Source organism: Cryobacterium tagatosivorans (assembly GCF_004402215.1).
Classification (GTDB): Bacteria; Actinomycetota; Actinomycetes; order Actinomycetales; family Microbacteriaceae; genus Cryobacterium; species Cryobacterium tagatosivorans.
In genome coordinates this window covers 1-55,323 of record NZ_SOEZ01000081.1, presented here as the reverse complement: position 1 = coordinate 55,323, position 55,323 = coordinate 1, and the positions used below count along the sequence as shown (strand labels likewise).

Sequence of the window (55,323 nt, the reverse complement as noted above, 5' to 3'; positions counted from 1 at the left end):
TGGCGCTCTTGCCGCCGAGTTCGAGGGTGACCCGCTTCACCTGCGCGGCGCATCCGGCCATGATCTGCTTGCCGACCTCGGTGGACCCGGTGAACACCACCTTGCGCACGGCCGGATGCGTGACAAAACGCTCGCCCACCACGGAGCCCTTGCCGGGCAGCACCTGGAAGAGTCCCTCCGGCAGACCGGCCTCGAGGGCGAGTTCGCCCAGGCGGATGCTCGACAGCGGCGTCCACTCGGCCGGCTTCAGCAGCACGGCGTTGCCGGCGGCCAGTGCCGGGGCGAACCCCCAGGCCGCGATGGTCATCGGGAAGTTCCACGGGGTGATCACACCGACGACGCCGAGCGGCTCGTGGAAGGTCACGTCGAGGCCGCCGGCGACGGGGATCTGCTGCCCGAACATGCGCTCTGGGGCGGCCGAGTAGTAGGTGAGCACATCGCGCACGTGGCCGGCCTCCCAACGCGCCTGCGTGATCGGGTGGCCTGAGTTCTGCACTTCGATCCGGGCGAGGTTCTCGCGGTCCCCGTCGACGGCCTCGGCGAAGCGGCGCAGCAGCGCGGACTTGTCGGCGGGGGAGACGCCCGCCCAGGCCTTCTGGGCGAGCTGCGCGCGCGCGACCGCCTCGTCGGTCGCGTCCCGGTCGAGGTGTTCGACCAGGGCAACCTCGGTCTCATCGGCCGGGTTGATGACGGTGTAGCTGCTCATGCGTGTGCCTTCCGGTCGTGCTCGTACTCCCGTGCCGCGTCCACCAGGCCGGCGAAGAGGCGGATGTCCTCCGCGGTCTGCTCCGGATGCCACTGCACGGCCACGCCGAACGGCACCTCGCTGAACTCCACAGCCTGAACGATCCCGTCGGCCGTGCGCGCGGTCACGACGAGGCCGTCGGCCACCCGGTCGATCGACTGGTGGTGGTAGACCGGGACCTGCAGCGGACCGGTCTGCGCGCCCAGCACCCCGTGCAGCCGGGATTCCGGTTCGACCTCCACGTCGACGACGTTGAAGATGCCGCCGCCGGCCTGGTACCTCGTGTCGCCGACGACATCGGGCAGGTGCTGGTGCAGTGTGCCGCCGAGGGCGATGTTCAGCATTTGCGCGCCGCGGCAGATGCCGAGGAACGGGAGGCCGCGCTGCAGCGCCTGGCGGAGCAGTTCGTCCTCCCAGGCGTCGCGGTCGGGCCGGGGCTCGTCGGTGGCCGGATGCGCATCCTGGCCGTAACGGGCCGGGTCTACGTCCTTGCCCCCGGTGATGATCAGCCCATCGAGCGAGTCGAGCACCCGTGCGGCGATGACCGGGCTGACCGGCTGCGGCGGCAGGAGCACGGCGATGCCGCCGGCCCTGGTCACCGCCTCGAAATAGGACTGCGGCAGGAAGGCCGCGCGCACGTCCCAGACGCCGGTCTGGGACTGCTCGAGGTAGGTGGTCAGGCCGATCACCGGCGGGCGAGGGTCAGAGGCGTTCAAAGCCGCGCACCCTCTCCCAGTCGGTCACGGCCGAGTCGTACGCCGCGATTTCGATCTGCGCATAGTTGAGGTAGTGGTCGACGACCTCGTTCCCGAACGCCTCCCGGGCGAAGGCGGACCGGGCGAACAGCGCGGCCGCCTCGCGCAGCGTAGCCGGAACCCGGGGCACGTCGCTCGTGTACGCGTTGCCCTCGAACAGGTCCTCGAGTTCGAGTTCATTCTCGATCCCGTAGAGGCCCGCCGCGATCAGCGCGCTGACGGCGAGGTACTGGTTCACGTCTCCGCCGGGCACCCGGTTCTCCACCCGCATCCCATGCCCCTGGCCCACGACGCGGAGCGCGCAGGTGCGGTTGTCGAGTCCCCAGGCGAGCGCGGTCGGGGCGAAGCTGCCCGGCACATAACGCTTGTAGGAGTTGATGTTGGGGGCGGAAAACAGGGTGAGTTCACGCATCACAGCGAGCTGGCCGGCCAGGAAGTGCCGGAACATCTTCGACATGCCGTGCGGGGCATCCTTGTCGGCGAAGACCGCCGAGCCGTCGGTGCCGCGCAGGCTGATGTGGATGTGGCAGCTGTTGCCCTCCTTCTCGTCGAATTTCGCCATGAAGGTGATGCTCTTGCCGTGCGCGTCCGCGATCTCCTTCGCGCCGTTCTTGTAGATCGAGTGGTTGTCGCAGGTGTCCAGGGCCGGCGCGTAGCGGAAGCCGATCTCCTGCTGGCCCAGGTTGCATTCCCCCTTGACCCCCTCGCAGTACATTCCGGCGCCGTCCATGCCCACCCGGATGTCGCGCAGCAGCGGCTCCATCCGGGTGCCGGCCAGCAGCGCGTAGTCGATGTTGTAGTCGCTCGAGTTGCGCATCCCCCGGTAGCCCTTCGCCCAGGCATCCCGGTAGCCGTCGTCGAAGACGATGAACTCGAGCTCGGTGGCGACGAGGGCCTCGAGGCCGTGCTCGGCCAGGCGGGCGAGCTGGTTCTTCAGGATCTGCCGCGGGGAGGCAACCACCGGGTTCTCGTCCAGCCAGTGCAGGTCGGCCGTGACCAGGGCGGTCCCCGGCAGCCAGGGAGCCCGGCGGAGCGTGGCCAGGTCGGGGATCATGGCCATGTCGCCGTAGCCGCGCGACCAGCTCGACATCGCATAGCCCTCGACGGTGTTCATGTCCACGTCGACCGCGAGCAGGTAGTTGCAGCATTCGGCGCCGTGCGTGGCGGCGTCTTCGAGGAACAGCCTCGCCGACAGGCGTTTGCCGACCAGGCGCCCCTGCATGTCCGTGAACGCAACGATGACCGTGTCGATTTCTCCGGCGCTGACGGCTCGGGTCAGCTCTTCGATCGTCAGGTTTCCAGAACGGTGGGTCATGGGCGTCTCCTCAGTGAGGCTTCGAATCGTGCGCTTTCCGACCATTAGACCACAGATCAACTCGGGAAGCTCGGGTCAATTGAGCGACGGTAATCACAAAGATTCGCTGCAAAGGTATGTACACGCAACCATTGCGGTCATATAGTCATGCCAAGTTAACTCACAGCGTTGCGGCAGCGCCCTCGGTGCGCGCAACCAGAGCGCAAAGGAAGACAGGATGTCCAAAGACACCTTGAACGTCTCGGGCGTGAAATACACCACCGCTGACGATGGGTATTTCGAGAAGCGCAAGCTGACCCGGTCGGCCGGCATCTGGGGGCTGTGGGGGCTCGCCGTCGCGGCGGTCATCTCCGGCGACTTCTCCGGCTGGAACTTCGGCATCGACTTCGCCGGCTTCGGCGGGATGCTCATCGCCTTCGCCCTGCTCGTCGTCATGTACTACGGCATGATCTTCAGCATCGGCGAGATGGCCTCGGCGATGCCGCACACGGGCGGCGCGTATTCCTTCGCCCGGGCGGCGATGGGACCGTGGGGCGGATTCGTCACCGGGCTGGCCGAGACGATCGAGTATGTCGCGACGACCGCGGTCATCGTCTACTTCTCGGCCGCCTACGCCGGGAGCATCACCGCCGAGCTGCTCGACTTCACGCTCCCCTCCTGGGTGTGGTGGATCATCCTCTACGTCGTCTTCATCGCGCTGAATTCGGCCGGAGCGGCCATCTCGTTCACCTTCGCGATCGTCGTGTCGATCATCTCCATCGCCATCCTGCTGGTGTTCTCGGTGATGGCAGCCTTCTCCGGGCTGTTCAGCTGGGACAACCTGTTCAACATCGTTCCGGACGCCGGCCAGACGGAGTTCCTGCCGCACGGCTGGATCCCGATCCTCTTCGCCCTTCCCTACGCCATGTGGTTCTTCCTCGGCATCGAGGAACTGCCCCTGGCCGCGGAGGAATCGCACAACCCCGTGCGCGACATTCCCCGCGCCGGCCTCGTCGCTCGCACAACGCTGATCATCACCGGACTGCTGGTGCTCTTCCTCAACACGGGAATCGTCGGCGCCGACAAGATCGCTACGGCCGGCGAGCCGCTCCTCGACGGCTTCCGCGCCATGGTCGGCGACGAGCTGGCGGCCGTCCTGTCCCTGTTCGCGCTGGTCGGCCTGCTGGCCTCCCTCCAGGGGATCATGTTCGCCTATGGGCGCAACATGTACTCGCTGTCCAGGGCGGGCTACTACCCGAAGTTCCTCTCGCTCACCGGCAAGCGGCAGACGCCCGCCGTCGCGCTCCTGGTCGGCGCGGTCATCGGCTTCATCGCCCTGGTCCTCGTCGACGCGCTCGGCGGCACCGGCGGGGTCGCCGGCGCGATCGTGCTGAACATCGCGATCTGGGGAGCGGTGATCGCCTACGTGCTGCAGATGGTCTCCTTCCTCATCCTCCGCCGCAAGTTCCCGAACGCGAACCGGCCCTACCGGAGCCCGTGGGGCGTCCCTGGGGCGGCCGTGGCCGGCATCCTCTCGCTGGCGATCTTCTTCGGTTTCTTCATCAACGAGCCGGCCCGCCCGGCCATCGTGGCCATCGCGGCCGTCTACGTGGTGATGCTGCTGATCTTCGCGCTCTACGGACGCACGCGCCTGGTGCTCTCTCCGGAGGAGGAATACGCGGTGTCCGGCGGCCTGCACGGCGACCCGCAGAAGGAGGGCTACGGCGGCCCGGTCGAGGACGAGCTCCTCTCCCTCGACGGGCGCGACGAGCCCACCAAGTAACCCCGCTCCCCACTTCGCCGAACCGTGAGTTTGGCACCTTCCCGGGCCCCACGAAGGTGCACAACTCACGGTTCGGCGTGGGGTGTCGCGCTAGTCTCGGGGCGTGGCCATCCGGGAACGACGTCGCGACAACCATCGCGACCAGCTCGAGGCCCTCGACCGCGCCATCGGGGACCTCGACTGGACCGTGCCCCCGCCCGGCACGACATCCTTCGGCTTCCCCGCACCGAGCGGCATCCTGGCCGCGACCGCGCTGGGCGACCCCGCGCATCCCCGCGTCGTGCTGCTGCCGGGGGCCACCGGGTCCAAGGAGGACTTCGTGCTGCTCGCGCCGCTGCTGCGTGACGCCGGGTACTTCGTGGAAAGCTACGACCTGGCCGGCCAGTACCAGTCCGCAGAGGCGGGGCCGGGCGAGGACGGCAGGTATGACTACGCCCTGTTCGTGGCCGATCTCATCGCCTTCCTCGAAGCCGGTTCGACCCCGGTGCACGTGCTCGGCTACTCCTTCGCCGGCGTCGTCGCCGAACTCGCCCTGGCCGAGCGGCCGGAGCTGTTCGCGACGCTCACGCTCCTCGGCGCCCCGCCCGAACCCGGCCAGGCCTTCCGCGGCGTGCGCTGGATCGGCAAGTTGAGCTACCTGCTCCCGGCGCACCGGATCGCCTCGCTGACCATCTGGGGCATCGTCACGAACAAGAACAAGGTCCGGTCGGGCCGGCTCGCCCTCGTTCGGATGCGATTCCAGTACACGAGCCGGCGGAGCTTCGACGACATCGTCCGGCTGATGAAACACACCCCCGACGTGCGCGCGGTGCTCGCCACGGCCGGGATCCCGATCCTCATCGCCGTCGGCGACAACGACCTCTGGCGCCATTCCCTGCACCGCGGCCTCGCGGACCGCATCGGCGCGGAGCTGCGCGTCTACCGCACCGGCCACAGCCCCTGCGAAACGACCCCGCACCAGCTGGCCCGCGACATGCTGGCGCTCTACGCCCGCGGCGCCACCCGGTAGTGCGTGGCGTCCCGGAGCCGTCGCCGCCTCGCCACCCGGCGCTTCACCGGCGAATCTTCCGGCCAGTGCAGCCGGAGCGTGCGGACGGCCCAGGTCAGCCGGCGTTTGAGGCCGCTCCACGAGTCGAACGGCCTGGCCGAGATGCCGACCCGCAGGGTGCGGTCGTAGGCGACGGTCACGGCCGGATCGAGGTGGATGCTGAAGTCCAGGTCGTCGTGCACGTCGTTGCGATCGCGGTGCACGACGTCGCGGGCGTCGAGCCAGACCTGGCGGCGCATGGCGAAGTTCGAGCCGAAAACCGGCGGGCTGGTGAGCCAGAGCCCGATGGCCCAGAAATAGCCGCCGATGTAGACGGTGCGCCCGAGGGCGCTGACGAGCGCGCTGCAGCCGTAGAAGTCGCCCGGACCGGTGAGGATGTCGACGTCCGGCGACGTGTCCAGCCGGCCCTCGATCCGCAGCAGCCAGTCCGCCGGGGGAATCGAATCGGCGTCCAGGCGGGCGATCACGTCTCCCGTGGCCGCGTCGTACCCGGCCGAGGCGGCCGGCCAGATGCCCCTGGCCGGTTCGTAGACGACGCGGGCGCCGGCCGCGCGGGCGACCACCGCCGTGGCATCCGTGCTCGCATTGTCGACCACGACGATCTCGTCGGCCGGGCGAAGCTGTCCGGCGAGGGCGACGAGGCAGGTGTTCAGGAACACCGCGTCGTTGTACGAGGGGATCACGACCGAGATGGTGGTCATCGTGGTCTCCTCCCCGGGGGCCGCCCAGGGCCTGCACGCCCGATCTTACGCCGCGAGGCAGCCTAGATGACGCGGCAGTGTGTGGTGAGGAAGCCGATCTTATCGATCGACACGGTCACGGTCGAGCCGTCCTGCAGGAACACCTGCGGCTTGCGGCTGTACCCGGCGCCGCCGGGGCTCCCGGTGGAGATCAGGGTGCCGGGCAGCAGGGTCGAGGTGGTCGAGAGGTAGGCGATGATCTCGGCCACCGTGCGCACCATGTCGCCGCTGGAGGCGTCCTGGAGCACGCGGCCGCCCACGTTCGTGGTCAGCCACAGGTCCTGCGGGTCGGCGATCTCGTCGGCGGTGACGACGACGGGGCCGGTGGGGGTGAAGCCGTCGAAGGACTTGCACCTGGACCACTGCGCCTCGGAGAACTGCAGGTCCCGCGCCGTGATGTCGTTGACGACGGTGTAGCCGAACACATAGTCGAGGGCGTCGTGCACGGACACGTTGCGCGCCGGCCGGCCGATAATCACCCCGAGTTCGGCTTCGTAGTCGACCTGGCTGGTCAGGTCGCCGGGCCAGGTGATGGTCGACTCGTGCCCGGTGAGGGAGTTCGGCCAGAGCGAGAACACCGTCGCCGCCGTCTCGGAGCGCAGCTTGAGCTCGTCGGAGTGCGCGGCGTAGTTGGCGCCGATCGCGATGATCTGCGGCGGGCGCAGCACCGCGGAGGAGTGCCGGAGCCCGTCGAGCGGGGTGAGGCTCGCCCCGTGGGATGCCGCGTTGAGGCTGAGCGCGCGCACCCGGTCGAATTCCTGCTCGCCCCTCTCGATCAGGTCCTGCAGGTCGCGCGGGGCATCGTCCATGACCTCGTCGAGGAACAGAGCGGCGTCCCCGAACACCGCTGCCAGCCGAGGGGTGGACTGGCCTTCGACCCTGAGGTGCGCAAATTTCACCTGTCTAGGCTATCGGCACCGAGGAGGCGTTCGGTTGTGGGGCGTCGCTAAGGGCTCCGCCGGATCGTTGGAGGAGATCGACGGACGCGCCCGCCGCGCGCCAGAGGTGCATCCCGGCGTAGCTGCGCCAGGGTGCCCAGCCGGCCCCACGGGCGGCGAGCGCCCTGGCCTCGCCCGGCAGCCCGAGCCGCGCGGCGCCCTGGCGGAGCGCCAGGTCGCTGGTGAGCAGGATGTCGGGGCTGCCGAGCACCCGCATCGCCACGTAGCCGGCCGTCCACGGTCCGATCCCGGCCAGCGCGGTCAGCCGTGACTCCAGGTCTTCGCGGGTCTCGCCGACGTCGAGCGCGAGTTCGCCCGTGCCGAGCGCCTCGGCGACGCGGATGATCGTGTTGATGCGCGCGGCCGGTCCCCGGAGCACGGAGCGGCCGTCCGCGGCGATGCGCTCGGCCGTGGGGAACAGGCGCCGCGGCCCGTGATCCTCGCCAGGCAGCTCCCCGCCGGGGAGCCCGCCGCCGGGGAGCTCGTCGCCGAGGGCCGCCGCCAGGCGGGTGAGCGCCGTTCGGGCCGCGGCCACCGAGACCTGCTGGCCGATCAGCGCGCGAAACAGCGTTTCCTCCGGGTCCATGCTCCCGGGCACCCGGATGCCGGGGATCGCGCCGACCGCGGACGCGAGCGCGGGATCGGCGGCCAGGGCCATGGCGATCGCGGCGGCGTCCGCGTCCAGGTCGAGCAGGCGGCGCACGCGGCTGACCAGCGGCGCCAGGTCGGCGAGGTTCGTCAGCTTCGCCGTGCAGAGGATCGCCGGGGCCGCCGTCGTTCCGGCGAGGGACAGCGCGACCGTCGCGAAGCCCTGGGGGAGCCGGAGCGTGCGCGTGTAGCCGGTCTCGGTGGCCTGCTCGACGCCGGCGATGGCGCGCGTGCCGAGGAAGGCGAGCACGCCCGCCCCGTCGAAGGGCGCCCGGGCCGGGAGCTGCAGCGTGATGCCGGTCGCCAGGGTGGCCGCGGCATCCGTTTGCTCGTCGCGGGACCGCCGGGTCCCGCCGGTGGCCCGCAGCTCCGAGGGGGTGCGTTCGTAGACGGCGGCGATCGTGTCGTTGAACTGGCGCACGCTGCCGAAGCCGGCCGCGAACGCGACCTCGGAGATCGAGAGCCCCGTGTTGATCAGCAGCACCCGGGCCGTCTGCGCGCGGTGCGCGCGGGCGAGGGCGAGCGGCCCGGCCCCGACCTCGGCGACGAGCACGCGGGTCAGGTGCCTCGGCGTGTAGCCGAGGCGGGCGGCGAGCCCGGGCACGCCGTCGCGTTCCACCGCGCCGTCCGCGATCAGGCGCATGGCCCGCGCGGCAAGGTCGTCGCGGATGTTCCAGGCCGGCGATCCGGGAACGGCGTCCGGCAGGCACCGCTTGCAGGCGCGCAGGCCCGCCTCGTGCGCCGCGGCGGCGGTGAGGTAGAACGACACATTCGCCGGCTTGGGCGTGGCGGCCGGGCAGCTGGGCCGGCAGTAGATGCCGGTCGAGTGGACGCCCGTGATGAACTGCCCGTCGAAGCGGGCGTCGCGGGACGACATGGCGCGGTACCGTTCGGCGAAGACCGCGTCGGCCGGGCCTGGGCGGGTGGTGTCGGTTCTGGTCACCAGCCCAGCCTGTCACGTCCCTCTGGTGGCCGGTAGCGGAAATCGGACATCGCCGGCACGCTATCCTGAGCCCCATGACCACAGTCGCCCGGCTCCAGGCAGAACTCGGCTCGATCGTCAGCACGGACCCGGCCGAGCTGGCGGCGATGCGCGAGGACAAGTCGGGCTGGGTCGCCCAGGGGATGCCGCTGGCCCTCGTGCGCGCCACCCGCACCGAGCACGTGCAGGCCGTGCTGCGGATCGCGTCCGAGTCGGGCGTGCCGGTGGTCCCCCGCGGCGCCGGCACCGGACTTGCCGGGGGAGCGTGCGGCACGGACGGCTCGATCGTGCTCAGCCTGGCCGGGATGAACCGCATCCTCGAGATCCGGCCGGAAGACGAACTCGCCGTGGTCGAACCCGGCGTGATCAACCAGGACCTGAACGACGCGCTCGCCGCGTTCGGGCTGTGGTTCGCGCCCGACCCGGCCAGCAAGGCGATCTCCTCGATCGGCGGCAACATCGCCACGAACGCGGGCGGGCTGCTCTGCGTGAAGTACGGGGTGACGCGGGAGGCCGTGCTCGCGCTGACCGTCGTGCTCGCCGATGGGCGTCTGCTGAAGACGGGGCACCGCACGGTGAAGGGCGTCACCGGCTACGACCTCACGGCGCTGCTCACCGGCTCGGAGGGCACGCTCGGCGTGATCGTCGAAGCCACCGTGCGAGCGCGGGCGATCACCCCGGGGGAGGTCGTCACGCTCGGCGCCGTGTTCCCGGATGTCGCCGCCGCGGCCGCCGCATCCGCCGCCGTCATCGCCGCCCGCGTTCGCCCGGCCGTGATGGAGCTCATCGACCCGGTCGCGCTGCGGATGATCGCGGACTACCTCGGCCCGGACGGTTCCGCCGGGCTCCCCATCGATGGCGGGGCATTCCTGCTCGTGCAGACCGACGGGGCGGCCGCGCTCGCCGAAGCCGACCAGGCCGCCGCCGTGCTGCGAAGCGCCGGCGGTACCGTGCGCCAGTCGACGGATCCCGACTCTGGCGAGCGGCTGCTGGCGATCCGTCGCTCCGCGCACCCGGCGCTCGCCGCGTACGGCGAGGTCCTGATCGAGGACGTGTCGGTGCCGCGCTCGCGGATGGCCGAAATGTTCGAGCGGATCGCCGAGATCAGCGCCCGCACGGGCGTGCCCATTCCCACGGTCGCCCATGCCGGGGACGGCAACCTGCACCCCAATTTCGTGATTCCGATCGACCCGATGCGCCTGCCGGGCGACCCGCTCGTGCCCGAGCACATCTGGGCGGCCGCCGATGAGCTGTTCCGCGCCGCGCTCGCGCTCGGCGGCACGCTCACCGGCGAGCACGGCGTCGGCGTGCTCAAGCGCCGGTGGCTGGCCGAGGAGATCGGCGACACCAGCCTCGAGTTGCAGCGCCGGATCAAGGCGGCGTTCGACCCGCTGGGCATCCTGGGTCCGGAGACGATGTTCGACGCCTGAGACCGCGACGGTCGACTCCCGAGCCGGGACTGCTGCGCCAGAATGGGGGGATGACCTTCGACCAGTCGCCCGTGCAGCAGAGCCCCGGGCCCGTGCAGCCGGTGTGGACCCCGCCGGAGGCACCCTCCCGGGCCGGGACGCTCGCCCTGGCCGTCACCGGAATCACCCTGGCCGCGCTCGCCCTCCTGCTCGTCTTCGTCTACCTCGCGAGCTTCCTTGGCACTTCCGGCCTGCTCGTCTCGCTGCTGCTCGCGCTGATCCCGCTGACCGCGGTCCTGTTGGCGGTGCGCTGGATCGACCGGTGGGATCCGGAGCCTCGCCCGGCGCTCTGGTTCGCGTTCCTCTGGGGAGCCGGCGTGTCCGTCGTCACGGCGCTCATCTTCGACCTGGGCGTGCAGCTGACGATCAGGGGCAGCGGAGGCGCGCTCGTCGCCAACGACCTGGTCACCGCGGTCGTCCAGGCCCCGATCGTGGAGGAGGCGGCGAAGGGCTTCGGCGTGCTGCTGATCTTCTGGGCCATCCGCAGGCACTTCGACGGCCCCGTCGACGGCATCGTCTATGCCGCGACGATCGCCGCGGGCTTCGCGTTCTCGGAGAACATCCAGTATTTCGGCACGGCGATGGCCGAGGGCGGGCCGGGGGTCTTGGGCCTCACGTTCCTGCTGCGCGGCGTGTTCTCGCCGTTCGCGCACGTCATGTTCACCGTCTGCACCGGCCTGGCCCTGGGGATCGCCGCCCGGCGCACAGGCGCGTTCGGCGCGATCGGCTACTTCCTGGTCGGCCTGGTGCCGGCCGTGCTGCTGCATGCCCTGTGGAACGGCGCCTTCCTGGTCTTCGTCGGCGACTCGGCGCTGCTGCTCTACTACGCCTTCGTGCAGGTGCCGCTGTTCATCGGCGCGATCGTCGTGGTCAGCATGATGCGACGGCAGGAGATGCGGGTCACCCGGGAACGGCTGGACGAGTATGCGGCCGCCGGCTGGTTCACGCCGGAGGAGGTCGCCATGCTCGCCACCCCGGCCGGACGCCGCCAGGCCCGAGCGTGGGCGGCCGCGCAGCCGCCCGGCCGTCGGGCCGCGATGCGCGGGTTCATCACGGATGCCACCCGCCTCGCGTTCGCCCGCGAACGGATGCTCAACGCGGGGGCGGGGGCCGGCCCGGCGCAGCGCGCCGACGAGGCCCGGCTGCTGGCCACCCTCATCGCCAACCGCGCCGTCGTGCTCGGTTAGTGCCGCCGGCCCGCCGCGAGTAGTCGCCCAGCGAAGAGGCGCACGTCGGCGCCGAGGCGTAAAAAAACTCGCCGCCCGGTGGTGTGGCACTGCCGACGACTCTCCCGGTGCGGCGAGTTTGTCTGGTTACAGCCTGCACCCGGCGGGGCCGTTCGCGCAAGGAGGAATTCTCCGGTGTGCGATCCGGCCCGGAATCCGGTTGGATGGAGGCATGACTGATTTGAACTCAAAGCCCGAACTCGACGCCCCGGAGGGCCCCGCGCCCGAACAGCTCGAGATTGTTGACATCGTCGTCGGGGAAGGCGCAGAGGCCACGCCTGGCGCCACCGTCGACGTCCACTACCTGGGCGTCGAATACGACTCCGGTGACGAATTCGACTCCTCCTGGAACCGCGGGCAGTCGATCAACTTCCCGCTCGGTTCGCTCATCGCCGGCTGGCAGCAGGGCATCCCCGGCATGAAGGTCGGCGGACGGCGCAAGCTCGTCGTCCCGCCGCAGCTGGCCTACGGCCCCGCCGGCGGAGGACACCGCCTGTCCGGCCAGACGCTGATCTTCGTGATCGACCTGCTCGGCGTCAGCTAGGAGCCGGCGTCAGCCAGGAGTCACAGCCAGGGCTCGATTCGCACGTGCTTCACTCGTGAGGTGTGGCCCCGGACGATGCGCACAGCGCTCCGGGCCACACCGAAGTGTTCGGCGAGCAGCCGGACGAGCGCGTCGTTCGCGGCCCCGTCGACCGCCCGCTGCTGCAGGAAAACCGTCAGCGAGGCATCCGCCCCCGACTCTTCCACGATCAACGGGCCTTTGCGGCTGCCCGGCTTCACGCGTACCGTGAGATTCACCGTTGGGGTCACGTCCGGTCCTTCCGGTGCAGGCAACGTCGTCGAGGCAACGCTAGGAGCGAGTGTCCCATGATTTCCGTCGAAAACGCCCGCGTGCTCCGCGAGGCCGGCCTCCGCTGGCATCCGGTCTCCGGGGATTCCTTCCGGATCGAACGCCCCGATTTCGACAGCGACGTGTTCACGGTGAGCGAGATGACGATCGAAGCCCACGAATTCGACACCGGCACGATCCTCGGCTTCAACGGCACGACCGAGTGGGCGCTGGATTCCCTCGCCCTCGAGCATGCGCTCTGGCTTCCACGGGAAGACCAGCTGCGCGAACTGCTGCGGGGGACCTTCCGCACGCTGCGCCGGCTGGACGACGCGACGTACCGCGTGGAAGTCGAGGTCGCCGGGGAGGGCACCTCGTTCGACGCCGCGGATCCCTCGGATGCGTACGGCGCGGCGCTCCTGGCACTGCTCACGCGGTCCGCCTGATGTGGCGGGAGGTCCTGCTCGGCGTCCTGGCCGGGTTCCTGCTGCTGTGGCTGGTGCTCGTCGCGCTGCTCTGGCGTGCCTCGCGGGGCCGGCCGGACAAGACCACGCTGACGGATGCCCTTCGCCTCATCCCGGACGTCATCCGACTCGTGCGCCGCCTGGCCGCCGACGGCACGGTGCCCCGGCGGGTGCGGGTCGTGCTGCTCGTGCTGCTCGCGTACCTGGTGTCGCCGATCGACCTGATCCCCGACTTCATCCCGGTGCTCGGCTACGCCGACGATGCGATCATCGTCGCGGTCGTGCTTCGGTTCGCGACCCGGCACGCGGGGGCGGACGCCCTCGAACGGCACTGGCCCGGAACTCCCCAGGGGCTCCAGGCGATGCGCTCGCTCGCCGGGCTCTGACCTCGCCGGGCTCTGACCTCGCCGGGCTCTGACCTCGTCGGGCTCTGACCTCGTCGTGCTAGTACCGTTCGGGCTCGGGGCCCAGGGTGAAACGCCGCCCGGACAGTTTGCTGGGCGTGATCTCGACCCAGATGTACTTGAGCGTGGGGACGAGCGGCCGCAGCGGCAGCTGCTCGGCCGCGTCGATTTCCGCCCGGGTGTCGAGCACGCGCGCCGTGCCCTTGACGACGACGCTCCATGCCTGCTCGCGGCCGACCCCGTCGCTCTCGAATGCGACCTTGTGGTTGACCGTGAGTTCGAGCAGTTTCTCGCCCTCGGAGGTGCGGAAGAGCAGCCGGCCGTCGGCCGCGATGAAGTTCACCGGGTAGATGTCCGGTTCGCCGAGGACGCTCACCGCCAGGCGGCCGAGGTTGGCGGACAGCAGGAATTCCCAGCACTCAGCCTCGCTGAGAATCTCAACCGGGTTCAGCTCGTTGATATTCATAGGGTCATCGTCCCACGCGCGGAGTCTCCGGGCGAGTCACCCCGCTGGAGAATTTCGTCTGCCCGCTACCGGCCTTCGTTGACGGCCCTGACCCGGTCGACGAGGTCCTTCCACGGGCCGGCGACCTGCGGCTCCGGCAGCACCACCTCGTGCGGGGCGCACCGGATGCGGTACACATAGCGGTCGGGCTCCGGCGCGGATTCCTCGGTCTCGTCCCAGGGCAGCGCGTCGAGGAGTTCCCGCCAGCTGCGGGCATCCGGCTGCTCGTCGACCTGGACTTCCCAGGTGACCCGGATGCCGGCGATGCCGCCGCTCCGCGAGACGCTGACCTTCATGCGGAGATGCTACTCCGCGGCGGCTCCGGCAACGAGCGACTGGCCGAGACCTACCTCGTGCCAGGCGGACGCGACCGCCGTGTGCTCGCGGGACTCCGCGCCGAAGCGCGTCGCCGCGGCCGCCTGCGTCGCCCGGGCGAACCCGGCGAAGTCGACTCCGCGGCGCAGGTTGCCGCCGGTCAGGGTGTCGTACCAGATCTGGCCCGGCGCCTCCCAGGCATTGCCGCCGAGGGCCTCGGCGACCAGATAGAACGCGCGGTTCGGGATGCCGGAGTTGAGGTGCACGCCACCGTTGTCGTCCTCGGTGTCGATGTACCCCGCCATGCTGTCCGGCTGGGGGTCCTTGCCCAGCACATCGTCGTTGTAGGCGGTGCCCGGCGCCCGCATCGACCGCAGCGCCAGGCCCTGGACCTGGTCGGTGAAGAGGCCCTCTCCGATCAGCCAGCTCGCCTCCGCCGTGCCCTGGCCCGCGGCGTGCTGCTCGACGAGAGAGCCGAACACATCGGACAGGGATTCGTTGACCGCCCCGGACTGGCCTTCGTAGGCGAGGTTCGCGGTGTGCTGGGTGACCCCGTGGGTGAGTTCGTGCCCGATCACCGTGAGCGATCGGGTGAACCGGTTGAAGACCTGGCCGTCCCCGTCGCCGAACACCATGCGCTCACCGTCCCAGAACGCGTTGTCGTATTTCCGGCCATAGTGCACGCTCGCTTCCAGCGGCATCCCGCGGTCGTCGATCGAGTCCCGCCGGAACCTGGTCCAGAACAGCGAATGGGTCTCACCGAGGCCGTCATAGGCCTCGTTGACGGCCGGATCCGCGGTGGCCGGCCAGCCCTCCGAGCGCGCGAGCAGGCGCCCGGGCAGGCGTTCGAGGCCCGTGGCGTCCCAGACGGCGCGGTCGATCCGTCCGCGCTCCCTGGCCGTGCCCGCCCGAAACGTCCGGGGCGGGGGATGCGCGGCGGCGCGGAGTTCGCGCAGCGGCACGTCCCGGAGCAGGGATCGCCTCGCCGCTTCCGCCGCGGCGGCGAAGCGCGGGTCGTCCAGCCGCGCCAGCCGCACCAGCAGGTACGGGGGCACGATCGCGCATCGCGGCGTGGCGGTCATCGGCTTGCTCCCTCGCACCGGGGCGCCCGGTCGGGCGTCGCAGCACAAAGTAGCACCGGGCACGGGCCGCCACGAGAGCGTGCCGCGCCGGCATCCGTAGACTCGCTGCATGCGCTTCGGAATCGTCATTCTCCCGCAGGACTCGTGGCCGGACGCCCGGCGCCGCTGGCAGGCGGCCGAGCAGTACGGGTTCGACCATGCCTGGACCTACGACCACCTCTCCTGGCGGACGCTCGCCGACGAGCCGTGGCACGCGACCGTGCCGACGCTCACGGCCGCCGCGGTGGTCACCAGCCGGATCAGGCTCGGCACGTTCGTGTCGTCGCCGAACTACCGGCATCCGGTGCCGTTCGCCAAGGAGATCGCGACGCTCGACGACATTTCCGGTGGACGCTTCATGCTCGGCGTGGGGTCGGGCGGGACCGGTTTCGACGCGTCCGTGCTCGGCCAGCCCGGGTACACGCCCCGCCAGCGCCACGAACGGTTCACCGAGTTCGTCGCGGCCCTCGACCTGCTGCTCCGGCATGAGGGAGAGGGCGGCGGCATCCGCTTCGAGGGCGGCTGGTACACGGCGGTGGACGCGCGCATGGTCGGACGGCCGCTCCAGCGACCCCGGGTACCGTTCGTCCTGGCGGCGAACGGGCCGAAGGGCCTGCGCGTGGTGGCCGAGCACGGCGCGGGCTGGGTGACCACGGGAGCCGACGGCGCCACCGGCGAGGACTGGTGGGCCTCGGTTGCCGCGCTCACGGCCCGGCTCGACGACACCGCGCTCGCCGCCGGCCGCGACCCGGCGTCGATCGACCGCTACCTGTCGCTGGACAGCGGCGGGGCATACTCGCTGCAGGGCGTCGACGCCTTCGAGGACGCCGTCGGCCGGGCGGCCGCCCTGGGCTTCACCGACGTGATAAGCCACTGGCCGCGCGCCGAGGGGATCTACGCCGGGGCCGAATCGGTGCTCGAACAGGTCGCCTCAACCCTGGAAGGACGCCGGGCATGATTTCCCTCTTCGACGAGATCGCCCCGGGGCTCCCCGGCCTCGAGCAGCTCCGCGCGATGATCGCCTCCGGTCGTCGCCCCGGGATGGGTGAATCGCTCGACTTCACCCTGGTCGAGGCCGACGAGGGCCGCGCCGTGTTCGAGAGCGTGCCCGGGCGGCAGGCCTACAACCCGATCGGCACGGTGCACGGCGGGTACGCCGCCACGCTGCTCGACAGCGCCTGCGGCTGCGCAGCGCACTCGCGCCTCACCGCGACGCAGGGGTACACGACGCTGGAGCTCAAGGTGTCGTTCCACCGGCCGATCACCGCCGACACCGGCCTCGTCCGGACCGAGGCGACGCTGATCTCCTTCGGCCGCCGGGCGGCCTTCGCCCAGGCGACCCTGACGGATGCCGCAGGCCGCGTCTACGCGACCGCCACCTCCACCCTCCTCATCTTCGAACGCTGACCCCCCTCTCTCACCCCCGCGAAACCGCAGTTGTGCGCGCTAAACGGCACGAATAAAGCGCACAACTGCGGTTTCGCGGGGGCGGGGCGGGGCGGAGGGTCAGGCGTCGATGCGGTAGCCGCGCTTGATGACCGTGGCGACCAGGGCCGGGGCGGGGAGGGCCTGGCGGAGCCGGCTGATCGCGACGTCGAACGCGTGGTCGTCCTGCACCTCCGGCAGCGCCGCCGCGAGTTCGGCGCGGGACACGACGCTCCCGCCGGCCGCGAGCAGCAGGCGGAGGAGGGTCAGCGACGTCGGGGCAAGGTTCGCCCGAACGCCCTCCACCGTCACGAGGCGCCCGCGGAGCTCGACGGACCCCTGCGCGGTGTCCAGCCGCACGACGCGCTGCTCGCCGAGGTGTTTGCAGACGAGCCGGATCAGCGCGCCCATGCGGAACCGCTCCGGCACGATCGGCCGGAGGCCCGCGGCCTGCAGGGGCGCGGCCGTGACCGGACCGACCGCCGCCGCGACGACCGTCTCGCTGAAGGCGTCCTGCAGCTCTTCGAGCCGCCCGGCCCCGTCGGCCGCGCCGAACAGCGCCTCGACCGCGGGCGCGCTCGTGAACGTGACGGCGTCGAGGCTGCCGGTGCAGACGGCGTCGACGAGCCGGAGCACCCGGCCGGAGTCCTCGGGCAGCAGCCAGCGGTACGGCGCGACCGTCAGCACCCTCGCCCCGGCCTCCCGCAGCCGATCCAGCTGCGGCTCGTCGGTGAAGCCGTGCAGTTGCACGGCGACGGTGAGGCCCGTCGGCCCGCCTCGGAGCACGAGGTCGACCAGGGACTTCGTGGTCTCCTCGTCGCTCATCCCCGAGTCGTCGAGTCCGGCCGCGCGAATCGCGCCCCGGGCCTTGGGGCCGCGCACGAGGATGCGCGAACCCGCGAGGGTGTCGGTGAGTTCGGGGCCGAGCCCGGCGGCATCCGCGGCCTCGAACCAGCGACGGATGCCGTAGGACGTCGTGGCGAGCAGGATGTCGGGGCGCGTCGCGATGATGGCGTGCGTGTCGAGGGTGAGGCGGGTGTCGTCGGCGGCCGCGGCGATCCGGATGGCCGGGGCGTGCAGCACCTCCGCGCCGCGCCGTTCGAACGCGGCGATGAGGTCCTCGGAACGGCGATCGGAGGTCACGCCGATGCGGAAGCCGTCCAGTTCGTCGGGCCGGAACCCCGGGAGGACGGCGTCCAGGCCGAGGTCGACGGCGAGGTCGGCTCCGGGATCGCCCGGCGGGCCGGTCATGCCTGCCCGGCGATCGTCGCGGCCGCCTGCATCAGCTCCACGGCCGCGGCATCCGCGCTTTCGGACAGGCCGACGACCTCGCCGATGACGAGCACGGCGGGGGACCGGGCGCCGACCCCGGCGGCGGTCGTCACGACGGTGTCGACGCTCGCGATCGTGGTGCGCTGGCTGTCCGAGAATCCGCGCTCGATGATCGCGACCGGCATGTCGCCGCGCATGCCGTGCCGGGCCAGGCCGGAAGCGAGGTGGGCCAGCGTGCCGACCCCCATGAGCACGACGATCGTGCCGCCCAGGCCCACGAGGTGGGCGAGTTCGTCCTCGCTGAGCGGAGTGTGCCCGGAGAACACGGTGAACAGCCGGCTCACGTCGCGGTGGGTGACCGGGATGCCGGCCAGGGCCGGGACCGCGATCGCGCTCGTGACGCCAGAGACGACGGCCACCGGGATCCCGGCCGCGCGGCAGGCGATGACTTCTTCCCCGCCGCGGCCGAACACGAAGGGGTCGCCGCCCTTCAGCCGGACGACGGTCTTGCCGGCCAGGGCGCTCTCGACGAGCATCCGCTCGATGTGCACCTGCGGGACGGCGTGGTGGCCGGGGGTCTTGCCGACGTTGACGTACTCGGCCCCCGGCGCCCACTCGGCGAGCCGGTCGCGGGGCCCGAGACGGTCGTAATAGACCACGTCGGCGCCCCGCAGCGCGGCGAGGGCGGCGAGGGTGAGCAGGCCCTCGTCGCCGGGCCCGCCGCCGACCAGGGTGACCTGGCCGGTCCGCCCGGTTGCCGCCGGCACCTCGCGCGTCAGCCAGGTGCGCTCAGCGGAGCATGCCTCCACGATCGCCTGGTCGTTGGGCGGGGATGCCTCGACCAGGGCGACGAGGTCGACGGCCGAGACCAGGGTGCTCCAGCCGCCCCTGGAGCGCGGCAGCGCCACGACCCGCACCCGCGGATCCGGCATCCCGGCTGTCTCGGAGACCAGGTAGGCGGTCGCCCCGGCGGCGAGGTAGCGGGCGAGCACCCGGCGGGCCGCCTGCGCGCCGCCAACGACGAGCACGCGGCGGCCGCTGAAGTCGAGGGTGACGTCCACGTCACACCTCGTTCCGGTCGGGCGCCCGCAACGGGATCGTCGGCCCGGACAGCAGCACCGGGCCGGCCGCGCCCGCCGCCGCCCGCTCGTCCGGCCTGGCCGGGCGAGGCTGGCCGCGTTCGATCACCTGCATCACGGCCGGGTCGGCGGTCCCCGGGGCATTGACGAAGGAGCGGAACCGGCGCAGGCGCTCCGGGTCGCGGAGGGTGGCGGCCCACTCATCCTCGTAGTTGCCGACGTGCTCCGCCATCGCGGCCTCGAGCTCCTCGGCGATCCCCAGGCTGTCGTCGCAGACGACGTCCCGCACGTGGTCGAGCCCGCCCGGGAGCTCCTCCTGCCAGCGCGCCGTGCGCTGCAGCCGGTCGCCGGTGCGGATGTAGTACATCAGGTAGCGGTCGATGTAACGGATGAGGGTCTCGTCGTCGAGATCCTGGGCCAGCAGCTGGGCGTGGGCGGGCTGGTAGCCACCGTTGCCGCCGACGTAGAGGTTCCAGCCCAGGTCGGATGCGATGATCCCGATGTCCTTGCCGCGCGCCTCCGCGCACTCCCGGGCGCAGCCGGACACGCCCAGCTTGAACTTGTGCGGGGCGCGCAGCCCCCGGTAACGCAGCTCGAGGTTGATCGCCATCGCGACGGCATCCTGGACCCCGAAACGGCACCAGGTCGACCCGACGCAGGACTTCACCGTACGCAGCGACTTGCCGTACGCCTGGCCGGACTCGAAGCCGGCGTCCACGAGGACCTTCCAGATGTCCGGCAGCTGCTCCAGGCGGGCGCCAAACAAGTCGATCCGCTGGCCGCCGGTGATCTTCGTGTAGAGGTTGAAGTCCGCGGCGACCTCGGCGATCACCTTGAGCTTCGCCGGCGTGATTTCGCCGCCGGGGATGCGGGGCACGACCGAGTAGGTGCCGTCCTTCTGCATGTTGGCCAGCGCCCGGTCGTTGGTGTCCTGCAGGGCGCCGCGGCCGGAATCGAGGATGTAGCCGGAGGTCTGGGTGGCGAGGATGGAAGCGATGACGGGCTTGCAGATGTCGCAGCCGAGGCCCCGGCCGAAGCGCTCCATGATCTGCTCGAACTGCGTCAGCTGCAGGATGCGCACCGACTCGAACAGTTCGCTGCGGCTGAGTTCGATGTGCTCGCAGAGCGCCTTCGACACCTCGATTCCGGCCCGGGTCAGCTCGGTTTCGAGGATCTTCTTCACCAGCGGAACGCAGGACCCGCACTGGGTGCCCGCCCGGGTGCAGGCCTTGAGCGGCCCGAGTTCGGTGCAGCCCTCTCCGTGCCCGCCGCCGTCGCCGCGGATCGCCGAGCGCACCTGGCCGACCGAGACGTTGTTGCACGAGCACAACTGCACGTCGTCGGGCAGGTCGGTGCCCTGGGGAGCCTCGGCCCCCGCGGCGGACAGGTAGGCGCCCGGCTCGGCGGGCAGCGCCCGGCCGAGCAGGGGCCGGAGGGAGGTGTACGGTGAGGCGTCGCCGACGAAGATCCCGCCGAGCAGCGTCTTCGCATCATTGGTGACGACGATCTTCTGGTAGAGCCCCCTGGCCGGGTCGGCGTAGACGACCTCGAGCGCGTGCTCCGTCCTGGCCTGGGCGTCACCGAAGCTGGCCACCTCGACCCCGGAGAGCTTGAGTTTGGTGGCGTCGTCGATGCCGGGGAACACGGCCTCGCCGCCGTGCAGGCGGTCGGCGACGACCTCGGCCATGGCGTTGGCGGGCGCGACGAGTCCGACGCACACCCCGCCGACGCTGGCGACCTCGCCGATGGCCCAGATGCCGGGGATCGAGCTTGAGCAGTCGTCGCCGATCGCGATGCCGCCGCGCGGGCCCAATTCCAGCCCGGCCAGCCGGGCCAGTTCATCCCGCGGGGTGATGCCGATCGAGAAGACGACCAGGTCCGCGTGCAGCTGCCGGCCATCGGTGAGGGTCACGCCGAGCACCCGCCCGGTCGGCGAGGTGAGGATCTCGCTCGGCCGGTTGCCGAGGGCGAGGGTGATGCCCTGGGCCTGGATCAACCGGCCGAGGGCCTGGCCGGCGCCCTCGTCCAGCTGCGCGGACATCAGCCAGCGGCCCGAATGCACGATGGTCGACAGTCCGCCGAGCCGCTGCAGCCCGCCGGCCGCCTCGAGGCCGAGCAGCCCTCCGCCGACGACGACCACGTTGGCCGGCCGGCCGAGCCGCTCCCGCAGGCGGGCGACCTCCGCGACGAGGAAGTCGACGTCTTCGATGGTGCGGTAGACGTAGCCGTACTCGGCGCCGGGGATCGGGGGAACGGTGGCCGACGATCCGGTCGCGAAGACGAGGTCGTCGTAGCCGAGTGTGTCGCCGTCGGCGAGGGTCACCGTGCGGGTATCCGGGTCGAGGCCGACGGCCAGGCTGCCGCCGCGGAAGACGGTGCCGGGTCCCTCCCAGAGGCCAGGGTCGCCGAGGGTGAGGTCCTCGGAGTCGACGAGCCGCCGGGAGAGCGCGACCCGGTCGTAGGGGAGGTGGGTCTCGTCGCCGATCACGGTGACGTGCGTGCGGGGCGCCGCCGCGGCATCCGGTGCCTGGTTCGAGCGGGCGTGCATGGCCTCGGCGAACCGGTGCGCGGCTGGGCCGCCGCCGATCACGACCACGCGTCGGCGCGCGCCGACGCCGGACTCAGCGGGGTTGCTGGTGTGGGGTTCCATGGCGGCGCCTTCCGTTGCGGTGTCCCGTCAGCCTAAAAGGGGCGCGTTTCCCCGAGATTGCGCCGGCGTAACAATGTGTGACGCGGGCCTCACTCCCCGCCCGGCGCGGTGTGAGGTGTTCGTTACGCGATTGTCACGGCCCGCGCGATCGGCCGAAATCCGCCGTCCTTAGCGTTGGGGAATCAACCCCGACAAGCCAGGAAGACGAGGTGACCCCGTGCCGAACACCACAGTTCTGCTGAACACCACAGCGTTGCTGGACACCACAGCGCTGATCGAATCCCGGCCGGATGCCCCCACCGGGGCTCCCGGCTGGACAAGCGTGTGTTCGATCGAAGCGCTCGAACCGCTCTGGGGGGAAGCGGCCCTCGTCGACGGGCTGCAGCTCGCCCTCATCCTCCTGCCCGACGGCACCCTGTACGCCGTGACGAACCGGGACCCGGCCACGGGCTCCTTCGTCATGTCCCGCGGGATCGTCGGCTCGAAGGGCGACCGCCCCACCGTCGCCTCGCCCCTGCACAAGCAGGTCTACGACCTCGAAACGGGGGAGTGCTTCACCTCGCCCGGCTACTCGCTCGCCACCTTCCCGGTGCGCGTCGCCGACGGGGTCGTGCAGGTGCGCCTCCCCGGCGCACCCCGCCACGCCTGACCACCCCGCCACGCCTGAACGCACCTCCGCGCACAGCCCCCGCACAAACCCCCCGCAGCTCCGCCCTCGCACCGACCCTGAGGAGACACCGATGACACCCGCAACGACCGCTTCGCCCGCGATCGACTCCCCGACCGATACCCCGACCGATACCCTCGCCACCCTGCCCGCAGCGCCGCTCGTACACCGGCCCGGCCGCTGGATCGACAACTGGAACCCCGAAGACACCGCGCAGTGGGAGGGCGGCGGCAAGGCGATAGCCGGCCGCAACCTGAGATGGTCCATCTTCGCCGAGTTCCTCGGCTTCGTCGTCTGGCAACTCTGGAGCATCGTCGTCGTCCAGCTGCCCGCCGCGGGCTTCACCTTCGACACCGGCCAGATCTTCTGGCTGATCTCGATGCCGGCCCTCGTCGGCGCGACGCTCCGGTTGCCCTACACGTTCCTGGTGCCGAAGCTCGGCGGGCGAAACTGGACGATCATCTCCGCCGGGCTGCTGCTCATCCCCGCGGTCGCGCTCGGCCTGGCCGTCGGCAACCCGAACACGCCCTTCCCGGTGATGCTGCTCGTCGCCGCGCTCGCCGGCTTCGGCGGAGGCAACTTCGCCAGCTCGATGTCGAACATCACCTACTTCTACCCGCAGAGCCAGAAGGGCTGGGCGCTCGGGCTCAACGCGGCCGGCGGCAACCTGGGCGCATCCGTCTCGCAGCTGATCGTGCCGATTGCCATCACCCTCGGCGCCGTCGGCACCCTCAACCTGTCGCTGGCCGGCTGGATCTGGATTCCGTTCATCCTCGTGGCAATGTGGGGGGCCCGGAGGTTCATGGACAACCTCTCCAACGCGAAGGCCGACTTCCAGGCGTCGCTCGCCGCGGTCCGGGAGCCGCACCTGTGGATCCTGTCCCTGCTCTACATCGGCACCTTCGGCTCGTTCATCGGCTTCGCCAGCGTCTTCCCGAAGCTCATCGCCGACCAGTTCCCCGCCTACTCGAGCTTCCAGGTCGGCGCCGCCTCGCTATCGCTCGCCTTCCTCGGCGCCCTCGTCGGGTCGCTGGCCCGGCCCTACGGCGGCAGGCTCGCCGACCGCTTCGGCGGCGCGGTCGTCACCATCACGGCCTTCGGTGTGATGGCCGTCGGCGCGGTCGTCGTCATCGCGGTGCTCCCGCTCGGCAACTTCTGGGCCTTCCTCGCCAGCTTCCTGCTGATCTTCGTCGCCACCGGCGTCGGCAACGGCTCCACCTACCGGATGATCCCGAGCGTCTTCGCCGCCCGCAGCGGCGTGCAGGACGCGCACCGCAACTCGGGTGATGTGAACACGCAGCGCAAGACCGCGGCGGCACTGGGCATCATCTCGGCGGTCGGCGCCTACGGCGGGTTCATCATCCCGCAGGTGCTCGGCCTGTCCAAGACCACCACCGGCGACTACTCCGACGCGATCTACGGCTTCATCGGCGCCTACCTGGTGATGATGGCCGTCACCGCGTTCTGCTACCTGCGCCGCGGCTCGTCCGTGGCCGGCCAGCGCATCTAACCCCGCCGGAGGTTGAGCCCGTCGAGACCAGGTCTCGACAGGCTCGACCTCCGTGGCTCGACCTCCGTGGCTCGATATCCGGGTCTCGACTACCGGCGCCCCGAATGGAGAACACATGACACCCGCGACCAGCACGCACTGCCCGTACTGTGCGCTGCAGTGCGCGATGACGCTGACACCGGATGTCGGCGGCGTCACCGTCGCCGGTCGTGCGTTCCCGACCAACCGGGGCGGTCTCTGCAAGAAGGGCTGGACCTCGGCCGAGCTGCTCTCCTCCCCGGAGCGCATCCTCGAACCGATGCTGCGCCAGCCGGACGGCACGTTCGCCCCGGCATCCTGGGAGGAGGCGCTCGACCTGGTGGCCGGGCGCCTCGCCGCCGGCCGCGCCGAGCACGGCGCGGACTCGGTGGGCGTCTTCGGCGGCGGCGGGCTGACCAACGAGAAGGCCTACCAGCTCGGCAAGTTCGCCAGGCTGGCGCTCGGCTCCTCCCGGATCGACTACAACGGCCGGTTCTGCATGTCGTCCGCGGCCGCGGCCGGCAACCGCGCCTTCGGCCTCGACCGGGGGCTGCCGTTCCGGGTCGAGGACCTCGGCGCCGCCCGCACCATCCTCATCCTCGGCTCGAACGTGGCCCAGACGATGCCGCCGTTCATCGCCCACCTCGACGGGGCCCGGAAGGCCGGCGGCCTCATCGTCGTCGACCCTCGCCGCACGGCCACCGCCCGGCTCACCGACGACGGGGCGGGGATGCACATCCAGCCCACCCCCGGCAGCGACCTCGTGCTGCTGCTCGGGCTGATCAACATCGTGATCAGCGAGCGGCTCGTCGACACCGACTACGTCGCCCGCCGCACGGTCGGCTTCGACGCCCTGCGGCGCAGCGTCGGCCGCTGGTGGACCGAGCGCGTGCAGGAACACACCGGCGTCCCGGTCTGGCAACTGCGGGAACTCGCCCGCCGGCTCGCCGAGGGGCCGGGCACGTACATCCTCACCGGTCGCGGGGTCGAGCAGCACGCCGACGGCACCGACACCGCCACGGCCGCGATCAACCTGAGCCTGATCCTCGGGCTCGTCGGCACGGAGCATTCCGGCTACGGCACGCTCACCGGCCAGGGCAACGGGCAGGGCGGCCGTGAGCACGGCCAGAAGTGCGACCAGCTCCCCGGCTACCGCAAGATCACCGACCCGGCCGCCCGGGCGCACGTCGCCGGGGTGTGGGGCGTGCACCCGGACAGCCTCCCCGGGCAGGGGCTTCCCGCGGTGGAACTTCTCGCGGCGATGGGCGAGCCGGGCGGCATCCGCTGCCTGCTGGTGCACGGGTCGAACGTCGTCGTCTCCGCGCCCAACGCCGACCGGGTGCGCGCCGGCATCGCCGCGCTCGACTTCCTCGTGGTCTGCGATTTCTTCTTCTCGGAGACCGCGGCGCTCGCCGACGTCGTGCTGCCGGTGACGCAGTGGGCGGAGGAGGAGGGCACGATGACCTCGCTCGAGGGCCGCGTCATCCGTCGTCGCCGCGCGGTCGACGCCCCCGCGGGCGTGCGGAGCGAACTCTGGATCTTCCGCGAGCTGGCCCGGCGGCTGGACGCGCCCGGCGTCTACAGCGCGAACCCGGCCGAGGTGTTCGACGAACTCTGCCGGGCCTCCGCCGGCGGGACCGCCGACTACTCCGGGCTCAGCTACGGCCTGCTCGACACCGACGAGCCCGCCTACTGGCCCTACCCGGCCGGGTCGACCGGCACGCCGCGGCTGTTCCTCGACCGGTTCGCGCACGCCGACGGCCTCGCGCGGATCGTGGCCGTGCAGGCTCGCAGCACGGATGCCCCGGCGCAGGTGGGCGGAACGCTCACCCTGATCACCGGGCGCCTGCTCGAGCACTACCAGTCGGGCACCCAGACGAGGCGGGTGGCCGAGCTGCTCACCGCCCGGCCCGAAGCGCGCGCGCAGCTGCACCCGGCGACCGCCGACCGGCTGGGAATCGCCGACGGCGGCTGGCTGGAGCTCTCGAGCGAGCGCGGAACCGTGCGCTGCCGGGCGGAGGCGAGCGCCGACATCCGCGCCGACACGGTGTTCCTGCCGTTCCACTTCGCCGGCGACGAGTGCGCGAACCTGCTCACCGACGATGTGACCGATCCGATCTCGGGGATGCCGGAATTCAAGAAGACGACGGTGCGCGTACGCGCGCTCCAGGAAGCGGGTGCCCGTGCCTGAACGCATCGTCCTCGTCGGTTACGGGCCGGTCGGCGCGCGCTTCGTCGAGGAGCTGCTCCCGCTCGTGCGCGATGGCCGGGCCGGCCTCACCGTCGTCGGCGCGGAGGCCGCCGACGCCTACAACCGGGTGCTGATCGCCGAGTACGCGGTCGGGCACGCAAACCGTGACGACCTCGAGATCACCGACACCAGCCAGGCCCTGGACGCCGGGGTGCGCCTGCTCACCGGCACCAGCGTCACCCAGGTCAACCGCAGCCGGCGCACGGTCAGCCTGGGCACGGGCGAGCAGCTGCCCTACGACCGGCTCGTGCTCGCGACCGGCGCCCGGGCCAACGTGCCCACCCTCGACGGCGTCAAGCGGCTGCGCCGCGACGTGATGATGCCGGCCGCGGATGCCGCCGCGCTCGACTCGGCCGAGGCCCCGCTTCCCCGGGGGGTCACCGCGCTCCGCGACCTGGACGACGCGCACACGGTGCTCGCGGCGGTGCAGGCCGCCCGGCGGATCGTCGTGCTCGGCGCCGGCGTGCTCGGGATGGAGATCGCCCTCGCGGCCGCGAACGCCGGCGCCGAGGCCAGCGTCGTCTACCACGGCGACATCCCGATGGGCCGCAACCTCGACCGCGGCGGTGGCGCCGTGCTCGCCCGGAACGCCCGGCGGGCCGGCGTCACCATGATCAACCACTCCCGCGCGGAAAGCCTGCTCTTCCACCAGGACGACGACGGGGTGGCGCGCTTCGACGCCCTGGTCTGCGCCGACGGCAAGCAGATCCACGGCGACCTGCTCCTGCTCTCCTGCGGGGTCGGCGCCCGCCGGGAACTCGCCCACCTCGCCGGCCTGCCGGTGTCGACCGGCATCCTCGTCGACGAGGACCTGCGCAGCTGGAACGATCCGGACATCTACGCGATCGGCGACTGCGCGCACGTCGCGCCGAAACCGGCGGCCGGCGCGTCCTCCGCGCTGCCGTCGGGCGGGCCCTCCGGCCTGGTCGGACCGGGATGGCGGCAGGCCGACTGGCTCGCGGCCCGCTTCGCGGCCGAGATCCGCGGGTCCGACTCCACCGCCGGGCTGGCCCCGCAGCGTTCAAACGTGGTCATGCTCAAGGCCGAAGGCATCGACGTGGTCGCCGCCGGCGACATCGGCCCGGAGCCCTGGGACGCCGAGGGCCCGCAGGCCCACACGGGCGACTGCCCATCCGCACCGCTGAGCGTCTCGCAGTGGGCCGACCCCGAGCACGGCCGCTACGTGAAGATGGTCACCCGCGGCGGCATCCTGGAGGGTTTCGTCTGCGTCGGGATGCCGCGAACGGCGGCCGAACTCACCCTGCTGTTCGAGCGCGGCAGCGAGCTGCCCGCCGACCGCTCGGTGCTGCTGCGCTTCGACGGCCCCGACTATGTGCCGACGGCCGGCGGCGACGCGTTCGCGCCCGACGCGACGGTCTGCTGGTGCAACGGGGTCACCGTGGGGGCCATCACGGATTCGGCCGGGGCGGGCAACGCGACCGTCGCCTGCATCGGCGCGGCCACCCGCGCGGGCACCGGCTGCGGCGGCTGCAAGACGCGCATCGGCGAGATCCTCACCCACTTCGCCCAATAACCCGGGGCTAGGGGGCTGTTGCGAGCCGGGTGGCGATCGCGGCGATCCGCCGAACGTCCTCGGGGGAGCCGCCGGCGAGGGCGGCCGCGTAGCCGACGATGAACGTCGTCAGCGGGGCCGCCGGCCGGGCGATGCCGTGCGCGGCATCGCGCGCGAGGTCGAGCACGAGCCCGATGTCGACGACGTCGGCCGAAAGCCCGAGCTCCTTCGCGAGGGTGACGACCCACTCGTCGAGCGCGGACGGGGAGGGTGACGACGGGCCTGATTCCGGCCCGGATCCCGGCGGGACGGGCGGCGTCGCGGGGGCGGTATCTTCGGGCATGGCGACTCCTCGGCGACTCCGGTGCTGGCGACCGTGCGGTCCCACGCCAAGGTTAGCCACCTGGCGGGGGAGTGCAAGCGGTTCGCCGGGCGGCGCGTCAGATTGCCTCCGGAAGGCCGACGGGCGGTGGGCGAGGGGCCCGGCCCGCGCCGAGTTTACAGAACGCGTCCGTTTTCATAGGCTCAAGGGGCACATGCCGACAATGACCGGGTCGTCACGAGCTCACCTTTCGAAGAAGAACATTCCCGGACGGCCACGATGCCGAACCGCTCCACAAGACCGGTCGGCTGGGTCATCACCCCAAATGCGGAGGAACTCCCATGACCATGATCACTGACGTCTTCACCACGCGAGAGTCACAGGTCCGCAGCTACTCCCGGTCCTGGCCGGTCGTCTTCGACCGCGCCGTCGGCAGCACCATGTACGACGAAGACGGCAACGGATACCTGGACTTCTTCGCCGGCGCCGGCGCGCTCAACTACGGCCACAACAACCCGCGGCTCAAAAAGGTCCTGATCGACTACCTGGCCGACGACCGGGTCATGCACTCGCTCGACATGTTCACCACCGCGCGCCGGGACTTCCTCGAGACCTTCGACGCGCTGATCCTGAAGCCCCGGAACCTCGACTACAAGGTCGTCTTCCCCGGCCCCGGCGGCACGAACGCCGTCGAGGCGGCCCTCAAGCTCGCCCGCAAGGTGACCGGCCGCACCGGGGTCATCAACTTCACGAACGCCTTCCACGGGATGACGCTCGGCGCGCTCGCCGTGACCGGCAACGCGCTCAAGCGCGGCGGCGCCGGCGTGCCCCTCGTGCACACGACCCCGATGCCCTACGACGGCTACCTCGAGGGCGGAGCCGACTTCGCCTACCTCGAACGGCTCCTCGGCGACAGCGGCAGCGGGCTGGACAAGCCCGCGGCGGTCATCGTGGAGTCGGTGCAGGGCGAGGGCGGCATCAACGCGGCCCGCGCCGAGTGGCTGCGCGGGCTGTCGGAGCTGTGCACCCGGCACGGCGTGCTGCTGATTCTCGACGACGTGCAGATGGGCTGCGGACGCACCGGTGGCTTCTTCAGCTTCGAAGAGGCGGGAATCGTGCCGGACATGGTCTGCCTGTCGAAGTCGATCAGCGGCTACGGCCTGCCGATGGCGCTCACCCTGATCCGGCCGGAACTGGACATCTGGGCCCCGGGGGAGCACAACGGCACCTTCCGCGGCATCAGCCCCGCGTTCGCCACCGCGGCCGAGGCCATCCGTCTCTACTGGTCGGATGACGCGCTGGAGCGTTCGACGATCGCCAGGGGCGAGACCGTGCGGGCACGCTTTGCCGCCATCGCCGCCCGCTACCCGGAGCGCTCGCTCGTGGTCAAGGGACGGGGGCTCGCCCGCGGGCTGCAGTTCGCCGACGGCGACCTGGCCGGCCGGGTCTGCGCCGAGGCGTTCACCCGCGGCCTCCTGATGGAGACATCCGGCCCGGAGGGCGAGGTCATGAAGATCCTGCCCGCCCTGACCATCACCGATGAGGAACTCGACCGCGGGCTCGCGATCATCGACGAGTCCGTCGCGGCGGTCCTCGGCTAGGGCCGTTCGGGCCGTTCCGGCCGGTCTGCCCGTTCGGGTTGTTCGGGCAGGTCGGCCGGTCGGACGGACAGTTCACGGCAGGCCGTGCGGGAGGACGCGCCCGCGCGGCGGCCTGTCTATGGTTGCAGTATGGGATCAGACGACAGCACCGGCGAGGCGTCCATTCACCCACTGATGACCGACCGCCTGGGGCGCCTCGGCGTGCGGAGCGGGCAGATCCTCCTGGTGATCGCGCTCGCAGCCGTGGCCGTCTTCGGGCTGGTGCAGTTGAAGCTCGTGGTGATCCCCCTGCTCATCTCCGTGATCCTCGCCGCGGCGATCGCCCCGCTCGTTGGCTGGCTGCGCCGCCGCGGCCTGTCGGCCATGCTCGCCACCTGGCTCACGCTGCTCGCCGGCGTGCTCGTCTTCGGCGGGATCATCACCCTGATCGTGCTCGCCGTGCGCACCCAGTGGGGCGAGCTGGCCCAGGCCGGGTCCGACGGGCTGGACGAGCTGCAGGTCCTCCTCCTGGAGGGCCCGATCCCGATCGACCAGGCCCAGCTCGAGGCCGCCCGCGCGGCCGTCGTCGACTTCCTCACCAGCAGCGAGTTCGGCACCGGTGCGATCGCCGGCGTCTCGGCCGCGGCCGAGGCGGTCGCCGGGGTCCTGCTCGTATCGGTCATCTTGTTCTTCTTCCTGAAGGACGCCGACCAGATCTGGGCGTTCCTCCTGCGCCCCTTCCAGGGCGCCCGCCTCGAGCGGATGCGCCGCATCGGCGACACCGCGCCGCGGGTTCTCGGCAGCTATGTGCGCGGCACGGCGATCATCGCCCTCGTCGACGCCGTGGCGATCGGCGCCGGCCTGGCGATCCTCCAGGTTCCGCTGGCGCTGCCGCTCGCCGTGATCGTGTTCCTCACCGCCTTCATCCCCCTGGTCGGCGCGACGGTCGCCGGCATCCTCGCCGCCCTGGTCGCCCTCGTGGCCAACGGGCCGGTTGTCGCCCTCATCGTGGTGGCCATCGTCATTGTGGTCAACCAGCTCGAGGGCGACCTCCTGCAACCCGTGGTGATGGGCCAGTCCCTCAAGCTGCACCCGCTGGTGATCCTCGTCGCCCTGACCGCCGGCACGATCCTCGGCGGCATCGCCGGAGCCGTGCTGGCGGTGCCGATCGCGGCGGTGGCCTGGGCGATCCTGAAGGTCTGGAACGGTCCGGACGAAACCGTCGCCCTGCGGGCGCCACGCCGGCGTCGCCAGGGAGCCCAGGATGCGTAACGTCTTCCGCAACGCCGCCTACCGGAAGCTGTTCGGCGCGCAGGTCGTGGCGCTCATCGGCACGGGACTGCTGACCGTTGCCCTCGGCCTGCTCGCGTTCGACCTGGCCGGCGGCGACGCCGGAATCGTGCTCGGCACGGCGTTCACGATCAAGATGCTCGCCTACGTCGGTCTCGCCCCGGTTGTCTCGGCGATCACCAGCCACCTGCCCCGCAAGGCCCTGCTGGTCTCGGCCGACGCCCTCCGCGCGGCAGTGGCACTCTCCCTTCCGTTCGTGACCGAGGTGTGGCAGATCTACCTGCTCGTGTTCGCGCTCCAGGCCGCCTCGGCCACCTTCACCCCGGCCTTCCAGGCCCTGATTCCGGAGGTCCTGCCGGACGAGCGCGACTACACCAGGGCGCTGTCGCTGTCCCGCCTCGCCTACGACCTGGAGTCGCTGCTCAGCCCCGTGCTCGCCGCGGCGCTGCTCACCGTGATCAGCTACCACTCCCTGTTCGTGGGAACGGCCCTCGGCTTCGCCGGATCGGCCGTGCTCGTGCTGGCCACGGTCCTCCCCTCCCGCCGGCCGGCCACTCCGGCGCCCTTCCTCGACCGGCTCACCCGCGGAGCGAGGGTCTTCCGGCGCACCCCCGAGCTGCGCGGCCTGCTCGCCATGAACCTCGTGGTCGCCGCGGCCACGGCCATGGTCCTCGTGAACACCGTCGTGCTCGTGCAGGGCGAGCTGGGGCGGCCGCAGACCGACTTCGCGCTGGCCCTCGCCTGCTACGGCGCGGGATCGATGATCGTCGCCCTCGCCCTGCCGCGCCTGCTCGAACGCTACCCGGAGCGGCGCGTGATGCTCCTCGGATGCGGCATCCTCCCGGTGGGGATGCTGCTCGTCGCGCTGCTCGCCGGCGCCGCGGCGTCCCCGGCGGCCTGGGCGGGGATCCTGGCCACCTGGTTCGTCCTCGGGGCAGCGACCGCGCTGGTGCTCACGCCGTCCGCGCGGCTGCTCCGGCGCGCATCCGACGACTCGAACCGTCCGGCGGTCTTCGCCGCGCAGTTCTCGCTCTCACACGCCTGCTACATCCTCACCTACCCGCTCGCCGGAGTCCTCGGGTCCCTGCTCGGCCTCCCGGCGACCGCGCTCATCCTCGCCGTCATCGCGGCAGCCGCGGGCCTCGTCGCGGCGCGGGCGTGGCCGCGCGCGATCCCGGCCGGGCCGGTCAGCATCCCCGCCTGACGCGGGAGCCTGCGCTGCCGATTCCGAGGCGCGCGGGTGGTGCGCCGCTGCGCGGGCGGCGCATCGCCCGCGACGCGGCGCAGTACCCGCGCAACGTTTCCGCGCCGGCGCATCGGCAGGAATGTCGGTGGTCCCCGGCAGCATGTGGGATACGAGTCGTCCTGCGGTTGTCACTGCGGCGCCGGGTCCGGCCAGCACCTGGCGCGGGCGCACACCAGACGACAGGAGACTCACATGACCGACCCCAACTACACCGGCCTGCTGCTCATCATCGACCGCAGCGGATCGATGACAACCATCCGCAACGACATGGTCGGCGGCCTCGAATCGATGCTGCGCGACCAGGCGGCCGAGCCCGGCCGGCTCAGCGTCGACATCGTGACCTTCGACACCGAGATCGAGACCCAGGCCACCTTCGCCGACCCGGCGCAGGTCGTCGTCACGCTCGAGCCCCGCGGCGCGACGGCCCTCTACGACGCGATCGGGCACGCGGTCTCCACCTACGGCTGGCGCCTCGCCCTCCTGCCGGAGAACCAGCGGCCCGGCACCGTGCAGGTCGTCGTGGCGACCGACGGCGAGGAGAACTCGAGCCACGAGTGGACCGCGGAATCCGTGCGCACGCTCGTGCGGCAGCAGACGAACGACTTCAGCTGGGACTTCGTCTTCCTCGGGGCGAACCAGGACGCCGTGCTCACCGGGGCCCACCTCGGCTTCCAGGCCGACAAATCGATGACCTACGCGGCCGTGTCCGACGGTGTCGCCGGGCTCAGCGAGGGCCTGAACGACTACATCAAGAGAACCCGCACGGGCGTCGACGGCGCGTTCTCGTCCGAGCAGCGGAAGGCCGCCAAGGGAGAGAAGTAGCGACTCTCCCGCTCCTTCCGCCAGCCCCGTGCACATTCCGCGCCGGCCGGCTGCGCATAACTCCGCCAGAAAATCGGCACCGCATCCTGAGCCCGCGAAGTCACGGGGGTTGTTGGGCCGACGTCCACCGATCTGGCGGAGTTATGCACCGCGGGTGGGCGAAGTCCCGGGGCAAAATACCGTGGGGCAGGGACTTGACAGGGGCGCATCAGGCTCCTATTTTGGGATTATCAACTAAGTGGTTGATCAAATAACAGGTTGATTTATGTTGGACGATGAGAACCCGGAAGCGCAGCTCGACCGTGCGTTCCTGGCCCTGGCAGACCCGGTCCGCCGCCGGCTGATCGCGCGCCTGTCGCGCGGCCCGGCCACGGTGAACGAGCTCGCCGAACCGTTTTCCATGACCAAGCAGGGCGTGTCGAAACACATCCAGGTGCTCGAAGCCGCTGGGCTGATCACTCGAACGAGGGACGGCCAGCGGCGGCCGTGCCACCTGGATCCGGCCGCCCTCGAGGCGCTGACCGCATGGATCGACACCCACCGGCTCGTCGCCGAGCGGCAGTTCCGCCGCCTCGACGACGTGCTGGAGACCATGAAACGCGACACCATGAAAGCAGGAGAGAAATGAGTGAACACAACCCCGTTACCGTCACCGCGCAGCCGGGCGTGCCCTTCATCGACATCGTGCGCGAGCTCGAGGCTCCGGTCGCCGACGTCTACCGGGCGTACACCGACCCCGAACTGGTCGCCCAATGGCTGGGCCCGCGCGACCTGAAGATCGAAGTGCAGGAGTTCGACGTGCGGCCCGGTGGGTCGTGGGCCTACATCCACAGCGACCCGGAGGGCACTCCCTACGGTTTCCGCGGCGTGTTCCACAGCGTCGCCCCGGAGCGGATCGTGCAGACCTTCGAGTTCGACGGATACCCCGGCCACATCAGCCTGGAATCGGTGGCCTTCGAGGACCTCGGCGGCCGCACCCGGGTGAACATCCACGCCGTCTACCAGTCCGTCGAGGATCGGGACGGAATGGTCCAGAGCGGGATGGAAGGCGGCCTGACCGAGGGCTTCGAACGCCTCGACGATCTCCTCGCCTCGGCCGTCGGGGCCTGAGCCCCGGGGTGAAGGGTCCGGGTGCCGGCGGAGCGAGCCGCGGCATCCGGACTCTGCTAAACTCTTCAGGTTGCCGTCTAACGGCCGCGGACAAAGAGAGCCCAGGCATTCTGCCCCGGGCACCGCGCAGTGAGAGAAAGGGGATCCCATCTATGGCACTCGAAGCTAATGCTAAGAAGGCGATCATCGAAAAGTACGCTACCCACCCAGGCGACACGGGTTCCCCCGAGGTTCAGATTGCAATGCTCACGCAGCGCATCCTCGACCTGACGGAGCACCTCAAGGAGCACAAGCACGACCACCACTCACGTCGTGGCCTGCTGCTTCTGGTTGGACAGCGTCGCCGTCTGCTCGGTTACCTGTCGGATGTCGACATCAGTCGCTACCGCTCGCTGATCGAGCGTCTCGGCCTTCGTCGATAACGCGATCTTCTTACGAACGGGCCGTCACCCTTGGGTGGCGGCCCGTTTTGTTTTCTCCGACCGCGATTGGGCGGGCGGGCGACGGGCTGTCCCCTTTCATGCCGACAGCGAGCATCCGCCCCCGGTGCTAGCTTGACGCCAGTGTCGTTTCGGGACCCTCATCGTTTCCGTACGACGCAGGCACGAACAACACCGGGGGAAACAGGACCATGAACGGTTTCGTACTGCGGAGAGTCTTTCCTGACCGCCCATGAAGTCGAGGCGCCGGACACCACGGACGTGGTCGCGCAACTGCGTGATCGCACGCGCAGGCAGTCCACGCCGCTGGAGAGGGAATACTCGGATGCCTGCGCGGCGATGGAGTACGGCTGGGACGACGTCTACTCGCCCCTGATCTACGCGCTCTGAGTCTGCAAGGCTGGTTCTCATGACCGACACGAACCAGAAGGCAGACCTCCTGCACTACCTGCAGGCCGGTCGAGAGGCCCTGCTGTGGAAACTCGACGGACTCACCGAGTACGACCTGCGCCGCCCCCTGGTCCCGAGCGGCACCAATCTGCTCGGACTGGTCAAACACGTGGCCAGCGTCGAAGCCGGCTACCTCGGGGACACGTTCGGACGCCCGTTCGGCGAGTCGCTGCCCTGGCTGGATGACGACGCTGAACCCAACGCGGACATGTGGGCCACGGCCGCTGAGCCCCGGGAGTGGGTCATCGCCCTGTACCGTCGCGTGTGGGCGCACTCCGACGCCACGGTCGACGCGCTTGCCCTGGACGCGATCGGACACGTGGCATGGTGGCCGGCCGATCGCAGCGCGGTCACGCTGCACAAGATCCTGGTGCACATGACTGTCGAAACCCACCGGCATGCCGGGCACGCCGATCTCGTCCGAGAGCTCATCGACGGCAGTACGGGGCTCCGCCAGGACAACGACAACATGGCAGAGGGCGACGCTGCCTGGTGGCAGGGCTACCGGGACAAGCTGGAAGCGACGGCCCGGCAGGCCGGCGGCAACTGAGCCCTCCCGAGCCGCGACCTGCCCATTGCGGGCTTGCTCATATCTTCTTCATAGGAAACGCATAGCGTGCGCCGTCAACCTTGTCTACAACGAGACCAGGGAAGGCGAGGCGTCACGATGAATCTCCACGAACGAGGCAGGAAGCTCAGCAGGGCAGTGACCGGCGCGATCGGCCTGATCGCGGTGGTCGCCGCCTCGGCGCTGGGGCTCCACACCTGGGCCGACGTGCAGGCCACCAAGGCGGCGAGTCAGAACTCGGCCTCGTCGACGCTCGTCACGCCGGGCTCCGACGACGGGGGCTCCGAGGACGAGGGCTCCGAGGACGAGGGTGACGAAGGCCGGGACGACGACTCGTCCTCGTCCTCTTCGTCATCCTCGTCGGCGAACAACGCACCGGGTCTCCTCGTGAGGCCGGGCAACGGCGGACCGTCCCACGCTTCGACGAACGGGTCCTGACGTGGCGACGGCGGCTCGGGACTGGACGCTGTGGAGTACCACCGCGCGCCTCGTCGTGACGGACGCGGGTCGACTGGACCAGGCGTGGGCGATCGCGGATGCCGTCCTGGCCGACATCGACCGGGCGGCGAACCGCTTCCGCGCCGATTCCGAACTCCGGCTCAAGGCGGGCGAATTCGCCCGCGGCACGATGGTGAGCGACACGCTCGCCGGCCTCGTCCGGCAGGCGCTCGAATCCGCGGCGTCGACCGGCGGCGACGTCGACCCGACCCTGGGCAACGCGCTGGGCGCGGTCGGCTACGACCGCGACATCCGCCTGGTGGAAGACGACGGCGTGCCGGTGCGGGCCATTGCCTCAGCACGGCCCGGCTGGCGAAGTGTCACCGTGTCCGGAAACCGACTGCGTGTCCCCGCCCACCTCGTCCTCGACCTGGGTGCGACGGCGAAGGCCGTCGCCGCTGACCGCGTCGTCGCGTCGATCAGCAGCGAACTCGGCTGCGGGGCCCTGCTGAGCCTGGGCGGAGACATCGCGACAGCCGGAGCCGCGCCGGCGGGCGGCTGGCAGGTGCTCGTGCAGGACACCCCGAACGACCCGGGCACCAGCGTGACGCTGGCCGCCGGAATGGCCCTGGCCACATCGAGCACGCAGCGGCGGCGCTGGACCAGGGGCGGAGCGCCCCAGCACCACATCCTCGATCCGCGAACGGGCCTGCCGGCCGAACCGGTCTGGCGCAGCGTGACGGTCGCGGCACCGACCTGTCACCGCGCCAACACCCTCAGCACGGCAGCGATCGTGCGCGGCCGGAAGGCCACGGCCTGGCTGGACCGAAGCGGACTGCCCGCGCGACTCGTTGACTCGCGCGGCACCGTCCTCACCCTCGGCGGCTGGCCGGACGAGGAGACCGTCGGGCTCGGGGCGGTGGCCTCGTGAACGAGGCCCTCTGGGCGCTCGGGCGGGGCACCGGCGTCGTCGCGCTCGCGCTGTTCACGGTCTCCGTGCTGCTGGGCATCCTGACCCGGTCCGGTCGCCCCCTGCTCGGCCTGCCCCGCTTCTCGGTCGCTCTCGTGCACCGCAACGTGTCGATCCTCGCGACCGTCTTCATCGCCATCCACCTGCTGACCCTGCTCGGAGACTCCTTCGCCCAACTCAGGGTCATCGACTTCTTCGTCCCGTTCCTCGGTGCCGTCAAACCGGTCTGGCTGGGCCTCGGCACGGTGGCCGTCGACCTGCTGGTCGCCGTCATGGTCACGAGCCTGCTGCGCCGGTACGTCGGCCGCCGGGTCTTCCGCGCCGTGCACTGGCTCACCTACGCGATGTGGCCGTTCGCACTCGCGCATTCGATCGGCAACGGCACGGATGCTTCGCAATCCTGGTTCATCGCCTTCGCCGCGGCCTGTTCCGCGGCCGTCATCGCGGCGGTCGGCTGGCGGCTGACCCGCGGGTTCGTCGAGTACCAGGGCATCCGGCAGGCAGCCGCTCCGGACCGACCCGTACGAGCAAGGAGGAACCCATGAGCCCCGTGACCCAGGCCGTCCGCCCGACCGTCGCGGCTCCGGCCGGGACGGCCAGGCTCACTTCCGGCCGCGCGCCCGGCTTCGGGAGCCACCTCGCCGACTTCGGCCCGATACCCAGCCTCGTGGCGGAGGGGCTCCTCGAGGAACTCCGCGCGTCCGGTCTCGAGGGCCGCGGCGGGGCGGCCTTCCCCGCCTGGCGCAAGATCGAGGCGGCCAGGGCCCGCGGCCGTTCCCGCGGTCGGCGCGCCGTCGTGGTCGGCAACGCCGCGGAAGGCGAACCGCTCAGTTCCAAGGACCTGACGCTGTTGCGGATGGCCCCGCACCTGGTCATCGACGGCCTGCTCGGCGTCGCGACCACCCTCGACGCGGGCAGCATCCACCTCTACGGGCCCGAATCGGCGCTCCCGGCTGTGGCGCGCGCCCTGGCCGAGCGCCCGGACGCCCGCGCCATTGACCTGCGACCGTCCGCGGAGACGTTCGTCTCCGGTGAGGCATCCGCCGTGGTCAGCGCCCTGGCCGGCCGCCGGCCCGTGCCGCAGGACCGGACGGTGCGGCTCACCGAGGCCGGCCTGAACGGGCGGCCGACGCTGGTGCACAACGTCGAGACGCTGGCGCAGATCGCCCTCATCGCCCGTTTCGGCGCGGCCTGGTTCCGCTCGGTCGGAACGGCGACCGACCCGGGAACCCGCCTGGTCACGGTCAGCGGAGACGTGGCGTCGCCCGGTGTCCTGGAGATCGCGGGCGGCACCCGGATCGGGGACCTGCTCGGGTTTGCCGGAGCGGACACGGCCGCCCTGTCGGCCGTCCTGGTCGGCGGGTACCACGGCGCCTGGGTCCCGGCCGCAGGCTTCTCCGCGAACCTCGCCCGCGAGCAGCTTGCACCCTTCGGCGCGGCCGTCGGCGCCGGCATCCTGATGGCCCTCGACGCCCGCCGCTGCCCGCTCACCCTGGCGAGCTCGATCGCCGGCTACCTGGCCGGCGAAACCGCGGGCCAGTGCGGCCCGTGCGTGAACGGCCTGCCCGCCATGGCGGAGGTGCTCCACCGGCTCGCGCGCGGTGACCGGAATGCGGGCCTGCCCGCGGAGGTGCGCCGGCTCGCCGAGCTCGTCACCGGCCGCGGCTCCTGCCACCACCCCGACGGCACCGCCAGGTTCGTGCTCAGCACCCTCACCGTGTTTGCCGAGGATGTCGCCGCGCACCTCGGCGGCCGCTGCGCGAAGGACCACTCATGACCGCGAGGCCGGCCGCGAACGCGCGGCTGCTGCTGCACATCGACTGGACCGCGTGCGACGGCCGCGGGCTCTGCACCGAGATCCTGCCCGAGCTGCTCGGACGCGACGAGTGGGGCTACCCGATCGCGCCAGGGCACGGGTCCGACGTGCCGGTCCCCGACCGCCTCGCCCCTGCCGCCGAGGAAGCCGTCGCCCTCTGTCCGCGGCTGGCGCTCAGCCTCCGGCGCCGCGACTAGCGGGGCCGGCGGTCGGCTGAGCGGCGGCGTTCGCCGCTCTCAGTGGCCGATGACGTCCGAGTCGACTCCGGCCTCCGGGCCCTGGTCGAGCGCGGTCAGCGCTTCGACGTCGGTCGGGTCGAGGGTGAAGTCGAACACGTCGATGTTCTGCAGGATCCGCTCGGGGGTCCGCGACTTCGGGATGGCGACCAGCCCCAGTTCGATGTGCCAGCGCAGCACGATCTGGGCGGGGGTCTTCTCGTATTTTTCGGCGAGGAAACCCAGCAGCGGTTCGTCGAGCAGCTCGGTGCCCTGCCCGAGGGGGCTCCAGGATTCCGTGACGATGCCGTGCGCGGCGTTGTACTCGCGCTGCTCGGCCCGGGTGACGTACGGGTTCAGCTCGATCTGGTTCACGGCCGGCACGATGCCCGCCTCCGCGAGCAGCCGGTCGAGGTGGGCGGGCTTGAAGTTCGACACCCCGATCGACCTGGCCTTGCCGGAGGCGACCAGCGCCTCGAAGGTCTGCCAGGTCGAGACGAACAGGCCGCGCTGCGGCACCGGCCAGTGGATGAGCAGCAGGTCGATGTAGTCGAGGCCCAGCCGGGCGAGGGAGTCGTCCAGTCCCGCGATCGCCTTGTCGTCGCCCTGGTAGGCACCGTTGAGCTTCGTCGTGACGAAGAGCTCCTCCCTGGCAATGCCGCTGTCCCGGATGCCGCGGCCGACGCCGGTCTCGTTGCCGTACTTGACGGCCGTGTCGAGGTGCCGGTAGCCGGCCTCGACGGCGGTGACGATCGCCGGCGCCACCTCGGCGTCGGTCAGCGGCCAGGTCCCGAGCCCGATCTGCGGAATGCCCAGGCCGTTGTTGAGAAGAACGAGGGGAGCGTTCATGGGGTCCTTTCGAAGCGGATGGTCGCGAACAAATCCCGGCGACCCGCCAACGAGGGACACTGCGGCACCTAGGATTGATGTTTGCCCGGCAAGGAAGCCGGACGACCAACTGAACGGACATTACCCCGCCATGAGCCTCAGGCGCACCAAGAGTATCGAATCTTCCATCGCCGATTCCCTCGAAAAGGGCCATAACCTCAAACGCACGCTGGGCACCTGGGACCTGATGATCATGGGCGTCGCCGTCGCGGTCGGGGCCGGTATCTTCTCGGTCGGCGCGAAGGCGGCGGGAAGCTATGCCGGGCCGTCCGTCACGCTGGGCTTCATCCTCGCCGCCTTCACCTGCGCCCTCGCGATCATGTGTTACGCCGAGTTCGCCTCGGCCGTACCCGTCGCCGGATCGGCCTACACCTTCACCTACGCCACGCTGGGCGAGCTGCTCGCCTGGATCATCGGCTGGGACCTCATCCTCGAGATGCTGACCGCCGCGGCCGTCATCGCCAAGTACTGGGGCATCTACCTCAGTAACGTCTTCGCGCTCTGGCACTGGGACATCCCGGCCGAGATCAATGTGGTCGGCCTGAAGGTGAGCTGGGGGGCGTTCGTCATCGTCGCCATCTTCACGACCCTGCTCGTGCTCGGCACCAAGCTCTCCGCGCGTGTCGCCAGCATCTTCACCCTGATCAAGATCGCCATTGTCGTCTTCGTCATCGTCGTCGGCGCGTTCTTCATCAACATCAAGAACTACACGCCGTTCATCCCCGAGTCCGTGCCGACCAAGGGCGGCGACGGGGACGCCTGGAGCCAGTCCCTGTTCTCCTTCATGACCGGGGCGGCACCCGCCCAGTACGGCATCTTCGGCCTGCTGGCCGGAGCCTCGCTGGTGTTCTTCGCCTTCATCGGCTTCGACGTGATCGCGACCTCCGCCGAGGAAGTCAAGAACCCGCAGAAGACCCTCCCGCGCGGCATCTTCGCCGGCCTGGCCATCGTCACCGTGCTCTACATCGGCGTCAGCCTCGTGCTCACCGGCATGGTGCCGTACACCGTGCTCGCGGACGACCCCAACGCCTCCCTCGCGACGGCCTTCGTCGCCGTGGGCGCCGGCTGGGCCGCCCAGGTCATCTCCGTCGGCATCCTGGTTGGCCTGACCACCGTCATCATGGTGCTGCTGCTCGGCCTCTCCCGCGTTCTCTTCGCGATGAGCCGCGACGGCCTGCTGCCGCGGTCGCTGAGCAAGACCTCGGCCAAGCGCGGCACCCCGGTGCGCATCCAGATCATCACCGGTCTGGCCGTGGCCCTGATCGCTGGGCTCACCGACGTCGGCGTGCTCGAGGAAATGATCAACATCGGCACGCTGTCGGCCTTCGTGCTGGTGAGCATCGCCGTGGTCGTGCTGCGCAAGAAGCGCCCGGACCTGAAGCGGGCGTTCAAGGTGCCGTTCTCGCCGTTCCTGCCGATCCTCTCCGCCGTGCTCTGCTTCTGGCTGATGATGAATCTCACGACGCTGACCTGGGTGCGTTTCGCCGTCTGGCTCGTGATCGGCCTCGTCGTGTACTTCGCCTACGGACGTCGTCACTCGGTCGTCGGGATCGAAGCGAAGCGGATCTTCGACGACACGATCCGCGACGAAGCGATCGCCGAGGAAGACTCGCTCCGCAAGTAGTCCCGGCATCCCGGGGGCGAGATGCCGCGCCGCGGGTGGACACCCAGCCGCGATCGGGCACGATGGGGGGATGCTGCACCGCCATCCCGTCCTGTCCCTGGTCACGCTCGCCTACCTGGCGTTCGTCGGCTGGGTGACCCTCGGGCCGCAGCCGCTCGACAGTGCCAACAACGGCTGGCTGCTGCGCGCCCTGGGCTTCTTCGCCCGGCACGACGCGACCGACTGGATCACCTACGGGCGGGTCGAATTCGCCGCGAACATCGGCATGTTCATCCCCATCGGGGTGTTCCTGCTCCTGCTCCTCGGGCGGCGGCTGTGGTGGCTGGCCATCCTCGCCGGCGTCGTGCTCACCGGCTCGATCGAGTTCACCCAGCAGTTCCTGCCGACGCGCTATCCGGATCTCCGCGACCTCGTCGCGAACTCGGCCGGCGCCGTGCTCGGGGTGCTGTTCGCGCTCGTCATCACCGGGTGGGAGGTTGTTCGCCGCCCGCCCGTTCGTGGATCGGCGCGCGTGTAGATCTCCTCGATCGGCCGGGCGAGCCCGTTACAGCCGGTAGAGGCGCGCCTCCCAGGGCCGCAGCCCGCTTCCGTCGGCGCCGGCGTAGTTGCCGAGCACCAGGTCGCCGCCGGTGACGTCGACCGGGAGCGGCCCGACCAGGGGCGCATCCGACGCGTTCGCGACCACGAGCAGTGTCTCGTCGCCGAGCGTGCGTGTGAACGCGTAGAGCTGTTCGTGCTCCGGCTCGAGCATCGAGAACGCGCCCAGCGCCACAACCGGGCTCTCGTGCCGCAGGGCGATCAGGCGCTGGTAGAAGCGGAAGATGCTCCGCTCCCCGGCGCGGTCGGCGACCGTGTTGATCCCGGGGAAGTTCGGGTTCGCCGCGATCCACGGGGTTCCGGAGGTGAAGCCGGCGTTGTCGGAGGCGTCCCACTGCATCGGCGTGCGGGCGTTGTCTCGCCCCATCGTGTGCACCCCGGCCAGCACGGCGGCGGGGGACCGGTCGAACTCCTGCACCGCCTCGCGGAAGTGGTTGAGCGACTCGATGTCGCGGTAGTCGTCGATGGAATCGAAGCGCACGTTGGTCATGCCGATTTCCTCGCCCTGGTAGATGTAGGGCGTTCCGCGGTGCAGGTGAAGCACGAGCGCCCAGAGCGTGGCCGATTCGTACCGGTACTCGGAGTCGTTGCCGAACCGCGACACCAGCCGGGGCTGGTCGTGGTTGTTGAGGTACAGGCTGTTCCAGCCGGTGTCGGCGAGGCCGTCCTGCCAGCGGGACAGGCTCTTCTTCAGCGCCGGCAGGCTGAGCGGCAACGCGTGGAACTTGTGCTCGCCCTGGTCGAGCGAGACGTGCTCGAACTGGAAGATCATGTCGACCTCCGCCCGGGCCGGGTCGGTGAACAGCACGGCGTCGCTGACGCTCACACCGGGCATCTCGCCGACCGTCAGGTGCTCGCCGCCCCGGCCCGCGAAGACCTCCCGGTGCATCTCCTGCAGGTAGTCGTGGATTTGCGGCCCCATCGGCGAGCCGCCGTCCACGCTCGGCCGGGGGCCGTCGACGAGCTCTACCCGCTTGGCGATGAAGTTGATCACGTCCATCCGGAAGCCGTCCACGCCGCGGTCCAGCCACCAGTTCATCATCGCGTAGACGGCGCGGCGCACCTCCGCGTTCTCCCAGTTGAGGTCCGGCTGCTGCCGGGCGAACAGGTGCAGGTAGTACTCGCCGGTCGCCCCGTCGAGGGTCCAGGCCGGCCCGCTGAAGGCGCTCCGCCAGCCGTTGGGCGGGCCGCCGTCGGCCGCGGCCGGCCGCCACCAGTACCAGTCGCGCCGGGGGTTCGTCCGGGAGGAGCGCGACTCCTGGAACCAGTCGTGCTCGTCGCTCGTGTGGTTGACGACAAGGTCCATCACGATCTTGATGCCGCGTTCGTGCGCCTCGGCGAGGAGAGCGTCGAACTCCGCGAGGCTGCCGAACACCGGGTCGATGTCCTGGTAGTCACGGATGTCGTAACCGTTGTCGTGCTGCGGCGACGGGTAGACGGGAGACAGCCACACCGCATCGACGCCGAGTTCGGCGAGGTAGCCGAGCTTCGCGCGGATGCCGCCGAGGTCGCCGACCCCATCGCCGTCCGAGTCCGCGAAACTCCGGGGGTACACCTGGTAGACAACCGCTCTCGTCCACCAGGGGGCCGCGGCCGAGTCGGCATCCGGGGTACCCGCCGGGACGGGCTTGCGGGCAGAATCGAGGGCAGGTTCATCCGTCATCCGCCAATCCTGCCACGCGTGGCACGGGGCGGGGGAATAGGATCGCGCGGCCCATGGTTGGCTAGGGTATCTATGCAAACGCATTGAGATTGAGAGGCTGGAAATGCAGTTCGGAATCTTCACCGTCGGGGACATCACCACCGACCCCACGACCGGTCGGACCCCGACCGAACACGAGCGCATCACGGCCATGGTGACCATCGCCAGGAAGGTCGAAGAGGTCGGGCTCGACGTCTTCGCCACCGGCGAGCACCACAACCCGCCCTTCGTGCCCTCCTCGCCGACCACGCTCCTCGGCTACATCGCCGCGCAGACCGAGCGGATCGTGCTGTCCACGGCGACCACGCTGATCACGACCAACGACCCGGTCAAGATCGCGGAGGATTACGCGATGCTGCAGCACCTCGCCGAAGGCCGGGTCGACCTGACGCTCGGCCGCGGCAACACGGGCCCGGTCTACCCCTGGTTCGGGCAGGACATCCGCCAGGGCATCCCGCTGGCCCTCGAGCACTACGCCCTGCTGCGCCGGCTCTGGCGCGAGGACATCGTGGACTGGTCGGGCGAGTTCCGCACCCCGCTGCAGGGTTTCCAGTCGACGCCGCGTCCGCTCGACGGCGTGCCGCCCTTCGTCTGGCACGGGAGCATCCGCACCCCTGAGGTCGCCGAGCAGGCCGCCTTCTACGGCGACGGCTTCTTCTCGAACCACATCTTCTGGCCTGCCTCGCACACCGCGAAGATGGTGGGCTACTACCGCCAGCGCTTCGAGCACCACGGCCACGGCACCGCCGCGCAGGCCATCGTCGGACTCGGCGGGCAGGTGTTCATGCGCAAGAACTCGCAGGACGCCGTCAACGAGTTCCGTCCGTACTTCAACAACGCCCCGGTCTACGGCCACGGGCCGAGCCTGGAGGAGTTCACGGAGCAGACTCCGCTGACCGTCGGCAGCCCGCAGGAGATCATCGACCGCACGCTCGGCTTCCGCGACTACGTGGGCGACTACCAGCGCCAGCTCTGGCTGATGGACCACGCGGGCCTGCCCCTGAAGGTCGTGCTCGAACAGCTCGACCTCCTCGGCGAGGAAGTCGTGCCCGTGCTCCGCGCCGAGTTCGCGAAGAACCGCCCGGCGACCGTGCCGGATGCCCCGACGCACGCGTCCCTCAGGGCCGCGGCGGACGCCCGGGCGATCGCGAAGACCGCCGTGAGGCCGGGCTCGCCGGCCGGCGCGGCCTTCGGCCTCGCCGCGTCGAACCCGAAGGGGGCCTGAGATGACGACCCGCCGACTGGCCGTGGTGTCCGCCGGCCTGAGCCGGCCGTCATCGACCCGGATGCTGGCCGACAAGCTGGCGGCCGCGACGGTCGCCCGGCTCGCCGAGAACGGCATCGAAACGACCGTGGAGACCATCGAGCTCCGGGACATCGCCAGGGACGTGATGAACAACATGCTCACCGGGTTCCCGAGCCCCACGCTGGACGCCGCGATCGAGGCCGTGACCGGTGCCGACGGGCTGATCGCCGTCACCCCGATCTTCACCGGCAGCTACAGCGGCCTGTTCAAGTCGTTCTTCGACGTCCTGGACAACCAGTCCCTCACTGACATGCCGGTGCTGATCGGCGCGACCGCCGGCACGGCGCGGCACTCCCTGGCGCTGGACCACGCGCTCCGGCCGATGTTCACCTACCTGCATTCCGTGGTCGCACCCACCGCGGTCTTCGCCGCCTCCGAGGACTGGGGGAGCGGGGACCGCCGAGTCAAGACCCTGCCCGACCGAATCGACCGCGCCGCCGGCGAACTGGCCGCACTGGTCGCGGTCTCCGACCGCTCGGCCACGGTGCGGGATCCGTTCGCCCTCGCAGCCGTCTAGCCCCGTCTAGCCCCGCGAAAACGCAGTTGTGCGCGCTAAAACGTCGTTTTAGCGCGCACAACTGCGGTTTCGCGGAGGGGGGAAAGGGGGTATTCAGGGCGGGGGCTGTTAGAATTGGGGCGGCCATCTTCGGATGGCCGAGCAACTGGAGCAGGCTGGCAGGAAGCTGGTCCTCGGTGGTGGTTTCCCACCCGCGGTTCTCACGAACGGCGTGGGTGGTGAATTTCTACTGGTGGCCAGCACGAGTCCGTCGCTCACCGCGCACGACTTCGTCCTGCCTGTTCCCTGCTCCTTGTCCCACTCGCGCGCCACACGGGCATGCGAGTCTAAACAAAGGAGAGAACCCCCACATGGAGGGTCCAGAAATCACGTTCGCTGAAACCGTTATCGATAACGGCAAGTACGGCAAGCGCACCATCCGTTTTGAAACCGGGCGTCTCGCCCAGCAGGCGCAGGGTTCTGCCGCCGCCTACATCGACGAAGAAACCATGCTTCTCTCCGCCACGAGCGCGAGCAAGCAGCCGAAGGAGAACTTCGACTTCTTCCCGCTGACCATCGATGTCGAGGAGCGTATGTACGCTGCCGGCCGCATCCCGGGCAGCTTCTTCCGTCGCGAAGGTCGCCCGTCGACCGAGGCGATCCTCACCTGCCGCCTGATCGACCGGCCGCTGCGCCCGTCGTTCGTCGACGGCCTCCGCAACGAGATCCAGGTCGTCGTGACCGTTCTGGCCATCGCGCCGGACGAATACTACGACGTGCTCGCGATCAACGCGGCGTCCATGTCGACGCAGCTCGCCGGCCTCCCGTTCTCCGGCCCGATCGGTGGCGTCCGCGTCGCCCTCATCCCCGATGAGCACGGCTCCGGCCAGTGGGTTGCCTTCCCGAAGTACTCGCAGATCGCCGACGCCGTGTTCAGCATGGTCGTCGCCGGTCGTGTCGTCACGGATGCCGATGGCGGCCAGGACGTCGCGATCATGATGATCGAGGCCGAAGCCACCGACAACTCGTGGGACCTCATCAAGGGCGGCGCCATCAAGCCGAACGAAGAGGTCATCGCCGAGGGCATCGAGGCCTCCAAGCCGTTCATCAAGCAGCTCATCGAGGCCCAGCAGAAGGTCGCGGCATCCGCTGCCAAGCCGACCGGCAACTACCAGGTCTTCCCGCCCTACCAGCCGGAGACCTACGACGCCGTCGCGGCCCTGGCCGAGGCCGAGCTGGGCGACGTGTACAAGATCGCCGGCAAGGTCGAGCGCCAGGATGCCGATGACGCACTCAAGGCTCGCGTCAAGGATGCCATCGCGGCCAGGATCGACGCCGGTGAACTTCCCGCCGGTGCGCTGAACCAGGTCTCCGCGGCGTACAAGTCCGTCACGAAGAAGGTTGTCCGCACCCGCGTCCTCAACGAGGGCGTGCGCATGGACGGTCGCGGCCTCGCCGACATCCGCCCGCTCGACGCCGAGGTTGCTGTCATCCCGCGCGTGCACGGTTCGGCGATCTTCCAGCGCGGCGAGACCCAGATCCTGGGTGTCACCACGCTGAACATGCTCAAGCTTGAGCAGACGATCGACTCGCTGAGCCCGGTCACCAAGAAGCGCTACATGCACAACTACAACTTCCCGCCCTACTCGACCGGTGAAACCGGCCGCGTCGGAACGCCGAAGCGCCGCGAGATCGGCCACGGAGCGCTCGCCGAGCGCGCCCTGGTCCCCGTGCTGCCCACGCGCGAGGAGTTCCCGTACGCCATCCGTCAGGTCTCCGAGGCGCTCAGCTCCAACGGTTCCACCTCGATGGGTTCCGTCTGCGCCTCGACCCTGTCGATGCTCAACGCCGGTGTGCCGCTGCGCGCACCCGTTGCCGGCATCGCCATGGGCCTCATCTCCGACACCGTTGACGGCAAGACCCGCTACGCGGCCCTGACCGACATCCTCGGCGCCGAAGACGCGCTCGGCGACATGGACTTCAAGGTTGCCGGCACGAGCGAGTTCGTCACCGCGATCCAGCTCGACACCAAGCTCGACGGCATCCCCGCGTCGGTCCTGGCCGGAGCGCTCACCCAGGCCAAGGATGCTCGCGCCACGATCCTCGCCGTGCTGAACGCCGCGATCGACAAGCCCGACGAGATGGCCCCGACCGCGCCCCGCGTGATCTCGGTCCAGATCCCGGTCGACAAGATCGGCGAGCTCATCGGCCCGAAGGGCAAGATGATCAACTCGATCCAGGACGAGACCGGAGCCGACATCTCCATCGAGGAAGACGGCACCGTGTACATCGGCGCCGTCGACGGCCCCTCGGCCGAGGCCGCTCGCGCCATGGTCAACGCCGTCGCGAACCCGACCAACCCCGAGGTTGGCGAGCAGTTCCTCGGAACTGTCGTGAAGATCGCCGCCTTCGGCGCCTTCGTCTCGCTGCTCCCGGGCAAGGACGGACTGCTGCACATCTCCGAGGTGCGCAAGCTCGCCGGCGGCAAGCGGGTCGAGAACGTCGAAGACGTGCTCGGCGTTGGCCAGAAGGTCCTCGTTGAGATCACCAAGATTGACGACCGGGGCAAGCTGTCGCTCGCGCCGGTTCTCGAGGAATCGGCCGAAGCGGCCGAGTCCGAGGGCGCCGAGGTTCCGACCGAAGCGTAGTCTGGTAGTTCTCCCGATCACCTCTCGCCAGGTGGATCGGTGAGACGGAGGGCCCGTCCTGCTTCGGCAGGGCGGGCCCTTTCGCCTGCCGGGCCGTGGCCACCCCCGAACTGGGGTCAGCGCCCGCCCTGGTCCGCGCCGCCGGCCGGACACTAACCTGCAGCATGACAAATCCTCAGAATCGCCTGCGTTCCCTGTCGCGCCTCGGCGCCCTGTCACTCCTGAGCGCCGCCCTGGTCGTCGGCGCAGTCGCGACCCCGGCCACGGCCGCCCCCGCCGCGTCGCCCTCCGCGGCCGCCGCGGGAGCGCGTGCCGGCCAGGCCGCCCTCTCGCTCGCCGCGCCGCTCGGCTATGTCGCCCTCGGTGACTCGTTCACGTCCGGCCAGGGCGCCCCGCCGTACTCCGACGCGACCTGCCAGCGCAGCAGGTACCAGAGCTACCCGGTCATCAGCTCCCTGCTCAGCCCGTACCGCCTCAGCGCGAACAAGGCCTGCTCGGGCGCGAGCATCTCCGATATTCCCGCCCAGCTCTCCGGGGTCAGCGCCCGGGCGAAGCTGGTTACGATCACGGTGGGCGGCATCGACGCCGGATCGACCGCGATTCTGCAGGCCTGCGCCCCCGACCCGGCGAGCGCGCCCTGCGGCCTGGCCGTGCAGACGAGCCTGGCCACGCTGTCCAGCCCGGCCTTCGCGACCAGCCTGGCCCAGACCTACGGCTACATCGCGGCGACCCTGCCGGATGCCCGCGTGGCCGTGCTGAACTACCCGATGCTGTTCCAGCCGGGGGTGTCACCGCTGGGCGACCTGGTCAACCAGGGCACCGGGGCCCTGAACGCCGCGATCCAGGCGGCCGTCACGTACACACCGGAGCCGGCCGGCGTCGACCGGATCCGCTACATCGACGCGACCCAGGAGTTCGCCGGCCACGGCATCGGGTCCGCCGTGCCGTACATCGCGTTCGACCCGGCGAACCTGCTGGCGCCGAGCAATTTCCACCCGAACGCGCTGGGCAACACCTTCGGCTACTACCGGGCGCTGGTGGCTGACGGCGTCCTGCGCCGCTGACTGCGCCGCTGACTGCGCCGCTGATGGCGTCGGGAGCGCTCGTGGCCCGTGGGGCACGCGAGCGCTCCCTTGCGCTTCCCCCCGCCCCTTCCTAGACTCGCGGCAGATCACGCGGAGGAGGCGGCAATGGCGCTCACGGTAGGAGTCCTGGCCCTGGTGGAAGCCCGGCCCGGCAAAGAACAAGACGTGTGGGACTTCCTCAGCGGCGGGCGAGACATCGTCGCCGCAGAGCCCGGCACCCGCACCTGGTACGCGTTCCGGGTCGACGAGAAGACCTTCGGCATCTTCGACACGTTCGAGACCGAGGAAGGCAGGCAGGCGCACCTGGCCGGCGCCATCCCCGCCGCCCTCGCCGAGCACGGCCCGGCCCTCCTGGCCCGGGATCCCGACATCCGGCTCGTCGAACTCATCGCCGTCAAGTAGGCCGACGGGCCTCGCCGCCGCCCCCTCGCGGCACGGAGGCGGCCGAATCTACTTGAAGAAAATGCAACTTAGCGATATAGTCAGATGGTGCTTTCCACCGAACTCCCCGTCGCCCAGCTCAAGGCCGAACTCTTCAAGGCCCTCGGCCACCCCGTGCGAGTCCAGGTGCTCGAACAGCTCGTGGGCGGGGAACGCTCCGTGGGAAGCCTGGCCGATGCGCTCGGTGCCGAGCTTTCGAGCCTGTCGCAGCAACTCGGCGTGCTCCGCCGCGCCGGCGTCGTGACCACCCGCCGAGAGGGCAACACCATTTTCTACGCGCTGCGCGACCGGGGCATGATCGACCTGCTCGAGGTCGCCAAACGGATGCTCGTCGCCAACCTGCAGGACTCGCACGCCCTGCTCCGCACGATGGAACAGGACGCACGATGAAGACCAGGGCACGGCACGGACTGGCCTTTGCGCGGGGGCTCCTGCCTCAGCGAGCCGACTTCGCCCTGATGCGGCGCTCGCCCGGCCGGGACCTGCTCGCCGGGCTGACCGTCGCCATCGTCGCGCTGCCCCTCGCCCTGGCCTTCGGGGTCGCCTCCGGGCTCGGGGCAACAGCCGGCCTCACCACGGCGATCATCGCCGGCATCCTGGCCGCGGTGTTCGGCGGCAGCAACATCCAGGTCTCCGGCCCGACCGGGGCGATGACCGTCGTGCTCGTGCCGGTCGTGCACGAGTTCGGGGTGTCGGGCGTGCTCGAGGTGACGGTGATGGCCGGGGTCCTCCTGCTCGTCCTGGCCGTCAGTGGGATCGGCCGGTATGTGCGCTATCTGCCTGCCTCGCTGGTGGAGGGCTTCACCGCGGGCATCGCGGTCGTCATCGCGCTGCAGCAGGTGCCCAACATGCTGGGCCTGCAACCGGGGGACCAGGAGAAGGTCTGGGCCCTCGCCTGGGACGCGGTCGTCCGCTTCGCCCAGGCGCCGGACCCGGTCGCTCCGCTGATCACCCTGGGAGTGGCCGGGGTCATCCTGGCCGGCGCCCGGTGGCGACCCTCGCTCCCGCTGTCACTGCTCGCCGTGGTGATCGTGACCATGATCGCCGCCTGGGGCTCGTCCGATCTCCCCGTCATCGGCGCGCTGCCGAGCGGGCTGCCCGCCCCGGCCACCGGCTTCTTCGACCCGGCCATGCTCGCCGCGCTCCTGCCCTCGGCCCTGGCCATCGCGGCCCTGGCCGCCCTGGAGAGCCTGCTCAGCGCGACGGTGGCCGACGGAATGAGCGTGGGGGAGCGTCACAACCCCGACCGCGAGCTCTTCGGCCAGGGCATCGCCAACCTCGTCGTCCCGTTCTTCGGCGGCGTGCCCGCCACGGCCGCGATCGCGCGGACGGCCGTCAACGTGCGCAGCGGCGCCCGGTCGAGGCTGGCCGCCATCTCGCACTCGCTGGTGCTGCTCGTGGTCGTGCTGGTCGCGGGATCGCTCGTCGGCTTCGTGCCGCTGGCCGCCCTGGCCGGTGTGCTGCTGGCCACGACCATCCAGATGGTGCAGTTCGGCTCGATCCGCGCCATCATGCGCGCCACCCGCGGCGATGCCGTCGTGCTCGCGGTCACCTTCGGGGTCACGGTCGCCATCGACCTCGTCACCGCGGTCGTGGTGGGGCTCGCCTCGGCGGCCCTGCTCGCCCTCCGCGAGGTCGCGCGCAGCGCCCGGGTCGAGCAGGTTCCCCTGGACACCGCCGACCACAGCGCCGAGGAACGCGAGCTCCTGGCCGAGCACATCGTCGCCTACCGGTTCGACGGACCGCTGTTCTTCGGCGCCGCGCACCGCTTCCTGCTCGAACTCACCGAGGTGAGCGCGGTCTCCATCGTGATCCTGCGGATGAGCCGGGTCACCACGCTCGACGCGACCGGCGGCCTCATGCTCGACGACGTGATCACGCGCCTGGAGGCCAAGGGGATCGTCGTGCTCGTCTCGGGCGTGACCGATCGCCATCGCGCGGTGCTCAGGCGACTCGGCGTCGCGCCGCACCTGCGCGAACTGGGGCGGGTCTTCGCCGCCACCCCCGACGCGATTGCCTACGCCCGTACCCTGCTCCCGGCACCGCGGAAGCCGTAGGACACTGCTGAACACGGCGTCTTGAGGGGCCCGGCACTCGTGAAAACCGGAACCGGTGGCGGGTACTCGCTGTTTCGTCCGGTCTTCGGGCACGAACCCTTAATCCTTCCGGCCTTCAATCCCTGTTGGGTTCAGGGAAAGCTCGAGGGCACCTCGCTGAGTTCTGTCCAAGTGCCCAGATCCCGTTCGGGCTGGTGAGGCCGAGGGCCGCAGTCGTGCACTGGGGTCTGAGCGGGCGGCCGACCCGGCTTCGTCAGCAAGCTCCTGGGGCGTGTCTCCCAAAGGCTAACGCCCCGGTGATTTGAGTTACGCGCGCGATCCGCCGCTGCGCGGGTGGCGCATCGCCCGCGTAGCGGCGTACGGCCCGCGCATCCTGCCCGCGCATCCTGCCCGCACCACCGGAGACACGCTCCAGTGGCGGCGGCTCAGGCGCCTGCGCCCGAGGTGCCGTTGCTCTCCAGCAACGGCGTGATCCGAAACGGGATCAGCTCGCCCATCGCGAGCGAGGTTTCGGTGCGCTCGACGCCGTCGCAGGCGAGGATCGTGCCGTCGATGCGGAACAGGTCGTCGGCATCCCGGCAGACCACGCGCACCAGGAGGTCGGCGGGCCCGCTCATGCCGTGGGCCTGGACGATCTCCGGGATCAGGGCCAGTTCGGCGACGATCTGGGCCAGCCGCTTCTGCTGCACGTGCACGGTGATGAACGCCGTCAGCTGGTAGCCGAGGACCATCGGATTGACCCGACGGTCGAAGCTGAGGAAGGCGTTGGATTCCTCCAGCCGGGCCATCCGGGCCTGCACGGTATTGCGGGAAAGCCCCAGCTTCTGGGCGAGGGCAACGAAGGTGCTGTTCGGATCTTCGCAGAGAGCGGCGAGCAGCTGAGTGTCGGTTTTGTCCAGGCTGTGCATAGTGCAAGACGTTAGCACGCGGCTCGCGCGCTGGATAGAGCAGTATGCCCAAGAAAATCGAGCGCGGTTGTGCTTTGTGTCGCATCACCCTAGGATCATTTCAACTTTAGCAAGGACGCTAGGAGCGGTACTTTGGTTGATTTCCCCGCAGAATTCGTGCAACTTCTTACTCCCGACGGCGTGCGGACCGCCCTGGCCGACTACGACCCGTGGGTCGCCGACGTGACCGGCGAACAATTGGCAGCGATGTACGAAGACATGATCGTCGTTCGTCGCATCGACACCGAGGCCACCGCGCTCCAGCGGCAGGGCGAGCTCGGCCTGTGGCCGCCGCTCCTCGGGCAGGAAGCCGCGCAGATCGGCTCGGCCCGCTCGCTGCGCAGCGACGACTTCGTCTTCTCCAGCTACCGCGAGAACGCCGTCGCGTACTGCCGCGGGGTCGACTACACCGACATCCTCCGCGTCTGGCGCGGCTCCGCGCAGTCTGGCTGGAACCCGTTCGAGATCGGGATGGCGAGCCCCGCCATCATTATCGGCGCGCAGACGCTGCACGCCACCGGCTGGGCGATGGGCGCCAAGTTCGACGGCTCCGACTCGGTCGCGATCACCTACTTCGGCGACGGCGCCACGAGCGAGGGCGACGTCAACGAGGCCATGGTCTTCGCCGCCAGCTTCCAGGTGCCGGTCATCTTCTTCTGCCAGAACAACCAGTGGGCCATCTCCGAGCCCGTCGGACTGCAGGCGCACCGCAACATCGCCGACCGCGCGCCCGGCTTCGGCATCCCCAGCATCCGGGTCGACGGCAATGACGTGCTCGCGGTCATGGCGGCGACCCGCATCGGCCTGGACCGGGCCCGGAACGGCGGCGGGCCGACGTTCATCGAGGCCGTCACCTACCGGATGGGGCCGCACACCACCGCCGACGACCCCACCAAGTACCGTGACGTCGCCGAGCTGGAGGCGTGGAGGGCGAAGGACCCGATCCTGCGCCTGCAGCGCCTGCTGGACTCCATGGGGCTCTTCACGCCCGAACTGGAGGCAAAGACCCAGGCGAAGGCGGATGCCGTCGCCGCGGAACTCCGCGCCGGCTGCATCGGGATGCCCGACCCGGCACCCCTCACGGTCTTCGACAACGTCTACGCGACGCCGCACACGACCCTGGACGGCCAGCGCGCCGAATACGCCGACTACCTCGCGAGCTTCGACGCCGCGGACGGGAGCAGCTCATGAGCATCACCACGCTGAATCCGATGACCGCCAACGCCGTGAGGACGCCGACCACCTTGACGACGCCGACCACCCTGACGCTGGCCAAATCCATCACGGCGGCACTGCGCCAGTCGATGGCGGACGACCCCAAGGTCGTGCTGCTCGGTGAGGACATCGGCGCGCTCGGCGGTGTCTTCCGGGTCACCGACGGCCTGCTCGCCGAGTTCGGCGCGAACCGCGTCATCGACACGCCGCTGGCCGAATCCGCCATCATCGGCACCGCGGTCGGCCTCGCCTACCGCGGCTACCGCCCGGTCTGCGAGATCCAGTTCGACGGTTTCATCTACCCGGGCTTCGACCAGATCGTCAGCCAGGTCGCCAAGCTGCACTACCGCACCCAGGGTGCGGTGAAGATGCCGATCACCATCAGGGTGCCGTTCGGCGGGGGCATCGGCGCCGCCGAGCACCACTCCGAGTCGCCCGAGGCCTACTTCACCCACACCTCCGGGCTGCGCGTGATCGCCGTGTCCAACCCGCAGGATGCCTACAGTATGCTCCGCCAGGCCATCTCCTCCGACGACCCGGTGCTCTACTTCGAGCCCAAGCGCCGCTACCACGTCAAGGGCGAGGTCTCCCCGGTGCTCGGCGAGTCGATGGAGAAGGCCGTCATCATCACCCCGGGCACGGATGTCACGCTCGTGACCTACGGCCCACTCGTGCCCACCGCACGGGATGCCGCCCTCGCCGCCGCCGACGAAGGCGTCTCGGTCGAGGTCATCGACCTCCGCTCGCTCGCGCCGGTCGACTACGCGACGCTCGAGGCATCCGTTCGCAAGACCGGCCGGCTCGTCATCACGCACGAGGCCGTCCGCTCCGGCGGGATCGGCGGCGAGATCGTCGCCAGCATCACCGAGCGCTGCTTCAACTACCTCGAGGCCGCCCCTGTGCGCGTCACCGGCTGGGACATCCCGTACCCGGCCGCGAAGCTCGAGAGCCACCACCTGCCAGACCTCGACCGCATGCTCGCCGGCGTCGACCGCGTGATGGGACGCTGACCGCAATGATCAAGATCTTCAAACTCCCCGACCTCGGTGAAGGACTCACCGAGTCGGAGATCGTGGCCTGGCATATCGCCCCTGGCGACACGGTCACCCTCAACCAGCACATCGCCGACGTCGAGACGGCCAAGGCCGTCGTCGAGCTGCCGTCGCCGTTCGCCGGCACCGTGTCCGCGCTGCACCAGCCCACCGGCGTCGTCGTGCAGGTCGGCGAGCCGATCGTGTCGTTCGACGTGGCGGGCGCCGAACCGGCCGCCGCGCCGACTGCGCCCACGAACGGCGCCGGCGTCACGGCGCCGGCCGAGCCCGTCCAGGAGCGGGAGGCCGTGCTCGTCGGCTACGGCGCGTCGGTCGAACGCGGCGGACGCCCGCAGCGGCGCGCC

At 70.4% G+C, this 55,323-nt stretch carries 56 protein-coding genes (1 of these 56 only partly in view); 39 read left to right on the top strand and 17 right to left on the bottom strand.

Features of this window, described 5'->3' with window-relative positions; translation table 11 throughout:
- The 3 genes in view from E3O23_RS17865 to E3O23_RS17855 are tightly spaced (each overlapping or abutting the next) and all read right to left on the bottom strand, a layout consistent with a single transcriptional unit that may run on beyond the window.
- Positions 1-706, bottom strand: partial view of an aldehyde dehydrogenase family protein gene (locus tag E3O23_RS17865; RefSeq protein WP_134493430.1) — the 5' portion only. Its footprint begins 656 nt before the window's first position; only the first 706 of its 1,362 coding nucleotides appear in the window; its start codon is at positions 704-706; its stop codon lies beyond the left edge, outside the window.
- Positions 703-1,461 (bottom strand): gamma-glutamyl-gamma-aminobutyrate hydrolase family protein, encoded by a 759-nt coding sequence (locus E3O23_RS17860; protein WP_134493428.1) that lies wholly within the window; start codon positions 1,459-1,461, stop codon positions 703-705. The genes E3O23_RS17865 and E3O23_RS17860 overlap by 4 nt, the downstream gene beginning before the upstream one ends.
- The gene (locus E3O23_RS17855; RefSeq protein WP_134493426.1) at positions 1,448-2,815 is read right to left on the bottom strand and encodes a glutamine synthetase family protein; all 1,368 of its coding nucleotides are present in this window, start codon (positions 2,813-2,815) and stop codon (positions 1,448-1,450) included. The genes E3O23_RS17860 and E3O23_RS17855 overlap by 14 nt, the downstream gene beginning before the upstream one ends.
- Positions 2,816-3,032: 217 nt before the next feature.
- Between E3O23_RS17855 and E3O23_RS17850 the strand changes: the two genes are divergently transcribed.
- Both E3O23_RS17850 and E3O23_RS17845 read left to right on the top strand, forming a co-directional pair.
- Positions 3,033-4,577, top strand: coding sequence for an amino acid permease (locus E3O23_RS17850; RefSeq protein WP_134493424.1), 1,545 nt, complete (start codon positions 3,033-3,035; stop codon positions 4,575-4,577).
- A gap of 103 nt (positions 4,578-4,680) precedes the next feature.
- Positions 4,681-5,586, top strand: a complete 906-nt coding sequence (locus E3O23_RS17845; protein WP_134493422.1) for an alpha/beta fold hydrolase — start codon at positions 4,681-4,683, stop codon at positions 5,584-5,586.
- Here the strand turns inward: E3O23_RS17845 and E3O23_RS17840 are convergent.
- From E3O23_RS17840 to E3O23_RS17830, 3 genes are all read right to left on the bottom strand, one after another.
- On the bottom strand, positions 5,562-6,326 hold the full coding sequence (locus E3O23_RS17840) for a glycosyltransferase family 2 protein (RefSeq protein WP_134493420.1): 765 nt from the start codon (positions 6,324-6,326) through the stop codon (positions 5,562-5,564). The genes E3O23_RS17845 and E3O23_RS17840 overlap by 25 nt on opposite strands.
- A gap of 62 nt (positions 6,327-6,388) precedes the next feature.
- On the bottom strand, positions 6,389-7,264 hold the full coding sequence (locus E3O23_RS17835; protein ID WP_241983544.1) for a fumarylacetoacetate hydrolase family protein: 876 nt from the start codon (positions 7,262-7,264) through the stop codon (positions 6,389-6,391).
- A 4-nt stretch (positions 7,265-7,268) separates the two neighbouring features.
- Complete coding sequence (locus E3O23_RS17830) at positions 7,269-8,894, bottom strand: DNA-3-methyladenine glycosylase 2 family protein (RefSeq protein WP_255453326.1); 1,626 nt, start codon at positions 8,892-8,894, stop codon at positions 7,269-7,271.
- Positions 8,895-8,968: 74 nt separating this feature from the next.
- Here E3O23_RS17830 and E3O23_RS17825 point away from each other — a divergent pair, with 74 nt between their 5' ends.
- The 3 genes from E3O23_RS17825 (at position 8,969) to E3O23_RS17815 (ending at position 12,172) form a co-directional block, all read left to right on the top strand.
- Positions 8,969-10,363: an FAD-binding oxidoreductase gene (locus tag E3O23_RS17825; RefSeq protein WP_134493418.1), complete on the top strand. Its 1,395-nt coding sequence runs from the start codon at positions 8,969-8,971 to the stop codon at positions 10,361-10,363.
- A 50-nt stretch (positions 10,364-10,413) separates the two neighbouring features.
- The gene (locus tag E3O23_RS17820; RefSeq protein ID WP_134493416.1) at positions 10,414-11,589 is read left to right on the top strand and encodes a PrsW family intramembrane metalloprotease; all 1,176 of its coding nucleotides are present in this window, start codon (positions 10,414-10,416) and stop codon (positions 11,587-11,589) included.
- 211 nt (positions 11,590-11,800) lie between these two features.
- Positions 11,801-12,172 (top strand): FKBP-type peptidyl-prolyl cis-trans isomerase, encoded by a 372-nt coding sequence (locus E3O23_RS17815; RefSeq protein ID WP_092323862.1) that lies wholly within the window; start codon positions 11,801-11,803, stop codon positions 12,170-12,172.
- A 20-nt stretch (positions 12,173-12,192) separates the two neighbouring features.
- On the opposite strand, the gene E3O23_RS17810 is transcribed toward E3O23_RS17815, so the two are convergent.
- Positions 12,193-12,441, bottom strand: a complete 249-nt coding sequence (locus E3O23_RS17810; protein WP_241983543.1) for a DUF167 domain-containing protein — start codon at positions 12,439-12,441, stop codon at positions 12,193-12,195.
- Positions 12,442-12,498: 57 nt separating this feature from the next.
- On the opposite strand from E3O23_RS17810, the gene E3O23_RS17805 reads away from it, so the two are divergent.
- Both E3O23_RS17805 and E3O23_RS17800 read left to right on the top strand, forming a co-directional pair.
- Positions 12,499-12,906, top strand: a complete 408-nt coding sequence (locus tag E3O23_RS17805) for a pilus assembly protein CpaE (protein ID WP_134493412.1) — start codon at positions 12,499-12,501, stop codon at positions 12,904-12,906.
- Positions 12,906-13,310: a YkvA family protein gene (locus E3O23_RS17800; RefSeq protein WP_134493410.1), complete on the top strand. Its 405-nt coding sequence runs from the start codon at positions 12,906-12,908 to the stop codon at positions 13,308-13,310. The genes E3O23_RS17805 and E3O23_RS17800 overlap by 1 nt, the downstream gene beginning before the upstream one ends.
- 58 nt (positions 13,311-13,368) lie before the next feature.
- Here E3O23_RS17800 and E3O23_RS17795 read toward each other — a convergent pair whose 3' ends face one another.
- The 3 genes from E3O23_RS17795 to E3O23_RS17785 form a co-directional block, all read right to left on the bottom strand.
- Entirely contained in the window at positions 13,369-13,794 is a 426-nt protein-coding gene (locus E3O23_RS17795; protein ID WP_134493408.1) for a pyridoxamine 5'-phosphate oxidase family protein, read from the bottom strand.
- Between the two features lie 65 nt (positions 13,795-13,859).
- The gene (locus E3O23_RS17790) at positions 13,860-14,129 is read right to left on the bottom strand and encodes a protealysin inhibitor emfourin (RefSeq protein WP_134493406.1); all 270 of its coding nucleotides are present in this window, start codon (positions 14,127-14,129) and stop codon (positions 13,860-13,862) included.
- A 9-nt stretch (positions 14,130-14,138) separates the two neighbouring features.
- Positions 14,139-15,230 carry a M4 family metallopeptidase gene (locus E3O23_RS17785; protein WP_134493404.1) on the bottom strand — a complete coding sequence of 364 codons (1,092 nt, stop codon included), beginning with the start codon at positions 15,228-15,230 and terminating at the stop codon, positions 14,139-14,141.
- Between the two features lie 109 nt (positions 15,231-15,339).
- Between E3O23_RS17785 and E3O23_RS17780 the strand changes: the two genes are divergently transcribed.
- Positions 15,340-16,227 carry an LLM class flavin-dependent oxidoreductase gene (locus tag E3O23_RS17780; RefSeq protein ID WP_134493402.1) on the top strand — a complete coding sequence of 296 codons (888 nt, stop codon included), beginning with the start codon at positions 15,340-15,342 and terminating at the stop codon, positions 16,225-16,227.
- Complete coding sequence (locus tag E3O23_RS17775) at positions 16,224-16,676, top strand: PaaI family thioesterase (protein ID WP_134493400.1); 453 nt, start codon at positions 16,224-16,226, stop codon at positions 16,674-16,676. Before E3O23_RS17780 ends, E3O23_RS17775 begins: the two co-directional genes overlap by 4 nt.
- A 99-nt stretch (positions 16,677-16,775) precedes the next feature.
- Here E3O23_RS17775 and E3O23_RS17770 read toward each other — a convergent pair whose 3' ends face one another.
- From E3O23_RS17770 to nirB, 3 genes are read right to left on the bottom strand one after another with little or no spacing between them, the layout of a single operon-like run.
- Positions 16,776-17,945 carry a uroporphyrinogen-III synthase gene (locus E3O23_RS17770; protein WP_134493398.1) on the bottom strand — a complete coding sequence of 390 codons (1,170 nt, stop codon included), beginning with the start codon at positions 17,943-17,945 and terminating at the stop codon, positions 16,776-16,778.
- On the bottom strand, positions 17,942-19,027 hold the full coding sequence (gene cobA, locus E3O23_RS17765) for a uroporphyrinogen-III C-methyltransferase (RefSeq protein WP_134493396.1): 1,086 nt from the start codon (positions 19,025-19,027) through the stop codon (positions 17,942-17,944). The genes E3O23_RS17770 and cobA overlap by 4 nt, the downstream gene beginning before the upstream one ends.
- 1 nt (position 19,028) lies before the next feature.
- Positions 19,029-21,695, bottom strand: coding sequence for a nitrite reductase large subunit NirB (gene nirB, locus E3O23_RS17760; RefSeq protein ID WP_134493394.1), 2,667 nt, complete (start codon positions 21,693-21,695; stop codon positions 19,029-19,031).
- Positions 21,696-21,912: 217 nt separating this feature from the next.
- On the opposite strand from nirB, the gene nirD reads away from it, so the two are divergent.
- The 4 genes from nirD (at position 21,913) to E3O23_RS17740 (ending at position 27,675) form a co-directional block, all read left to right on the top strand.
- Entirely contained in the window at positions 21,913-22,344 is a 432-nt protein-coding gene (nirD, locus tag E3O23_RS17755) for a nitrite reductase small subunit NirD (RefSeq protein ID WP_338145318.1), read from the top strand.
- Positions 22,345-22,435: 91 nt separating this feature from the next.
- Positions 22,436-23,872, top strand: coding sequence for an MFS transporter (locus E3O23_RS17750; RefSeq protein ID WP_134493392.1), 1,437 nt, complete (start codon positions 22,436-22,438; stop codon positions 23,870-23,872).
- Between the two features lie 115 nt (positions 23,873-23,987).
- Positions 23,988-26,081: a molybdopterin oxidoreductase family protein gene (locus E3O23_RS17745; RefSeq protein ID WP_134493390.1), complete on the top strand. Its 2,094-nt coding sequence runs from the start codon at positions 23,988-23,990 to the stop codon at positions 26,079-26,081.
- The gene (locus E3O23_RS17740; RefSeq protein WP_134493388.1) at positions 26,074-27,675 is read left to right on the top strand and encodes an FAD-dependent oxidoreductase; all 1,602 of its coding nucleotides are present in this window, start codon (positions 26,074-26,076) and stop codon (positions 27,673-27,675) included. The genes E3O23_RS17745 and E3O23_RS17740 overlap by 8 nt, the downstream gene beginning before the upstream one ends.
- A gap of 7 nt (positions 27,676-27,682) precedes the next feature.
- Here E3O23_RS17740 and E3O23_RS17735 read toward each other — a convergent pair whose 3' ends face one another.
- Positions 27,683-27,997: a DUF6457 domain-containing protein gene (locus E3O23_RS17735; protein WP_198415215.1), complete on the bottom strand. Its 315-nt coding sequence runs from the start codon at positions 27,995-27,997 to the stop codon at positions 27,683-27,685.
- A gap of 326 nt (positions 27,998-28,323) precedes the next feature.
- On the opposite strand from E3O23_RS17735, the gene ectB reads away from it, so the two are divergent.
- From ectB to E3O23_RS17670, 14 genes are all read left to right on the top strand, one after another.
- Positions 28,324-29,577, top strand: a complete 1,254-nt coding sequence (ectB, locus tag E3O23_RS17730) for a diaminobutyrate--2-oxoglutarate transaminase (RefSeq protein ID WP_134493448.1) — start codon at positions 28,324-28,326, stop codon at positions 29,575-29,577.
- A 129-nt stretch (positions 29,578-29,706) separates the two neighbouring features.
- Positions 29,707-30,828 carry an AI-2E family transporter gene (locus tag E3O23_RS17725; RefSeq protein ID WP_134493386.1) on the top strand — a complete coding sequence of 374 codons (1,122 nt, stop codon included), beginning with the start codon at positions 29,707-29,709 and terminating at the stop codon, positions 30,826-30,828.
- Positions 30,821-32,050: an MFS transporter gene (locus E3O23_RS17720; protein WP_134493384.1), complete on the top strand. Its 1,230-nt coding sequence runs from the start codon at positions 30,821-30,823 to the stop codon at positions 32,048-32,050. Before E3O23_RS17725 ends, E3O23_RS17720 begins: the two co-directional genes overlap by 8 nt.
- A gap of 234 nt (positions 32,051-32,284) precedes the next feature.
- On the top strand, positions 32,285-32,914 hold the full coding sequence (locus tag E3O23_RS17715; protein ID WP_134493382.1) for a vWA domain-containing protein: 630 nt from the start codon (positions 32,285-32,287) through the stop codon (positions 32,912-32,914).
- 268 nt (positions 32,915-33,182) lie between these two features.
- Entirely contained in the window at positions 33,183-33,542 is a 360-nt protein-coding gene (locus E3O23_RS17710; RefSeq protein ID WP_241983542.1) for an ArsR/SmtB family transcription factor, read from the top strand.
- The gene (locus tag E3O23_RS17705; RefSeq protein ID WP_134493378.1) at positions 33,539-34,024 is read left to right on the top strand and encodes an SRPBCC family protein; all 486 of its coding nucleotides are present in this window, start codon (positions 33,539-33,541) and stop codon (positions 34,022-34,024) included. The genes E3O23_RS17710 and E3O23_RS17705 overlap by 4 nt, the downstream gene beginning before the upstream one ends.
- 152 nt (positions 34,025-34,176) lie before the next feature.
- Positions 34,177-34,446, top strand: coding sequence for a 30S ribosomal protein S15 (rpsO, locus tag E3O23_RS17700; RefSeq protein WP_088455691.1), 270 nt, complete (start codon positions 34,177-34,179; stop codon positions 34,444-34,446).
- A gap of 279 nt (positions 34,447-34,725) precedes the next feature.
- On the top strand, positions 34,726-34,854 hold the full coding sequence (locus E3O23_RS18725; protein WP_255453325.1) for a hypothetical protein: 129 nt from the start codon (positions 34,726-34,728) through the stop codon (positions 34,852-34,854).
- A gap of 19 nt (positions 34,855-34,873) precedes the next feature.
- On the top strand, positions 34,874-35,464 hold the full coding sequence (locus E3O23_RS17695; RefSeq protein ID WP_134493376.1) for a DinB family protein: 591 nt from the start codon (positions 34,874-34,876) through the stop codon (positions 35,462-35,464).
- Between the two features lie 117 nt (positions 35,465-35,581).
- Entirely contained in the window at positions 35,582-35,920 is a 339-nt protein-coding gene (locus tag E3O23_RS17690; protein ID WP_134493374.1) for a hypothetical protein, read from the top strand.
- Between the two features lies 1 nt (position 35,921).
- Positions 35,922-36,851 carry an FAD:protein FMN transferase gene (locus E3O23_RS17685; RefSeq protein ID WP_134493372.1) on the top strand — a complete coding sequence of 310 codons (930 nt, stop codon included), beginning with the start codon at positions 35,922-35,924 and terminating at the stop codon, positions 36,849-36,851.
- On the top strand, positions 36,848-37,435 hold the full coding sequence (locus E3O23_RS17680) for a ferric reductase-like transmembrane domain-containing protein (RefSeq protein ID WP_134493370.1): 588 nt from the start codon (positions 36,848-36,850) through the stop codon (positions 37,433-37,435). The genes E3O23_RS17685 and E3O23_RS17680 overlap by 4 nt, the downstream gene beginning before the upstream one ends.
- Positions 37,432-38,667 carry an NADH-ubiquinone oxidoreductase-F iron-sulfur binding region domain-containing protein gene (locus tag E3O23_RS17675; RefSeq protein ID WP_134493368.1) on the top strand — a complete coding sequence of 412 codons (1,236 nt, stop codon included), beginning with the start codon at positions 37,432-37,434 and terminating at the stop codon, positions 38,665-38,667. Before E3O23_RS17680 ends, E3O23_RS17675 begins: the two co-directional genes overlap by 4 nt.
- Positions 38,664-38,903, top strand: a complete 240-nt coding sequence (locus E3O23_RS17670; protein ID WP_134493366.1) for a ferredoxin — start codon at positions 38,664-38,666, stop codon at positions 38,901-38,903. Before E3O23_RS17675 ends, E3O23_RS17670 begins: the two co-directional genes overlap by 4 nt.
- Positions 38,904-38,942: 39 nt before the next feature.
- Here E3O23_RS17670 and E3O23_RS17665 read toward each other — a convergent pair whose 3' ends face one another.
- A complete protein-coding gene (locus E3O23_RS17665; protein ID WP_134493364.1) occupies positions 38,943-39,770 on the bottom strand; it encodes an aldo/keto reductase in 828 nt (275 codons plus the stop codon).
- A gap of 130 nt (positions 39,771-39,900) precedes the next feature.
- On the opposite strand from E3O23_RS17665, the gene E3O23_RS17660 reads away from it, so the two are divergent.
- Complete coding sequence (locus tag E3O23_RS17660) at positions 39,901-41,433, top strand: amino acid permease (RefSeq protein WP_134493362.1); 1,533 nt, start codon at positions 39,901-39,903, stop codon at positions 41,431-41,433.
- Positions 41,434-41,503: 70 nt separating this feature from the next.
- Positions 41,504-41,950, top strand: coding sequence for a VanZ family protein (locus E3O23_RS17655; RefSeq protein ID WP_134493360.1), 447 nt, complete (start codon positions 41,504-41,506; stop codon positions 41,948-41,950).
- A 27-nt stretch (positions 41,951-41,977) separates the two neighbouring features.
- Here E3O23_RS17655 and E3O23_RS17650 read toward each other — a convergent pair whose 3' ends face one another.
- On the bottom strand, positions 41,978-43,693 hold the full coding sequence (locus E3O23_RS17650) for a glycoside hydrolase family 13 protein (protein ID WP_134493358.1): 1,716 nt from the start codon (positions 43,691-43,693) through the stop codon (positions 41,978-41,980).
- A 103-nt stretch (positions 43,694-43,796) separates the two neighbouring features.
- Here E3O23_RS17650 and E3O23_RS17645 point away from each other — a divergent pair, with 103 nt between their 5' ends.
- From E3O23_RS17645 to E3O23_RS17615, 7 genes are all read left to right on the top strand, one after another.
- The gene (locus E3O23_RS17645; RefSeq protein ID WP_134493356.1) at positions 43,797-44,957 is read left to right on the top strand and encodes an LLM class flavin-dependent oxidoreductase; all 1,161 of its coding nucleotides are present in this window, start codon (positions 43,797-43,799) and stop codon (positions 44,955-44,957) included.
- A 1-nt stretch (position 44,958) separates the two neighbouring features.
- Positions 44,959-45,555: an FMN reductase gene (locus E3O23_RS17640; RefSeq protein ID WP_134493354.1), complete on the top strand. Its 597-nt coding sequence runs from the start codon at positions 44,959-44,961 to the stop codon at positions 45,553-45,555.
- 350 nt (positions 45,556-45,905) lie between these two features.
- Positions 45,906-48,182, top strand: coding sequence for a polyribonucleotide nucleotidyltransferase (locus E3O23_RS17635; RefSeq protein ID WP_134493352.1), 2,277 nt, complete (start codon positions 45,906-45,908; stop codon positions 48,180-48,182).
- 164 nt (positions 48,183-48,346) lie between these two features.
- Positions 48,347-49,246, top strand: coding sequence for an SGNH/GDSL hydrolase family protein (locus E3O23_RS17630; protein ID WP_134493350.1), 900 nt, complete (start codon positions 48,347-48,349; stop codon positions 49,244-49,246).
- A 126-nt stretch (positions 49,247-49,372) separates the two neighbouring features.
- Entirely contained in the window at positions 49,373-49,669 is a 297-nt protein-coding gene (locus E3O23_RS17625; RefSeq protein ID WP_134493348.1) for a putative quinol monooxygenase, read from the top strand.
- An 87-nt stretch (positions 49,670-49,756) separates the two neighbouring features.
- Positions 49,757-50,098 (top strand): ArsR/SmtB family transcription factor, encoded by a 342-nt coding sequence (locus E3O23_RS17620; protein WP_241983541.1) that lies wholly within the window; start codon positions 49,757-49,759, stop codon positions 50,096-50,098.
- The gene (locus E3O23_RS17615; RefSeq protein ID WP_134493344.1) at positions 50,095-51,765 is read left to right on the top strand and encodes a SulP family inorganic anion transporter; all 1,671 of its coding nucleotides are present in this window, start codon (positions 50,095-50,097) and stop codon (positions 51,763-51,765) included. Before E3O23_RS17620 ends, E3O23_RS17615 begins: the two co-directional genes overlap by 4 nt.
- Before the next feature lie 425 nt (positions 51,766-52,190).
- Here the strand turns inward: E3O23_RS17615 and E3O23_RS17610 are convergent, their stop codons facing one another.
- Positions 52,191-52,673 carry an Lrp/AsnC family transcriptional regulator gene (locus tag E3O23_RS17610; protein WP_134493342.1) on the bottom strand — a complete coding sequence of 161 codons (483 nt, stop codon included), beginning with the start codon at positions 52,671-52,673 and terminating at the stop codon, positions 52,191-52,193.
- Between the two features lie 132 nt (positions 52,674-52,805).
- On the opposite strand from E3O23_RS17610, the gene pdhA reads away from it, so the two are divergent.
- The 3 genes from pdhA to E3O23_RS17595 form a co-directional block, all read left to right on the top strand.
- Positions 52,806-53,903: a pyruvate dehydrogenase (acetyl-transferring) E1 component subunit alpha gene (gene pdhA, locus E3O23_RS17605; protein ID WP_134493340.1), complete on the top strand. Its 1,098-nt coding sequence runs from the start codon at positions 52,806-52,808 to the stop codon at positions 53,901-53,903.
- Positions 53,904-53,923: 20 nt separating this feature from the next.
- Positions 53,924-54,937 carry an alpha-ketoacid dehydrogenase subunit beta gene (locus E3O23_RS17600; RefSeq protein WP_134493446.1) on the top strand — a complete coding sequence of 338 codons (1,014 nt, stop codon included), beginning with the start codon at positions 53,924-53,926 and terminating at the stop codon, positions 54,935-54,937.
- A 5-nt stretch (positions 54,938-54,942) separates the two neighbouring features.
- On the top strand, positions 54,943-55,323 hold a 381-nt coding region (locus tag E3O23_RS17595), incomplete at its 3' end, for a biotin/lipoyl-containing protein (protein WP_338145317.1).

Excerpts from the sequence above, each read along its gene's own strand:
- E3O23_RS17815 (WP_092323862.1), top strand. The coding sequence starts at position 11,801 with ATGACTGATTTGAACTCAAAGCCCGAACTCGACGCCCCGGAGGGCCCC.
- ectB (WP_134493448.1), top strand. The coding sequence starts at position 28,324 with ATGATCACTGACGTCTTCACCACGCGAGAGTCACAGGTCCGCAGCTAC.
- E3O23_RS17630 (WP_134493350.1), top strand. The coding sequence starts at position 48,347 with ATGACAAATCCTCAGAATCGCCTGCGTTCCCTGTCGCGCCTCGGCGCC.
- E3O23_RS17750 (WP_134493392.1), top strand. The coding sequence starts at position 22,436 with ATGACACCCGCAACGACCGCTTCGCCCGCGATCGACTCCCCGACCGAT.
- E3O23_RS17655 (WP_134493360.1), top strand. The coding sequence starts at position 41,504 with ATGCTGCACCGCCATCCCGTCCTGTCCCTGGTCACGCTCGCCTACCTG.
- E3O23_RS17650 (WP_134493358.1), bottom strand. The coding sequence starts at position 43,693 with ATGACGGATGAACCTGCCCTCGATTCTGCCCGCAAGCCCGTCCCGGCG.
- E3O23_RS17725 (WP_134493386.1), top strand. The coding sequence starts at position 29,707 with ATGGGATCAGACGACAGCACCGGCGAGGCGTCCATTCACCCACTGATG.
- E3O23_RS17820 (WP_134493416.1), top strand. The coding sequence starts at position 10,414 with ATGACCTTCGACCAGTCGCCCGTGCAGCAGAGCCCCGGGCCCGTGCAG.
- E3O23_RS17625 (WP_134493348.1), top strand. The coding sequence starts at position 49,373 with ATGGCGCTCACGGTAGGAGTCCTGGCCCTGGTGGAAGCCCGGCCCGGC.
- E3O23_RS17640 (WP_134493354.1), top strand. The coding sequence starts at position 44,959 with ATGACGACCCGCCGACTGGCCGTGGTGTCCGCCGGCCTGAGCCGGCCG.
- E3O23_RS17780 (WP_134493402.1), top strand. The coding sequence starts at position 15,340 with ATGCGCTTCGGAATCGTCATTCTCCCGCAGGACTCGTGGCCGGACGCC.
- E3O23_RS17720 (WP_134493384.1), top strand. The coding sequence starts at position 30,821 with ATGCGTAACGTCTTCCGCAACGCCGCCTACCGGAAGCTGTTCGGCGCG.
- E3O23_RS17825 (WP_134493418.1), top strand. The coding sequence starts at position 8,969 with ATGACCACAGTCGCCCGGCTCCAGGCAGAACTCGGCTCGATCGTCAGC.
- nirB (WP_134493394.1), bottom strand. The coding sequence starts at position 21,695 with ATGGAACCCCACACCAGCAACCCCGCTGAGTCCGGCGTCGGCGCGCGC.
- E3O23_RS17690 (WP_134493374.1), top strand. The coding sequence starts at position 35,582 with ATGAATCTCCACGAACGAGGCAGGAAGCTCAGCAGGGCAGTGACCGGC.
- E3O23_RS17705 (WP_134493378.1), top strand. The coding sequence starts at position 33,539 with ATGAGTGAACACAACCCCGTTACCGTCACCGCGCAGCCGGGCGTGCCC.
- rpsO (WP_088455691.1), top strand. The coding sequence starts at position 34,177 with ATGGCACTCGAAGCTAATGCTAAGAAGGCGATCATCGAAAAGTACGCT.
- E3O23_RS17645 (WP_134493356.1), top strand. The coding sequence starts at position 43,797 with ATGCAGTTCGGAATCTTCACCGTCGGGGACATCACCACCGACCCCACG.
- E3O23_RS17635 (WP_134493352.1), top strand. The coding sequence starts at position 45,906 with ATGGAGGGTCCAGAAATCACGTTCGCTGAAACCGTTATCGATAACGGC.
- E3O23_RS17775 (WP_134493400.1), top strand. The coding sequence starts at position 16,224 with ATGATTTCCCTCTTCGACGAGATCGCCCCGGGGCTCCCCGGCCTCGAG.
- E3O23_RS17790 (WP_134493406.1), bottom strand. The coding sequence starts at position 14,129 with ATGAAGGTCAGCGTCTCGCGGAGCGGCGGCATCGCCGGCATCCGGGTC.
- E3O23_RS17670 (WP_134493366.1), top strand. The coding sequence starts at position 38,664 with ATGACCGCGAGGCCGGCCGCGAACGCGCGGCTGCTGCTGCACATCGAC.
- E3O23_RS17770 (WP_134493398.1), bottom strand. The coding sequence starts at position 17,945 with ATGACCGGCCCGCCGGGCGATCCCGGAGCCGACCTCGCCGTCGACCTC.
- E3O23_RS17785 (WP_134493404.1), bottom strand. The coding sequence starts at position 15,230 with ATGACCGCCACGCCGCGATGCGCGATCGTGCCCCCGTACCTGCTGGTG.
- E3O23_RS17660 (WP_134493362.1), top strand. The coding sequence starts at position 39,901 with ATGAGCCTCAGGCGCACCAAGAGTATCGAATCTTCCATCGCCGATTCC.
- E3O23_RS17610 (WP_134493342.1), bottom strand. The coding sequence starts at position 52,673 with ATGCACAGCCTGGACAAAACCGACACTCAGCTGCTCGCCGCTCTCTGC.
- E3O23_RS17855 (WP_134493426.1), bottom strand. The coding sequence starts at position 2,815 with ATGACCCACCGTTCTGGAAACCTGACGATCGAAGAGCTGACCCGAGCC.
- E3O23_RS17805 (WP_134493412.1), top strand. The coding sequence starts at position 12,499 with ATGATTTCCGTCGAAAACGCCCGCGTGCTCCGCGAGGCCGGCCTCCGC.
- E3O23_RS17850 (WP_134493424.1), top strand. The coding sequence starts at position 3,033 with ATGTCCAAAGACACCTTGAACGTCTCGGGCGTGAAATACACCACCGCT.
- E3O23_RS17795 (WP_134493408.1), bottom strand. The coding sequence starts at position 13,794 with ATGAATATCAACGAGCTGAACCCGGTTGAGATTCTCAGCGAGGCTGAG.
- E3O23_RS17695 (WP_134493376.1), top strand. The coding sequence starts at position 34,874 with ATGACCGACACGAACCAGAAGGCAGACCTCCTGCACTACCTGCAGGCC.
- E3O23_RS17745 (WP_134493390.1), top strand. The coding sequence starts at position 23,988 with ATGACACCCGCGACCAGCACGCACTGCCCGTACTGTGCGCTGCAGTGC.
- E3O23_RS17800 (WP_134493410.1), top strand. The coding sequence starts at position 12,906 with ATGTGGCGGGAGGTCCTGCTCGGCGTCCTGGCCGGGTTCCTGCTGCTG.
- E3O23_RS17675 (WP_134493368.1), top strand. The coding sequence starts at position 37,432 with ATGAGCCCCGTGACCCAGGCCGTCCGCCCGACCGTCGCGGCTCCGGCC.
- E3O23_RS17615 (WP_134493344.1), top strand. The coding sequence starts at position 50,095 with ATGAAGACCAGGGCACGGCACGGACTGGCCTTTGCGCGGGGGCTCCTG.
- E3O23_RS17735 (WP_198415215.1), bottom strand. The coding sequence starts at position 27,997 with ATGCCCGAAGATACCGCCCCCGCGACGCCGCCCGTCCCGCCGGGATCC.
- E3O23_RS17600 (WP_134493446.1), top strand. The coding sequence starts at position 53,924 with ATGACCGCCAACGCCGTGAGGACGCCGACCACCTTGACGACGCCGACC.
- E3O23_RS17665 (WP_134493364.1), bottom strand. The coding sequence starts at position 39,770 with ATGAACGCTCCCCTCGTTCTTCTCAACAACGGCCTGGGCATTCCGCAG.
- E3O23_RS17715 (WP_134493382.1), top strand. The coding sequence starts at position 32,285 with ATGACCGACCCCAACTACACCGGCCTGCTGCTCATCATCGACCGCAGC.
- E3O23_RS17840 (WP_134493420.1), bottom strand. The coding sequence starts at position 6,326 with ATGACCACCATCTCGGTCGTGATCCCCTCGTACAACGACGCGGTGTTC.